The 43166-nt window shown below is 63.5% G+C and carries 37 protein-coding genes (1 of these 37 only partly in view); 19 read left to right on the plus strand and 18 right to left on the minus strand.

What is annotated here, in order from left to right; genetic code table 11:
- Positions 1–969: the start of a phosphoenolpyruvate synthase gene (ppsA, locus tag HNS03_RS19705; RefSeq protein WP_367197765.1), read on the minus strand. It extends 1452 nt beyond the left edge of the window; the window shows 969 of its 2421 coding nt (coding positions 1–969); the start codon lies at positions 967–969; the stop codon falls past the left edge of the window.
- 361 nt (positions 970–1330) lie between these two features.
- On the opposite strand from ppsA, the gene HNS03_RS19710 reads away from it, so the two are divergent.
- Together HNS03_RS19710 and HNS03_RS19715 are read left to right on the plus strand one after the other, a co-directional pair.
- Positions 1331–1813, plus strand: coding sequence for an ion channel (locus HNS03_RS19710; RefSeq protein ID WP_111344356.1), 483 nt, complete (start codon positions 1331–1333; stop codon positions 1811–1813).
- Positions 1814–1865: 52 nt separating this feature from the next.
- Complete coding sequence (locus tag HNS03_RS19715; protein ID WP_111346157.1) at positions 1866–3179, plus strand: APC family permease; 1314 nt, start codon at positions 1866–1868, stop codon at positions 3177–3179.
- 331 nt (positions 3180–3510) lie between these two features.
- On the opposite strand, the gene HNS03_RS19720 is transcribed toward HNS03_RS19715, so the two are convergent.
- On the minus strand, positions 3511–4311 hold the full coding sequence (locus tag HNS03_RS19720; protein ID WP_111344358.1) for a PRC-barrel domain-containing protein: 801 nt from the start codon (positions 4309–4311) through the stop codon (positions 3511–3513).
- A gap of 526 nt (positions 4312–4837) precedes the next feature.
- Between HNS03_RS19720 and petA the strand changes: the two genes are divergently transcribed.
- From petA to HNS03_RS19755, 7 genes are all read left to right on the plus strand, one after another.
- On the plus strand, positions 4838–5329 hold the full coding sequence (gene petA, locus HNS03_RS19725) for a ubiquinol-cytochrome c reductase iron-sulfur subunit (RefSeq protein WP_367197793.1): 492 nt from the start codon (positions 4838–4840) through the stop codon (positions 5327–5329).
- Positions 5330–5491: 162 nt separating this feature from the next.
- Positions 5492–5842, plus strand: coding sequence for a YHS domain-containing protein (locus HNS03_RS19730; protein WP_111344362.1), 351 nt, complete (start codon positions 5492–5494; stop codon positions 5840–5842).
- Positions 5835–6173, plus strand: a complete 339-nt coding sequence (locus HNS03_RS19735; RefSeq protein ID WP_202913075.1) for a DUF5676 family membrane protein — start codon at positions 5835–5837, stop codon at positions 6171–6173. Before HNS03_RS19730 ends, HNS03_RS19735 begins: the two co-directional genes overlap by 8 nt.
- A 251-nt stretch (positions 6174–6424) precedes the next feature.
- Positions 6425–6760, plus strand: a complete 336-nt coding sequence (locus HNS03_RS19740; protein WP_162409019.1) for an SHOCT domain-containing protein — start codon at positions 6425–6427, stop codon at positions 6758–6760.
- A gap of 103 nt (positions 6761–6863) precedes the next feature.
- Entirely contained in the window at positions 6864–9227 is a 2364-nt protein-coding gene (locus HNS03_RS19745) for a heavy metal translocating P-type ATPase (protein WP_367197766.1), read from the plus strand.
- Positions 9228–9269: 42 nt separating this feature from the next.
- On the plus strand, positions 9270–10346 hold the full coding sequence (locus HNS03_RS19750) for a beta-propeller fold lactonase family protein (RefSeq protein ID WP_367197767.1): 1077 nt from the start codon (positions 9270–9272) through the stop codon (positions 10344–10346).
- Between the two features lie 76 nt (positions 10347–10422).
- Positions 10423–10887 carry a cytochrome c gene (locus tag HNS03_RS19755; protein ID WP_367197768.1) on the plus strand — a complete coding sequence of 155 codons (465 nt, stop codon included), beginning with the start codon at positions 10423–10425 and terminating at the stop codon, positions 10885–10887.
- A gap of 115 nt (positions 10888–11002) precedes the next feature.
- On the opposite strand, the gene HNS03_RS19760 is transcribed toward HNS03_RS19755, so the two are convergent.
- From HNS03_RS19760 to HNS03_RS19820, 13 genes are all read right to left on the minus strand, one after another.
- Positions 11003–11485 (minus strand): DUF305 domain-containing protein, encoded by a 483-nt coding sequence (locus tag HNS03_RS19760; RefSeq protein WP_111344370.1) that lies wholly within the window; start codon positions 11483–11485, stop codon positions 11003–11005.
- Positions 11486–11560: 75 nt separating this feature from the next.
- Complete coding sequence (locus tag HNS03_RS19765) at positions 11561–14017, minus strand: glycoside hydrolase family 65 protein (RefSeq protein WP_367197769.1); 2457 nt, start codon at positions 14015–14017, stop codon at positions 11561–11563.
- Complete coding sequence (otsB, locus tag HNS03_RS19770) at positions 14014–15711, minus strand: trehalose-phosphatase (RefSeq protein ID WP_367197770.1); 1698 nt, start codon at positions 15709–15711, stop codon at positions 14014–14016. Before otsB ends, HNS03_RS19765 begins: the two co-directional genes overlap by 4 nt.
- Before the next feature lie 102 nt (positions 15712–15813).
- The gene (locus HNS03_RS19775; protein ID WP_367197771.1) at positions 15814–16998 is read right to left on the minus strand and encodes a cation:proton antiporter; all 1185 of its coding nucleotides are present in this window, start codon (positions 16996–16998) and stop codon (positions 15814–15816) included.
- 24 nt (positions 16999–17022) lie between these two features.
- The gene (locus tag HNS03_RS19780; protein WP_367197772.1) at positions 17023–18651 is read right to left on the minus strand and encodes an L-lactate permease; all 1629 of its coding nucleotides are present in this window, start codon (positions 18649–18651) and stop codon (positions 17023–17025) included.
- A gap of 734 nt (positions 18652–19385) precedes the next feature.
- A complete protein-coding gene (locus HNS03_RS19785) occupies positions 19386–20087 on the minus strand; it encodes a VIT family protein (protein WP_257762496.1) in 702 nt (233 codons plus the stop codon).
- Positions 20084–21991, minus strand: coding sequence for a heavy metal translocating P-type ATPase (locus tag HNS03_RS19790; protein ID WP_367197773.1), 1908 nt, complete (start codon positions 21989–21991; stop codon positions 20084–20086). The genes HNS03_RS19785 and HNS03_RS19790 overlap by 4 nt, the downstream gene beginning before the upstream one ends.
- A 5-nt stretch (positions 21992–21996) precedes the next feature.
- On the minus strand, positions 21997–22977 hold the full coding sequence (locus HNS03_RS19795) for an FAD:protein FMN transferase (RefSeq protein WP_367197774.1): 981 nt from the start codon (positions 22975–22977) through the stop codon (positions 21997–21999).
- Positions 22958–25165, minus strand: coding sequence for a PepSY domain-containing protein (locus HNS03_RS19800; RefSeq protein WP_367197775.1), 2208 nt, complete (start codon positions 25163–25165; stop codon positions 22958–22960). Before HNS03_RS19800 ends, HNS03_RS19795 begins: the two co-directional genes overlap by 20 nt.
- A gap of 13 nt (positions 25166–25178) precedes the next feature.
- The gene (locus tag HNS03_RS19805) at positions 25179–25649 is read right to left on the minus strand and encodes a DUF2271 domain-containing protein (RefSeq protein WP_367197776.1); all 471 of its coding nucleotides are present in this window, start codon (positions 25647–25649) and stop codon (positions 25179–25181) included.
- Between the two features lie 42 nt (positions 25650–25691).
- Complete coding sequence (locus tag HNS03_RS19810) at positions 25692–26060, minus strand: hypothetical protein (RefSeq protein ID WP_367197777.1); 369 nt, start codon at positions 26058–26060, stop codon at positions 25692–25694.
- Between the two features lie 318 nt (positions 26061–26378).
- On the minus strand, positions 26379–26927 hold the full coding sequence (locus tag HNS03_RS19815; protein WP_367197778.1) for a hypothetical protein: 549 nt from the start codon (positions 26925–26927) through the stop codon (positions 26379–26381).
- Positions 26928–27183: 256 nt separating this feature from the next.
- Positions 27184–27492 (minus strand): PepSY domain-containing protein, encoded by a 309-nt coding sequence (locus HNS03_RS19820; protein WP_367197779.1) that lies wholly within the window; start codon positions 27490–27492, stop codon positions 27184–27186.
- Positions 27493–27642: 150 nt separating this feature from the next.
- Between HNS03_RS19820 and HNS03_RS19825 the strand changes: the two genes are divergently transcribed.
- The 10 genes from HNS03_RS19825 (at position 27643) to HNS03_RS19870 (ending at position 39967) form a co-directional block, all read left to right on the plus strand.
- Complete coding sequence (locus tag HNS03_RS19825; protein ID WP_367197780.1) at positions 27643–28302, plus strand: response regulator transcription factor; 660 nt, start codon at positions 27643–27645, stop codon at positions 28300–28302.
- Between the two features lie 20 nt (positions 28303–28322).
- Complete coding sequence (locus HNS03_RS19830; protein WP_367197781.1) at positions 28323–29642, plus strand: ATP-binding protein; 1320 nt, start codon at positions 28323–28325, stop codon at positions 29640–29642.
- A 120-nt stretch (positions 29643–29762) separates the two neighbouring features.
- Entirely contained in the window at positions 29763–31109 is a 1347-nt protein-coding gene (locus tag HNS03_RS19835; protein WP_367197782.1) for a ferric reductase-like transmembrane domain-containing protein, read from the plus strand.
- Positions 31110–31812: 703 nt separating this feature from the next.
- The gene (locus tag HNS03_RS19840; protein ID WP_367197783.1) at positions 31813–32967 is read left to right on the plus strand and encodes a tyrosine-type recombinase/integrase; all 1155 of its coding nucleotides are present in this window, start codon (positions 31813–31815) and stop codon (positions 32965–32967) included.
- A gap of 102 nt (positions 32968–33069) precedes the next feature.
- Entirely contained in the window at positions 33070–33291 is a 222-nt protein-coding gene (locus HNS03_RS19845; protein WP_367197784.1) for a DNA-binding protein, read from the plus strand.
- A 156-nt stretch (positions 33292–33447) separates the two neighbouring features.
- On the plus strand, positions 33448–33645 hold the full coding sequence (locus tag HNS03_RS19850) for a ribbon-helix-helix domain-containing protein (RefSeq protein ID WP_367197785.1): 198 nt from the start codon (positions 33448–33450) through the stop codon (positions 33643–33645).
- Positions 33590–35476, plus strand: a complete 1887-nt coding sequence (locus HNS03_RS19855) for a class I SAM-dependent DNA methyltransferase (protein ID WP_367197786.1) — start codon at positions 33590–33592, stop codon at positions 35474–35476. Before HNS03_RS19850 ends, HNS03_RS19855 begins: the two co-directional genes overlap by 56 nt.
- Positions 35476–36579, plus strand: a complete 1104-nt coding sequence (locus HNS03_RS19860) for a BsuBI/PstI family type II restriction endonuclease (RefSeq protein WP_367197787.1) — start codon at positions 35476–35478, stop codon at positions 36577–36579. The genes HNS03_RS19855 and HNS03_RS19860 overlap by 1 nt, the downstream gene beginning before the upstream one ends.
- Positions 36576–37907 (plus strand): SIR2 family protein, encoded by a 1332-nt coding sequence (locus HNS03_RS19865; protein WP_367197788.1) that lies wholly within the window; start codon positions 36576–36578, stop codon positions 37905–37907. The genes HNS03_RS19860 and HNS03_RS19865 overlap by 4 nt, the downstream gene beginning before the upstream one ends.
- Entirely contained in the window at positions 37904–39967 is a 2064-nt protein-coding gene (locus tag HNS03_RS19870; protein WP_367197789.1) for an ATP-binding protein, read from the plus strand. The genes HNS03_RS19865 and HNS03_RS19870 overlap by 4 nt, the downstream gene beginning before the upstream one ends.
- A 67-nt stretch (positions 39968–40034) precedes the next feature.
- Here the strand turns inward: HNS03_RS19870 and HNS03_RS19875 are convergent, their stop codons facing one another.
- The 3 genes from HNS03_RS19875 to HNS03_RS19885 all read right to left on the minus strand — a co-directional run.
- A complete protein-coding gene (locus tag HNS03_RS19875) occupies positions 40035–40880 on the minus strand; it encodes a hypothetical protein (protein WP_367197790.1) in 846 nt (281 codons plus the stop codon).
- 129 nt (positions 40881–41009) lie between these two features.
- Positions 41010–41582 carry a recombinase family protein gene (locus tag HNS03_RS19880; RefSeq protein WP_367197791.1) on the minus strand — a complete coding sequence of 191 codons (573 nt, stop codon included), beginning with the start codon at positions 41580–41582 and terminating at the stop codon, positions 41010–41012.
- 52 nt (positions 41583–41634) lie between these two features.
- Positions 41635–43166, minus strand: a 1532-nt coding sequence (locus HNS03_RS19885) for a hypothetical protein (protein WP_367197794.1), incomplete at its 5' end; no start/stop codon positions are given.

The raw sequence follows: 43166 nt of genomic DNA on the forward strand, positions 1-43166 counted from the left end.
CGTCTCGCCGTCCTTGGCCCATTCCATGTCCATCGGGCGGCCGTAGTGGTCCTCGATGATCGCCGCCCATCGGCCGAGCTCGAGGATCTCCGCCTCGGCGAGGACGAAGGTCTGCCGCTCCTTCTGAGTGGTCGCGACCGTCGCGGTGCGGGTGCTGCCGCCGGTCGCGTAGATCATCTTGGTCTCCTTGGCGCCCAGCGTCTTCTCAATGATCGGCGTATGGCGGCCGTCGCCGAGCAGGGGCTTGAACACCAGGTACTTGTCCGGGTCGACGGCGCCCTGGACCACGGTCTCGCCGAGACCCCAGGCGGCGCTGATCACCGCGACGCCGGGAAAACCGGTCTCGGTGTCGATCGAGAACATGACGCCCGATCCGGCAAGGTCGGAGCGGACCATCCGCTGGACGCCGATCGACAGCGCCACTTCCAGATGGTCGAAGCCCTGGGTCTCGCGGTAGCTGATGGCGCGGTCGGTGAACAGCGAGGCGTAGCAGCGCCGGCAGGCGTCGAGCAGGGCGCGCTCGCCGCGCACGTTGAGGAAGGTCTCCTGCTGACCGGCGAAGCTCGCCTGCGGCAGATCCTCGGCGGTGGCGCTGGAGCGCACGGCGACGCTGACCTCGCTCTGCTCGCCGCGTCGCGACAGCTCTCGATAGGCCTCCTTGATTGCCTCGGCGATCGGCTCCGGGAATTCGGCGTCGAGGAACAGCCTGCGGATCGCCTCGCCGGTCTCGTGCAGCGAAGCCTTGCCGCTCTTCAGCGCCTCGATGCGCGCGCGCAGCTCCGCCTCGAGGCCGTTGGCCGCGACGTATTCACGGAAGGCGGCGGCCGTGGTGGCGAAGCCGTCGGGAACCCGCACGCCCTTGTCCTTCAGCGTACGGACCATTTCGCCAAGCGACGCGTTCTTGCCGCCGACGCGCGGGACATCGCGTACGGTCAGGGTGTCGAACCAGGCTGTGCGTTGTTCGGTCATCGCTGTGCTCCTCGTGATCGGGCCGAGATCCTGCGCCGCCTCCGTGCCGCCCCACTTCGGCCTTGAGCGAACTGGGCGCTTTCGGTCCTGATCGGTGGCAGGTCGGCTTCTCTTTCAATGACGCGACTGGGCGTCGTGCCTTACAGCGGCGCCGCGACGCTCCGGGAGCCGCGAGGGCGCCCGCCGGTCACAGAAATTCATCGGCTGCTCTGAAAGGTCCGACCGGAGGGCGCCTGCTGCATCGGATACAGGGAGACGGCGCGATCAAAAACGTCAGCTCTGCATTGCCCTTGCTTCCATACGCTAAGCCGCTGAAGACGGCGCGAAGAATCCGACCTATTCAGATCAACCGGAGTCCGAGATGATCGTTGCAGTAATCATGGCGGTGTCGCTCGTCGTCGCGACATTCCTTTTTCACTACGCCGTGCTGCGCTGGCTTTCCGGAGGGATGGCGCGCATCGCGATGACCGCCGGCGTGCGTATTCTGGTCATCGTCCTGGTGGCGCTGATGACCCACTTCGTCGAGGTGGCTGTGTACGCGGGTGCCTATGCGCTCGCCAGTGGTGCGCTCGCCCTCGGCGACTTCGGCGGTCGGACCATCGCCGATCCGCTCGACTATTTCTATTTTTCGATCGTGAGCTATACCTCGCTGGGACTCGGCGACGTCTTTCCCAGCGGCCACCTTCGATTCATCACCGGTGTCGAGGCCTTGAACGGTCTCCTGTTGATCGCCTGGTCGGGCTCTTTCATCTATATCGCCATGGGGCATCTCTGGCCCTGGCAGCCTTGCACCGAGCCGGGCGGCCTCGCTGCGGATAGGAAGCCCGGCGGAAATGCGCCATGACATCCATGACACCTTTCCGGGCCACGCCGGAACCGAGACAGACGGGCACACGATGAAATCCGATTACCAGGCGAACAGCATCACCCTCACCGGCGCCGTCTCGATGGGAACCGGCGTCATGATCGGCGCCGGCATCTTCGCGCTCACCGGGCAGATCGCGGAACTGGCGGGACCCTGGTTCCCGCTCTCCTTCGTCGCCGGCGGGATCGTCACCGGGTTCAGCGCCTATACCTATGTCAAGATGTCGAATGCTTTCCCGTCAGCCGGCGGGATCGCGATGATCCTGCAGAAGGCCTATGGGCCCGGCGCGGTCGCGGCGGCGGCATCGCTGCTGATGGCGCTCTCCATGGTGATCAACGAGAGCCTCGTCGCCCGCACCTTCGGCACCTATGTCCTCAGGCCATTCAATCTGGATGCCGGTAGTATCCTTGTACCAGTGCTCGGCGTCGGGCTGATCGTCTTCGCCTACCTGGTCAACAGATCGGGCAACCGCTCCGTCGGCCTGTTCTCGGTGGTCATGGCGTTCCTGAAGATCGGCGGCATCGCGGTCTTCGGCATCGCGGCGCTCGCGGCCAGCGGGTTTGCGTTCGCGCCGGCATCCGGTTCGCCGGAAACCATCCCGATCGCGGGCTTTATGGCGTCGATCGCGCTTTCGATCCTCGCGTTCAAAGGCTTCACCACGATCACCAACAGCGGCGCCGAGATCGTCGATCCGCACCGCAATGTCGGCCGCACGATCGTCTTCTCCATCGCGATCTGCGTGGTCGTCTACCTGCTCGTCGCGTTCGCGGTCGGCTCGAGCCTCTCGCTGGACGAGATCGTCGCCGCCAAGGACTATTCGCTGGCAGAGGCGGCGGAGCCGGCGCTCGGTCCTTACGGGTTCTACTTCACCATCGCGCTCGCGGTCGTCGCCACCGCCTCGGGTCTGCTCGCCAGCGTCTTCGCGGTCTCGCGCATGCTGGCGATGCTGACCGAGATGGAGATGATTCCGCACAGCCATTTCGGCATGTCCGGTCCGATCCGCGAGCACACGTTGGTCTACACGGTGGTGATCGCGGGGCTGCTGACGGTGTTCTTCGACCTCAGCCGCATCGCCTCGCTCGGCGCCTTCTTCTATCTGGTGATGGACATCCTGATCCACTGGGGCGTGTTCCGCCGGCTGCGCCAGGAGATCGGCGCGAGTGGCTGGGTGCTGGTCACGGCCATCGCCCTCGACACGCTGGTGCTCGGCGTCTTCGGCGCCACGAAACTGCAATCCGACCCGCTCATCGTGGTCATCGCTGTCGTGGCCATCACCGCGGTCTTCGCGTATGAGCGAATCTTCCTATCACGCTGGACTGCCGGGAAGCCGCACGCCGATCACTGAAGCGTGAAACTCCGCACGTTCGGCTAATTTGTGGCGTGGGAACACCGGACCGGGCCGGCATCGATCAGATTCGCCGCCGCCTCGACGGGAAGGAAACTTACCCGACGGCGGACGTCATCGGCAGAATGCAGCCGTTCAGCCTAAGGAACGGCCCGCGCGACCGGGACGGCCGAGAAGGGCGGTCCCTCCCACCGTAGTGAAGGGGCAGGAAGCGCGACGGCGATCCTGCGCTATTCGAATCGCGACATCCTGGAGGCGATCCCGAACTGGAGCGCGAGATCGCTCCTGCCTGATAGGTGGTGGACGCCGCCTGCCCCAGAGCGGCGTCGCCTCACCGCTTCCCAACGACACCAGCCCAGTACTGATCCAGATTGCTGCGCCAGTTGTCGCCCGACGTCTGATCGAAGCTCCCCCGTTCGACCTTCGGCGCTGCTGCGAACGCTTCAGGGGACGCATCGAGCACATAGATCTCATGGTCTGTCGTGGCGCGAAGATCGGACCAGCGAACGGCGACAAGCTCTCCACCCAAACCGAGGAAGCCGCCACGCGAGGCCAGGACGTAGGCGATCGTCTGCCGAGCCGGATCCAAGACGACGTCTTCGATCTCCCCCAGCTCCTGGTCCTGGGGCGTGCGGATGTCGGCGCCGATGACGATATCCGCACGCATCAGGCTGTCCATCTCCGTGACGGGGGTCGCCTGCGCCAGGTGCGCGCGACGCCAAGTCCTCCGCGCATCCGGGTCGTCGCTCTCGGGGCCGACCAGCTTCTGGTGCTCCTGATAGACCTGGCGCATTGACGCGAGCACTGTCTGGCAGGATTGCTCGTCGCCGTCGAAGGCATAGACATAGGCGGCGTCGCGGAGCGACTGCATCTTCTGCCGCGGCGTTCCGGACATGCCATAGCCCATACCGTAGCTGCCGTACCCTGTGCCGTATCCGGTTGGCGCCAAGACGCCGAACCCCACACCTGCAAGCTCATCCTCGAACGCCCGCAGGTCTGCCAGACATTGCTGCGCCACCTGCCCCTGTTGAGAGGCTCCATCCGGCAGGCTCTCCACATCGGCCGCACGGACCGCCAGCGGAGCGCCGGCGGCGGCGACGAAGGCTAAAGCGACAAGTCGAGACGTATGCATGGTGTCTTTCCTCCATTCAAATCGGCGAGGCGAGGATCGCCGATGCTCCTCTGATGACTTCGTCGTGGATCCGCCGGGACGTTTCCCCTCGGATATCCACCCGAAGAGCCGGAGTGATGCCGGGCGACGGCCTCCGACGGTTTCCGGCACGGAAAGCCTGCCGAGCCCGTTGCCGCATGCACTTCAGCGCATGCCGGTTTCTCCGGACAGGCCAGATTGCCTTCACCGTCTCTAACTGACGTCGCCGAGGTCGACGCATTACAGCTGGGGCTTGCGTCCTTCCCACCCACGCACGCATTGCCGACGCGGTTCCTTGGTTCCGGCGGGTCGACGCGCGGCTCCGGGGCGGTGGGAGGACCCGCCGTAAGAAGGTGCTTCGAGCCGCGTCTTTATCCGTGAGGTCGGCCGCCACCATGGCACCGACAGGAGGAAGGGCAATGGCCGAGACTGTCGCTTCCAGCCGCTATTACGACGGGTCGGCGGACGGCGCCGGCACCCGCCGCGATTTCCTGTACCTGGCCATTTCCTGTACCTGGCCACGGGCGCCGTGGCCGCGGTCGGAAGCGCCGCTGCCCTCTGGCCGTTCATCGACAGCATGAATCCCGCTGCCGACGTCCTCGCCGTGTCCTCCGTCGAGGTCGACCTGGCACCGATCGAACCCGGCCAGCGCGTGACCGTAAAATGGCGCGGCAAGCCGGTGTTCATCGATCACCGACCACCGGAGCGAATCGCCGAGGCCCGCGCAATCGATCTGAATGAGTTGATCGACCCCCAGACCGACGGCGACCGCGTGGTGCGGGAGGAGTGGCTGATCGTCGTCGGGATCTGCACGCATCTCGGATGCGTTCCGCTCGGCCAGCGGCACGGCGACCCGGTCGGAAACTGGGATGGCTGGTTCTGCCCCTGTCACGGCTCCCATTACGATACCGCGGGGCGCGTCCGTCGCGGCCCGGCCCCGCTCAATCTGGAAGTCCCGCCCTATGAGTTCGTCACCGATACCGCCGTCCGGATCGGTTAGCGCCGCGGACTGGAAGCCCGCCCAATTCGAACGGACACACGCGGCCGACTGTAACGATCGCCGTATCGCACCGTCTATACGGGCTGCAGGGTCAAAAGTGAGTACGGCGTCGCCACCCGTTCTCGATCCTCCGAGGAAGCCGAGAATGTCGGATGTAGTTTCATGAGCGAGCTTCTCTATTTTCTGATCTGGGCGGCGGTCATCTTCGTGATGCTGCGCTTCGGTTGCGGTGCCCATGTCATGGGACACGGCCACGGCAAGGCCGAGCGGGACGGTGGAGACCCGCAGCGCCGGGAAGCCGGGACCTTGCGGTGGATTCCTCCAGCCGAGGACGTGGATCCCGTCTGCGGCAAGACCGTCAGCACCGCTGCGGCGAAGCCGAGCGTCCATGCGGGCAGCGTCTACTACTTCTGCTCACGCGACTGCCGGGAGATATTCGAAGCCGCACCCGAGCAGTACGTCGGGCCGGCGGCTCAAGGGCCGCAACTGCGGCTGGAGAATAGCCATGGCTGATGCAAAAACTTCTCCGAGCATCGCGCTGCGCTCGGGTACGCCCCTGCCAGTCCAGGCCACGCCCCGGATCCCGGTGATCGCGCTCGGCATGAGCCTGGGTCTGTTCCTCGCGGTCACTTTCGTCCTCTGCGTCGGGTTCGACCTCCTGTTCCCCGGGAAGGCGATGTATGAGAGTTGGCTGCGGCTGCTGCCGGGCTTCACCTGGCTCAGCTGGCCGAGCTTCCTTCTCGGGCTGGCCGAGAGTTTCGCCTACGGCTGGTACGTGGCCCTGGTCTTCGGCCCACTCTACAACTTCTTCGCCGCGCGCAGCGGCCGAAGAGAGCGGGCATGACCTCGCCAGCGAAAGCGCCTCTCTCCATGGCTGCGTGAACAGCGGGCTCAGCCGGCTTCGACGGTCACCGTCAGCCTCATCATGATCGGCGAAACGGCCCCGCGGCCGCCGCCGCGGCTGCATGAGGCTGACGCTTCAGACTCGAGAGAGCGCAGCACTGTAATGCGTCCAAGTCCGGCGCGTCTGAGCAGATGAACTCGTTTCTAAGATCGGAACGTGCCCGTCACGGTCGCGCGATGGAGGGTTTGAGGATGAAACGACTCAAAGCGGTTGGGCCGGCAGCGGCGGCAGCCTGGGCGCCGCTGCCGGCGCTGGCACAGGCCGCGGCCGATCGGCCGACCTATTGGCATTCCGGCTGGGACTGGGGATGGGGACACATGTTTTTCGGCTCCCTCATGATGATCCTTTTCTGGGGCGGGTTGATTCTGGTGATCCTGCTCGCGGTCCGGTGGCTGGGTGGCGGGACGTCCCACGGCGCCGGATCGCCTTCAGTCAGGCGGCCGCTCGATATCCTTCAAGAGCGTTTCGCCCGCGGCGAGATCGATCAGGAGGAGTTCGAGAAGCGCAGGCGCCTGTTGTCTGATTGAGAGTGCCGCTTCGCCGTGAAACGAAAGCCGACCAAGCGCTATTTCAGCTCCCCGCAGCCGCTGCACTTCAAAGTCAACACAGCCGATAAACCGGGACGAGGCGATGAATAAGCCCCAGTATCATGATCACAGCCACCATCACCGCGATGTGCCCGACCTTGTCGCAAGTGGAACCGCAAAAGATCCGGTTTGCGGAATGACGGTTAAGTTGAACGCAGGCAAGCCGACCCGGCAGTATGAGGGCGAGACCTACCATTTCTGCTCGCAGAGGTGCCACGACAAGTTCGCGGCCGATCCGGCGAGATACCTGGAGCCGGCGAGCGCGCCGGTCGAAAGCGTCCCGCCGGGCACGAAGTACACCTGCCCGATGCATCCTGAGATCGTGCGCGACGGGCCGGGCGACTGCCCGATCTGCGGGATGGCGCTGGAGCCGATGGGGATCCCCGCCGCCGACGAGGGACCAAACCCCGAGCTCGTCGATTTCACGCGGCGGTTCTGGGTCGGCGCCGTGCTCACCTTGCCTCTTCTGGTGCTGACGATGGGTCCCTTCGTTGGGCTCGGCGTCGTCCGCGACGTCCTCGGCGAGCGCACGACGCTCTGGATCGAGCTCATCCTGGGCACACCGGTCATCCTGTGGGCCGGCTGGCCGTTCTTCGTGCGCGGCGTCAAGTCCGTGATCAACCGCAGCCTCAACATGTTCACGCTGATCGGCATGGGCGTCGGCGCGGCCTATCTCTTCAGTGTGGTCGCCGTGCTCGCGCCAGGCATCTTTCCCGCCGGCTTTCGCGACGCCGAAGGCCATGTCGGCGTCTATTTCGAGGCCGGCGCGGTGATCGTTGTCCTGGTCCTGCTCGGCCAGGTGATGGAGCTGCGCGCGCGCGAGCGCACCGGCTCGGCGATCCGGGCACTGCTGGACCTCGCCGCGAAGACCGCCCGCGTGATCCGGGAGGACGGGCGGGAGGAAGAGATCCCGCTCGAGGAGGTCGAGGTCGGCGACCGGCTGCGCGTGCGCCCGGGCGACAAGGTCCCGGTCGACGGCGTCGTCATAGAGGGTCGCTCCTCGGTTGACGAATCGATGATCTCCGGCGAGCCGGTGCCGGTCGAGAAGGTCGAGGGCGAGAAGGTGACCGGCGCCACGATCAACGGCACCGGTAGCCTGGTCATCGAGGCCGAACGCGTCGGCGCCGACACCATGCTCAGCCAGATCGTCGAGATGGTGGCGAATGCGCAACGCTCGCGCGCGCCGATCCAGAAGCTCGCCGACTCAGTGGCCGGCATGTTCGTGCCGGCCGTGATCGCGATCGCGATCGTCGCCTTCGTCGTCTGGGCGACCTGGGGGCCGGCGCCGGCGCTCGCCTACGCGCTGGTATCGGCGGTGGCAGTCCTGATCATCGCCTGCCCCTGCGCGCTGGGCCTGGCCACGCCGATGTCGATCATGACGGCGACCGGCCGGGGCGCGCAGGCCGGCGTGCTGATCAAGAACGCCGAGGCGCTGGAGCGCTTCGCCAAGGTCGATACGCTGATCGTCGACAAGACCGGCACCCTGACGGTTGGCAAGCCGAAGCTCGTCGCCGTCCTTCCGGAAAGCGGGTATGACGAGGATGAGGTGCTGCGCCTGGCGGCAAGCCTGGAACGGGGCTCGGAGCACCCGCTCGCCGAGGCGATCGTCACGGGAGCCGAGGAGCGCGGGATCTCCCTGGCCAAGGCCGACGAATTCGAGGCGGTCACTGGCAAGGGGGTGAAGGGCGTCGTCAACGGCAAGCCGGTGGCGCTCGGCAACGCGAAGCTGCTCGCCGACCTCGGCGTCGACGGCGGCGAGCTCTCGGAGTCCGCGAATGCCCGGCGCGACGAGGGCGAGACGGTGATGTTCGTCATCGTCGGCTCGGAAATCGCCGGCCTCGTGTCGGTCGCCGATCCGGTCAAGGAGACGACCCCGGCTGCGCTGAAGGCGCTGCATGAACAAGGCTTCCGCATCGTCATGGCGACCGGCGACAACGCGCGCACAGCCAAGGCGGTGGCGGTGCGCCTCGGCATCGACGAGATCCGCGCCGACGTGCTGCCCGAAGACAAGGCACGCATAATCGAGGAGATGCAGGCCGAGGGCCGCAAGGTCGCCATGGCGGGCGACGGCGTAAACGACGCGCCCGCGCTCGCGCAGGCCGATGTCGGGATCGCCATGGGCACCGGCGCCGACGTGGCGATCGAGAGCGCCGGATTCACTTTGGTGAAGGGCGACCTAAACGGCATCGTCCGGGCGCGGCGGCTTGCGCGCGCGACCATGCGCAACATCAAGCAGAACCTGTTCTTTGCCCTGGTCTACAACGCCGCTGGCGTGCCGGTGGCGGCGGGCGTGCTGTTCCCGTTCTTCGGCATCCTGATCTCGCCGATCTTTGCGGCCGCGGCGATGAGCCTGTCGTCCGTGTCCGTTGTCGGCAACGCGCTGCGCCTGCGTTCGGTCAAGATCTAGGGAAGGTCACCGATTCTCTCTCGAAATGGAGAACCTAAAGCCATGAAAGCCATATCAATCCTTCGGACGACCGCGTGGACGGGGCTGCTGATGCCGCTGGTGCTGGGAGCGCAAGCCGCCATGGCCGAGCCCCTCGTCTATGTACCTCTCGGTGGCGAGAACAAAATCGTCGCCATCGATGCCGCGAAGAACGAGATCGTCGACACGATAAGCGGTCTCGCCGCCGTTCACGGTCTCGCCGGAACGCCTGACGGTCGGTTCCTGATCGCCGGCAGCTTCGAGACGCGCGCGCGGGACGGCGAAGCGGTGGCGAAGCCGGCGGGCGTCTCCGAAGACGAGCACGCTGCGCACCACGGCGCCGCGCCGGCCAATGCGAAAGCCGAGGCGGGCGTCAGCACTGTCTCGGTGATCCAGACCGCTGACGGGTCCGTGGTCCGGCGCATCGACGTGCCCGGTGCCGTCCATCACGTTGCGGTCAGCCCCGACGGCCGGTTCGCCGTCGTCACCCACCCCAATGACGGTGCAATCAGCGCCATCGACCTGGAATCTTATGAGCTGGTCGCTACCGTCGCGACCGGGCCGCTGCCCAATTACGCGACCTTTGGCCCCAACGGTGACCGGCTCTTCGTCAGCAATGCCGGCAACGACACGGTCAGCGAGGTCGACACGACGCGGTGGATCGTCCGGTCGAACGCCGTGGTCGGCAGCAGCCCCGAGCATGTCGTATTGGCCGACGACGGCGCCACTCTCTACGTCAACAACGTGGAGGACGGCACGATCTCGGTCCTCGACGTCGGCGACCGGAAGGTCGTGAAGACGATTCCGATTGGCTCGACCCTCCACGGGATCGATCTGTCCGACGACGGCCGAACGCTCTTTGTCGCCGCCCTCGGCGACGACAAGGTGGTCGCCGTCGATCTCGGTACCGGTGCCGATCGCAGCGCTTCCCTGGCTCCGGCCCCCTATCACTTGGCCGTAGTGTCCGGGACGGGCAAGCTCTACGTCTCCAGCGCTGATCAGCCCAAGATCTGGGTGATGGACCAGCGGAATCTCGAAATTCTCGGAGAGATCCCGATCGGCGGCAAGGGCCATCAAATGGTCCAGGGCGCAGGCGGATGACCCCGCGCTGTCCCTCGAAGTGGCGGTGCGGGATGCGGGGTTGTGCTAGACCATTTTTTGCCGAAAGAAGTGAGCCGTGACAGGAAAACGTAAGCGCACCGGTCCCGGAAGCTGGGGTCGTCCCAATCTGCCGACGTTCCTGGTTGTGGGCGTCGTCGTCGCCGGGGTGGCCTTCGTCGGTTGGAAAGCCCTGGCGCCTCCGTCACCCGACACGACAATCGAGGTCACCGTGCCGAAGCTTTCGCCCATCGCCATCGCAGGCAAGACGGCGTTCGACGCAAACTGTGCGCTGTGTCACGGCCGCAACGCCGCCGGAACCGACAAAGGGCCGCCCCTGGTCCATGACATCTACAACCCCGGCCACCACGGGGATGCCGCATTTCTCGCCGCCGCAAGACGAGGCGTGCCGCAGCACCACTGGCCCTTTGGCAACATGCCGGCGCAGCCGCAGATGAGCGGTGAGGACATAGCTTCGATCGTTCGCTATGTACGCGAGTTGCAACTGGCCAATGGGATCGCATACCGGCCGCATCGCATGTGAGGAGCACGCCGCTTGCGGTCGGGCATCTCGATTCCCAGCCAAGCGGCCCGTTCGTGTCGTGCGGTTGGCGCCACAATTGCCGTTCAGCCCCAGCCGGCTACCGCTCAATTCCGGTTTAGTTGCCGTCGATTTCCGGTGTGGCCGGGGGACCGCCCTCGAGATCGGCGATCAACGCCTTCATCTCGGCGATTTCGAGCCGTTGCGCCTTGATGATCTCGTCAGCCAGCTTGCGAACCCGCGGATCGGTGATCTGGGCCCGTTCGCTTGTCAAGATGGCGATCGAATGATGCGGGATCATCGCCTCCATATAGTCGACATCATCGACCGTGATCTGGCTGCGAAGCAGATAAAGCAATCCTGCGAAGACAAGAACTGCGCCAAAAAATATTGAGATGTTAGCAGTCTTGCTGGGATACATCCCGAGCATGTAGGTCATCATGACCACGACCATCGTGGTGCCCATCAGCAATGCCACGAACACGCGTGTTTCACTAAAATACGCATGATCAATGATCTGGAAACTCTCCAAATATGTTATTCCAAACATCAGAATGACGGATGTGCCGATCATCAAGGAAAGACGAATGTAGTTTGACATTTAAACACCTCTTGGTTTGTGATGATGCGTGATTTGCGATAACGTGATCGGCGCCGCACTGGACGGACTGAAACATCAACCGCCTTCGGCCCCTCCGTTCATGTCGCCGGCGCGCGGGGCCGGTCGCCAACCGCCGTCTTCGAGGTGGCAGGGGACTTCCAGGCGCTCGCCTGCGTGGAAGGCATAGGTCTCGTCGCGGATGACGATGCGCTCCGGCCCGTCCCAACCGTCCGGGGCTGAGATGGTCAGACGCTCGCAGCCGATGTCGATGTCGAGCCAGTGGCCGCGATGGCGGATACGAAAGCGCAAGCCGCGCAGCTCCTCCGGCAGGCAGGGATTGAGGCGGAGCATATCGTCGCGGATCTCGAGTCCGGTCTGGCCGCGCTGGACGAGGTCGACGGTGCCGGCCATGGCGCCGAGATGGATGCCTTCTGGCGTCGTCCCACCCTGCACGTCGGCGATGTCGCTCTCCAGCGCGGCCCTGAGCTGCGTCCAGGAGCCGGCCCGGTCGGCACGCGCCAGCACCCAGGAATGGACGATGCCGCTCAGCGTCGAGCCGTTAGACGTGCGTCGCAGGTAGTAGTCGACGGTGCGCGGGATCAGCTCCCCCTCGAACGGGTATCCGAGCCGAGCGAACAGGTCTCCCAGTTCTTCGGTAGAGAAGAGATAGAACAGCATCAGGGCGTCGGCCTGCTTGGAGGCCTTGTATCGGTTGACCGTGTCGCCCTCGGCTTCGAGCAGTCGGTCAAGGCGATGGATGTCGCCGTACTTGGTGCAATAGCCTACCCAATCGAACTCCTCCAGCCGCTCATAGCCCTCGAACTGGCTGATGACGCCGTCATGGAACGGCACGAACATCTTGCGGCTGATCTCGTCCCAGCCGGCGACCTCATCGGCGGCAAGTCCGAGCCTCTCGTCGAGTTCGACCCGCCGCTCCGAGTCGAGAAGCATGCGCGCATCGAGCGCGCGGAGCAGCACCCAGACCGCCATCACGTTGGTGTAGGCGTTGTTGTCGAGGCCGGGCTTCTCTGCCCAGGGGTAGCGGTCATGGAACTCGTCCGGTCCCATCACGCCGCGGATCTCGTAGCGGCCGCGCTCAGCGTTGAAGCTGGCGATACTGGCCCAGAAGCGGGCGATCTCGACCAGCATCTCGGCGCCGTAGACCGACAGGAACTCGGCATCGCCCGTCGCCTCGTAATGGCGCCAGACATTGTAGGCGATGGCGACGTTGACGTGCCGTTGCAGGTGGGTGTTGTCGGGCAGCCAGCGGCCGGACTTCGGGTTGAGATGGAGCACCTGCGTCTCCTCGCGCCCGTCGCTGCCGCTCTGCCAGGGATACATGGCGCCGCGATAGCCGGCCGCGCGCGCCAGCCGCCGCGCCGCCGGCAGCCTCCGGTGGCGGTAGCGCAGCAGCGCGCGGGTGATCTCGGGGATGCGCAGGTTGAGGAAGGGGAAGATGAACAGCTCGTCCCAGAAGATGTGGCCGCGATAGGCCTCGCCGTGCAGGCCGCGCGCCGGCACGCCGACATCGAGGTCGACGCTGTGCGGCGAGACGGTCTGGAGCAGGTGGAAGACGTGCAGTCGCAGGATCATCTGCGTCCGATGCCGGCCCTCCAGGGTGAGGTCGCAGCGCCGCCACAGATGCGACCAGGCGCGCGCGTGATCCTCCAGGAGCGTCCCGAAGCGTCCCGCCTCGCGCAGCGTCTCCTCTGCCGCCAACGCCGGGCTGGAGATCGCCCGGTCGCGGGAGGTGTGCAGCGCGACGACCTTCTCGATCGTGACCGGAGTGCCTTCGGCAACCGGGAAAGAGAGGGCATGGGCGACATAGCCCTCCTCCGTGACGAAACGGCGTTCTACCGCCAGCCCCTCGCCGTCCTGGAACACCTGGGTGCGGGCGGCCTCGGCGATACGGATATGCGACTGGCTGGTCTCGGCGAGAAGGAGGACGCCGTCCTCGCCGATCTCTCGCGAAGCCAGGGGGACGAGGTGCTTGCCGTTGAGCTGGCGGTAGCGCGGCACCCCGGCGTTGATCACCCGTCCGTCCAGGGCGGAGAGGACCTCGACCCGCCCCAACCAGTTCTCGGGCGTGAGCGTCCATTCGATGGCCGCCAGATGCGGCGCGCCCATATGCACGAGGCGCCGGCTCTCCAGCGTCGTCTCCCGCCCCGTCCGGTCGCGCAGGCGCATCGCGCGCTTCAGTACCCCCTGCTTCAGGTCCAGCTCCTGGCGGTAGGACAGGACCTCGACCGCCAACAGGTTGAGCCAGTCGCCGCCCTCCGGCCGGAAGGTGAGCGGCAGCCAGTTCGGCAGATTGACGAGGTCCTCGTTCTCGATAACCCTCCCGGCGACCTCGGTGGCGAGGCGATTATAGCCGCCGGCGAGGTAGGTCCCGGGATAATGCGTATCGTCGGCCTCGGCTTCCTCGGCGGCGCCGCGGGCGGCGAAATAGCCGTTGCCGAGCGTGCACAGCGCCTCGCGCAGCCCCTCTTGGGCCGGCTCGAACCCCTCATAGGAAAGCGTCCAGTCCGTCATCGCGTGGGGTCTCCCAGAATGGCGACGAGTTCGCCCAGGAACCGGCCGACCTCCTCCGTATTCGCCAGCACGTAGTCGGCCGCAGTGGGATGCTCCGCCTCGGTCACCAAGATGCCGAGGCCGCGGCCGTTCAGCGCCGCGAACGCGTCCTCGTCGGTGTCGTCATCGCCGAGATAAAGGGGCAGGACATTTTCCCGGTCGAGCCCCAGCGCCGTCAGCAGCCAGAGCACGGCCCGACCCTTGTCCCAGTCGACGCGCGGTCGCAGGGCGAACACCTTCTTGGCGGCGGTGCGGCGGAGGTCGGTGATCTCGGCGGCGACCGCCTCCACGGCACTCTCGACGCGTGCGACCTGATCGTCGGCCACCAGCCTGTAATGGACGGCGATGGCGAACTTCTTGCGCTCGACCAGCGCGCCGTCGATACCGGCGACCTCCCGCCGCAGCCGCTCTTCGGCCCGGTCGAGCGCCGGCAGAAACGCGGCGGCGCGCTCGTGCTCCTTGCGCAGGCCGCCGGGGCCCGCGATGTCGAAGCCGTGGCTGCCGGCATAGACGAGACCGTCGAGCGCGACCAGCCGTTCGACATCGGCACGGTCGCGGCCGCTGACGATGGCGACCGGGCAGCGCTCGGCGAGACCCCGGACCACCGCACGCATGTCTTCGGAGAGCACCGCCAGCTCGGGCCGATCGACGATCGGCGTCAGCGTGCCGTCATAGTCGAGGAAGACGGCTGGTCGTTTTCTGGCAAGACGCGCCCGGAACTCGGCGGCGCGGTCCAGCGCGTTCGGGAGGGCGGCGGCGTCCATGCGGGGCCTCGCCCACAGCGCCGCCCCGTCGTTGAGTTCCTTCAGATCGCTGACGACGATATCGGCGCCGCCGGCTCGCAACTCGATGCCGTCGCCCGACCGGACGACGCCGATCACCAGGCCGAAATTGCCGGCCCGGCCGGCCGCGACGCCGGCGATCGCTTCCTCCACAACCGCTGCCCGCGCCGGCTCGACGCCCAGGCGCCGCGCCGCCTCGAGGAAGGTGTCGGGGTGCGGCTTGCCTTCAAGGCCGAGGCGCGCCGCCTCCACCCCGTCCACCCGGACCTCGAGCAGGTTCCCAAGTCCCGCAGAGGCGAGCACCGCCGCGGTATTCTTGCTGGAGGAGACGAGCGCCACCTTTATGCCGTTCTCCTTCAGGGCGCGGATGAAGGCCACCGAGCTCTCGAACACCTCGACGCCGCCGCTTGCCAGCAGCTGCTGGAACAGCGCGTTCTTGGCATTGCCGAGGCCGCAGACCGTCTTTGCCTCGGGCGGATCGGCGGGGTCGCCCCAGGGCAGCGCGATGCCGCGGGATTCGAGAAAGCTCCGCACCCCCTCGTAGCGCGGCTTGCCGTCGACGAAGCGCCGATAGTCCTCATCCGCGTCGAAGGGCTGGAACGGCTCGTCGCCCCGCTGCGCCGCGCGCTGCGCGAGATAATCGTCGAACAGCCGCTTCCAGGCCGCAGCGTGCAGACGCGCGGTCCGCGTCACCACGCCGTCCAGGTCGAAGATAACGGCGTCGATGGTGCGCTCCTGGCGATCGGCATGGCTCATCGGTCTTCCTTCGTCCGTTGCGTGTTCGGCCTGCCTCGCGCTGCCGCCGCCGATCTGGATCACGTCCCTTTCGCCTTCCTGCAGTCCGGCGTTTCGAGCGAGCGGCCACACGCTCACAGACGGCTCCGCCGCCTGTACATTACACGGCGAAAACGCCGGGGCCTTCATATGTACTGGAGATCGAGCACCGACGCGGCGCCCTTGCAACCGCCGGGTCGATCACCGCAGAACGCGTCGCAACCCGAACGGCATCATCAGCGTCGTCACCACGGCCATGATCACGAGAGCGGAGAAGAGGTTGGCGACGATGGGATCGGGCTGATCGAACAAGCCGGCTTCGAGTGCGATGCTGGCAATGATCAGCTCGACCGCGCCGCGCCCGCTCATGCCGATGCCGACCGCGAGCGACTCTCGCGACGACAGTCCAGCGAGCCGTGCCGGCAGTCCTGCGCCAAGCAACTTGCCCAGAAATGCCACGCCTACGAGCGCGAGCAGGAAACCCGGAACTGCGGTTACGGCGCCGAGTTCGACCCGAACGCCGATCGAGGCGAAGAAGAGCGGCGCCAGCAATCCGTCCGTAAAATCTCCGACGCTTCGCTTGATGCCGTCGTAGATTTTGGCCCCGACGGTCCCCGGATCAAAGAACAGACCGGCCATGAACGGGCCCAAGATGAAGTCCATGCCCAGGGCCTCCGCCAACACGGCGAAACCAAGCGCCAGCGCCATGAGCGTGCTGAAGTGCGCTGCCGGGATGCGCATCCGGACGACCGCCCGCGAAAGGCGTGGATAGAGGAACAGGCCCACGGCCACGGCAATCACGAAAAACAAGCCGGCCCTCCCGAGCAGCGCCAGCATTGCGAATAAATCCGGAGTGGCGCCCGTCTCGATCACCCCGGTCACCACCGCGAGCAGCATCAGCCCGATCACGTCGTCAAAGATCGCCGCCGAGACCACCGTCCGACCGACGCGGGTGTGCAGCAAGCCCAGCTCCCTGAAAATGCTCACTGCCACGGGGACTGCCGAGATCGACAGCGCCACCCCGACCAGAAGCGCCTGCGCGAACTTCAGCGGCGTCTCCGGTAGAACAGACCAGGCCAGTGCGAACCCGGCGCCGAGCGGAACGAGCACGCCGCCGAGAGCAACCGCGAGGGAACCGCCCGAATGCTCGGCGATCTCCCGCGGGCGCATCTCGATGCCGGCAAGCAGCAGCAGGAAGAAGATGCCGAACTCGGCGGCGACCTCGAGGAACGGGCTTTCTGCCAGGCTCGCGAGAAGGGGGATCGGCAGCGATGCGGCGGCGACGAGCGCGATCGCCACGCCGGCGACGATCTCGCCCATCGAGGCAGGCTGGCCCAGCCGTTCGGACAGTTCGCCGAACAGCCGCGTGACGACCAGCAGAAGCAAGAGATGAAGAGCATGCTCCATGGCTTACGAGGCCGCCACGAATGCAAGCGCCAGCAGCCCGGCCGCGGTGGTGTAATAGAGCATCGGCAGGAGCGTGAAACGGATGATGGCGCCCTCCTGGCGGAGCAAGCCGACGACGGCGGCCGCGGCGACGACATTGACCACCGACACCATGTTGCCCGCGTTCGCCCCGAGCATCTGTGCGGCCAGCACCGTCGTCTCCGAGAGTCCAGCCCTGTCGGCGGCGCTGAACTGGAGCAACGCGAACATCATGTTGCTGAAGGTGGCGCTGCCCGACAGAAAGGCGCCCATGGCGCCGACCAGGGGGGCCACCAGCGGCCAGGCGCCGCCGACGGAATCGGCGGCGACGATCGCGAGCTCCATCGGCATGCTGGCAAGGCCCGCGTCGTTCACCCCCGACTGGATGAAGACGCGCACCATGGGCACGGCCGCGCCCAGCGCCAAGGCGCTGCCGATGAGGACGCGGCCGGCGTCGCGCAGGGCGCTGCCCGCTTGGCCGGCACCCATCCGGAAGAACACGATCGCGGCCAAGGCGACGGCGACGAAGCCGGCTCCGGGAAGATAGAGCGGCGCGACGGAGACGCCGATGTCGGTTCCCAGGATGCCCGTGGCGGATATCGTGACCGCCTGCAGCCATCCCTTCAGCGGCAGGACGTCCAGGCGCGTCGCCACCAGCAGCGCCGCCAGCAGCAGATATGGCGTCCAGGCGCGGGCAAGCGGCATTGCCGCAGGGACCGGCGGGCCGCTCACCTGTTCGCCCTTGCCCTGTGACAGGCCGTCCCGGGGCAGCAGCCATCCCTTGCGCGCCACCGGGGTCACCAGCGCCAAACCGACGAGGGCGCCGATCAGCGAGGGGAATTCGGGCCCGAGCAGAACCGCGACACCCAGGGCCGGCACGGTGAAGGCGAGGCCGGCGAACAGAGCGAAGCGCCAGGCGCGCAAACCGTCCCGCCAGTTCCGCCCGGGGTCGAAGAAGCGGGTGAGCACGACGACCATGATCAGCGGTATCGTCGTTCCGACGAACAGGTCGATCATGACCGCTTGCACGGCGGCGCCCTGAAGGAAGTCGGCCGCGGGCACGTCGCCGAGTGCAGCGACCACGGCCGGCGCGAGGTCGCTGCCCTCCTGCAGGCCCTGGGCGAGACCGACCACGACCGGCGTGCCGATGGCGCCGAAGGAGACGGGGCTGCTGTCCGCGATCAGGGCGAGGACGACGGCCGCCATCGGCGTGAAGCCCAGCGCCACCAAGAGGGGCGCGGTGATCGCCGCCGGTGTCCCGAAGCCGGCCGCGCCTTCGAGGAAGGCGCCGAACAGCCAGGCGATCAGAATGACCTGCGCCCGCGGATCCGGCGTGATGCGCGTGAACCCGCTGCGGATCGCCGCCATCGCGCCGCTTTCGGTCAGAACCTTCAAGAGGAGGATGGCGCCGAACACGATCCACAGGATCGACGCCGCGATGGCGACGCCCTCGATCGATGCCGCAAGCACCTGCCGGACCGGAACCTTCCAGACGGTGATGCTCACGCCGGCCGTGAGCACCAGGCTCATTGGCATGGCAGTGGCCGCCGGCAGCCGCAGGATCACCAGGAGCCCGAAGACAGCAAGCAACGGTGTCAGGGCGGCAAGCAGCATCGGAAATCGCAATCAGTGCAGGACGGACAGACGGACACGGCATTCTGGCGCTTCGGGCGCCTTCCACCACGAGCTACGTCCCGCGATGAACGACTGGTGCTGAATGAGACAGACGCCCGAGCGGTACGCCCTCTTACAGTGCCGGAGGCCCGAGTGGTCGCTTATCTCGACGCTCGCCACCAGACCGCCGACAACCTGTCCCTGGGACAGCGGGCGACCATTCTTTCACGCCACCGAGATTCTCGCGACGCCATAGCGTCGAACATCCGACGGAGAGATCGCGGAATTACGTCATCGGGGCGCTACGGCTCGCCGGCGCCGATCGAGCGCTGAGGCCCGGCCGCGCGCCCGCATGAGCGCTTTACGTTGCCTTTTCCGCCGCCGGTACTTCGCTAGAGTTTCCGGCCGGATGATTCCGATGTGATTCCGGCGCGCGTTCTTGGAGGCCTGAGCAGGGCACGAAAAACGCCGCCAAGTCACTGACTTGACGGCGTAATCTTTGGTTGCGGGGGTGCGCAACCACCGATACCGACATTCGCTGATTGTTCCTTTATGACGGCCTCGCACCATGAGTCGTTTTTGTAAACCGATCATTATATGTCGTGTTTCGGGCCGTGGGCGGACCATCCGTTTTTCAGCGAAGAAGTTGAGTAAGCTGACCTAATACGGACACTCAATAGGTGGAGGGAAAGGGCTTGGGATCCAACGTTCTCCACCCAGCGACCCAAGCACTGCTATCCCACGGTGACCCCGAACAGCGCCCCGACCGCCGCTGTCGCGGCCATCGCGAGTGCTCCCCAAAGGGTGACCCTCGTCGCGCCACGCATGACGCCGGCGCCGCCGGCGGAGGCGCCTAGTCCACCGAGTACCGCGAGACCAAGGATCGTCGATGCCGCCACCAGAAGCGCGATTCTGCTTTCCGGCACGAACAGAGTGACGATCAGCGGAACAACTGCGCCGATGGCGAAGGTGAGCGCCGAAACCAGCGCTGCCTGGATCGGGCGAGCCGTCACGGTCTCGGAGATGCCGAGTTCGTCGCGCGCGTGCGATCCAAGCGCGTCGCGTTCGGTTAACTGGACTGCCACCTTCTCGGCCAGGTCGCGGTCGAGCCCCCGATCGACATAGATCCGGGTCAGTTCCTCGAGTTCTGCCTCAGGCGTTTCCGCGAGTTCGCGGGTCTCGCGGGCAATGTCCGCCCGTTCTGCATCCGTCTGCGAACTGACTGAGACGTATTCGCCCGCTGCCATGGACATTGCTCCCGCTACAAGCCCTGCAAGCCCCGCGATCAACACCTCGGGCTTTCCGGACCCCGCCGCTGCGACGCCGACGACGAGGCTCGAGGTTGAGACGAGACCGTCGTTGGCTCCGAGAACGGCTGCCCGTAGCCAGCCGATGCGATGCACCATGTGAATTTCTGAATGCGAGAGGCGGCTCAAGGCGTGGCTCCTTCGGGGATGTCGGCCTGCCCCGAGGAGACAGACTGCGGTTTCGATGCTGCAGGTTCATTGGGCGCGATGCGCAGGGCACGCAGGGCGTTCAGGATCACGGCGACATCGATCACCTCCTGCAAGAGCGCGCCCTGCACCGGAGTGAGGTAGCCGTAGGCAGCGGCAATCATACCGAGAACGGAGAGACCGATCCCCGCAACGACGCTTTCGGCGGCGATACGGCGCGAGGTCCGTGCGATCTCGATTCCCGGACTAAGTCTGTCGATCCGGTCGACGAGGAGCACGACGTCGGCCGCCTCGGCCGAAGCGGCGGCACCCCGCGCACCCATGGCGACCCCCACATCAGCAGCCGCCAGAGCGGGCGCGTCGTTTACCCCGTCGCCCACCATCATGACAGGCCCGTTCTTGCGCTCGGTAAGAACCAGCAGAACCTTCTGATCGGGTGTCAGGCCGGCCCGCAGACCGTCGAGACCGAGGCCCTCGGTCACGCGCTCTGCCACGTCCACGCGATCGCCGGTGGCGAGCAGAATGCGCGAAATGCCTTCACGGCGCAGCCCGTCAAGCATGGCGCCCGCGCCCTCGCGGAGCGGATCTGACATGATGAGGTGCCCCGCCAAATGGCCGTCGACTGCAACCGCGACGAGGACCGAACCGGCGGCCATGGCTGGATGATCGCCCGGCCGCCGTCCAACGCGGGACGCCACGAAGCCGTCGCCGCCGACGATGACCTTGCGGCCCTCGACGTGGCCCACGACGCCTTCGCCCGGGATCTCTGCCACCTCTGACGGAACGGGCAGCGAGAAGCCCCGCGCCTTCGCGGCGGCGACGATGGCCTGCGCCACAGGATGCTTCGAAGCCTGGTCGAGCGCGGCGGCGAGCCGCAGGATATCGTCTTCGCCCATGCCGTCGTGGCTGTCGATCGAGACGATCTGAGGGCGGCCGTCCGTCAGCGTGCCGGTCTTGTCGAGGATCAGCGTGCGGATGCGGGCCATGGTCTCGAGCGGCCCAGCGCCCTTGATCAACACGCCGAAATGCGCGGCCCGGGACAGGCCCGCAACAAGGGCGACCGGTACGGCGAGAATCAGCGGACAGGGCGTGGCCACGACCAGCACGGCGACGGCCCGGATAGGATCGCCGGTGAACGACCAGGCGGCGAAAGCGATGCTGATCGTGACCGCGAGGAAGCCCAGCGACCAGCGGTCGGCCAACCGCGACATTGGCGCCTTCGAGCGCTGCGCCTCCTCGACCAACCGGACAATCCCGGCATAGGTACTGTCCTTCGCGGAGCGCGTTGCCGAGAGGTCGAAGGTCTCGCCCGCGTTGGTCGAACCGCTCATGGCCTCGGCTCCGCGTGCCAGCCGGACCGGCAGGGACTCGCCCGTAAGCGCCGATGTATCGACGAAGGCCGTTTCGGACGCCACCGTGCCGTCCACCGGCACGACGTCGCCCTGCCGGATCAGCAGGCGATCGCCGGGGGCGATCTCATCGAGCGGCACATCCTCCAGCCCGCCATTTCGATGTCGGGTTGCCGTCCTGGGCACGCGGGACAGGAGGTCGTGCATCTCGCGCCGCGCACGACCCTCGGCGAAAGCTTCGAGAAAGGTGCCACCGGAATACATCACCGCAACGACCGCCGCCGCGAGCGTCTCGCCGAAGACGAGCGCCGCAGACATGGACAGCGCTGCAACTATATCCAGCCCGACCTCGCCGCGGCCGATGCTGCGGAGGATCTCGATTACGAGCGCGATCAGCGCGGGAACGACCCCGGCGATCCAGGTGATATTCGCTATGTTGGGTTGGCCGCCAAAGTAGAATGCAAGTCCCGCGATTAGACCGGTCACGGCCAGCAGCAGAATGACGGTCTTTAGGCGATCGGTGCGGGTGGTTTCCATGCGGCTCATCTTTCCCCGGCGGAGGCGATTGCCGCTGGCTCTTCTGAGAAAAGTCGTCCGACTCCCACGCCCCTTGTGCTCCCGTCATCATCGCGCAGCAGGAACAGGGCGTCGAGCCCGTGTTTTCTTGCAAGTGGTGCCCCTCTGTCAGCTCCGAGCACCATGAGCGCGGTCGCCCAGGCATCGGCCTCGACACAACTCCGTGCAACGACGGTGACCGATGCCGGCGAGGTGAGCATGGGCGCGCCGCGGCCCGGATCCATGGTGTGCGACAGGCGGCGACCCTGCACCTCGACCCAGTGGCGATAGTCGCCCGAAGTGGCCACGGCTGCGTCCTGAAGGGTGAGGATGGAATGGGGTACGCGGCGCTCGGAGTCCGGAGCCTCTACCGCAATCGTCCATGCTTTCTGACCTGGCCGAAGCCCAAGCGCACGCATCTCGCCGTCAATCCCGACAAGGCCAGCCTTGATCCCATGGCACCGCAGTGTATTGGCCAGCCGGTCAACGCCGTAGCCCTTGGCGATCCCGTTCAGATCGATGTCGACGGGCACAAGTTTGCGGACGCTGGTCTCGCCGATTTCGAACGCCTCGTGCGCGGGCACCCGACCTGCGGTCATCGCAGCGTGAATGCGGTCCGGTGCCGCGGCTTCCGGCCCGAAGCCCCAGGCGGTCACAGCGTCGCCCATGCCAATGTCGAAGGCTCCGCCCGAGGCGCGCCCGATCTCGAGCCCGAGTTGCAGAACCTCCCTCAGCCGGTCCGGTGCCGCCACCCATACGCCAACCGGCGCTGCGTTGAGGCGCATCAGGTCGCTATCGGGATTCCAGGTGGACATCTGCCCGTCCACCTCGTCGACGGCTGCCTGCATCGCGGCGCGGACCGGCTCCGGATCGAAACCCGTCTGCGCAAAGAACAGGGCCGACCATCGCGTTCCCATGGTCGGGCCGTTCAGCGCGTGACGGACCGGCTCAGTAGACATCTTCGACATACCGCCCCTCCGCCTTGAGCACCGCGGGCGTCAGCCCGACGGGCGCAAGGATCTCGGCCAGCGCGTCGGCGACCCCTGCGGCCATGTCGCGCCCACCGCAGACCATGACGCGCGCGCCGTCGCGGATCAGCCGGGCGAGTTCGGCCGTGTCGCCGCGCAGTGCGTCCTGGACGTAGTGGGGTCGCGCGCCGCGCGAGACCGCCGTGACGAGCCGGGCAAGGCGACCGTCTTCCTGCCAGACGGGCATCTCCTCACCGTAGAAGAAATCACTGTCCGGATGGCGCATACCGAAGTAGAGATGGATGGGACGCCGCCGCGCATTGCCGCGCACGAATCCCGCCAGCGGCCCGACACCCGTACCGGCGCCGATCAGGATGAGCGGCGTGCGGCTCCGTCCCGGCTGGAAACCCGGATTGCGGCGCAGGAAAGCGGTCACCGTGTCGCCGGGTGCCAGCGCGGTCAGTTGACCGGAGCAGAGGCCCCCCGGATGCTTCCTGACTACGATTTCGACAAATCCGTCGCGGCGCGCCGAGGCGAGCGAGTAGAGGCGCGGCACGGGCGATCCCTCGGGCATAATGCCTATCAGGTCGCCTGCGGCGAAGCGCGCGAAGCCCGTTCCGGTCAGCCGCTGCCAGATCGTGGCGCGCGGCAGAGCAAAGCGCAGGATCGCGGTCGGCGCCTGCACCTCGGCACCGTAGTCGCGGCGGGAGATCAGGGTAAGCGTCTCGGTTGCGGGCGGAACGGGCTGATGGGCGAGTTCCAGATCGATCCCCAGCGCCTCCCCAAGGGCGCGCCCCCAGCGCGCGAAGTCCTGCGGCGACTGGCGGTCGATCGTGTCGAATGGCAAGAGTTCCGCCCAGCCCTTCGCCTCGGCCGCCGCAGCGACGTCTTGCGCGAAGGCGCAGTAGGCGGGGAAGCTTCGATCGCCGAAACCGAGCACGGCCATGGCCGCATCGGGCGCGCGGTCGAGCGTGGACAGTCGGTCGAGGAAACCCTTGGCCGATGCCGGCGCGTCGCCATCGCCATAGGTAGCCGCCAGCACGATGATCCGTTCGGCGCGAGCATAACGCGCGGGCGCGAAACCGGACATAGGCGCGACGTGGACGCTCTGTCCAGCACCGGTCAGCGCGGCATGAAGCGTTGCGGCGAAGCCCCAGGTACTGCCGCCCTCGCTGCCGACGAGCAGGATCGTCTCGGCCCGACCGGCCGGCTGGTTTCCGCGAATGCGCGGGCGTCCGCGCCGCGCAGACAACCAGACCAATGCGCCCGTTGCGCCCATCGCGGGAACGCCGAGCGCCATGATCCCCAAAACCAGCCCGAGCGTTGCGGCGCCCTGGCCCGTGTGCAGCATGTAGATGGTTTCCGAGACGCGCTCCCACCCGGTCATGTCGGTCCAGTTCAGAAGCACGCCCGTGCCCTGATCCAGATAGCCGGTGCCTTGGTCCGTCTTCAGAGTGAAGACATCGGTGGCGTCGCTGGGATAGGGAAAGCTCAACTCGCGAAGTTCTGCTACGGGCGTGTCGCCGAGCACCGCCAAATCGGCGAGGCCCACGCCCATCTCACCGCTCACCGCAGTCGGGAAGGCCGGTGCGGCGCTTCCATCGGGCAGCAGATCGAAGGTGGAGGCTGTCATCCACAATGCGGTGGCTGACGACAGGAAAAGGCCGAACACCGCGATCCGGGCGATTTCGACATGCAGCCGGCCCGACAGCGGCCCGCGCAGCCGCGCGAACCAGTGCCGCCAGCCTCCTGCACGCCGCGCAACCAGCGCCGTCCCGGACAACGACAGGACGAGCATCGCCGCGGCCCCCGCCGCCATTGCGATACGGCCTCCATCTCCGAGGAAAAGCGAGCGGTGGAGGTTCGTGAGCCAGCGCTCGATCTGATTGGGGTCGGCGGAAGCCACACCCTGGCCCGTCGCGGGATCGATCACAGCTGAGCCGGGCGCGCCACCATCGAACCAATAGGCGGTGATCCGCCCCGAGGGGCCCCGCCGGATCTGCTCGACACCGGGATATGCGGCCTGGATGCGGGTGGCGAGTTCGGCCACGCTCAATCCCTTCTCCGCCTGTGGCGCACCAAGGCGCTCCGCCGCCGGAAAAACGGAAAGCGCCGCGCCGCTAAGCGCCAGTACGGTAACGAGAGCCAGGGCGAAAAGCCCCGGCCAGCGGTGAAAGGCACGGATCATGGCCTCGTCTCCATCACATGCTGTAGCCGAAGCTGGCGACGTAGCGGCGCCCGCTCACCGGATTGTCCGCACCTTCCGAGGTAAGCGGCACGGCCACCTCGTTCGGGCTGTCGCGCATGTCCTCGACCGCCGCATCGACGTGCAGTGTGTAACCGGCATCAAAAAGCGCATCCGCGAGATCCAGAGTGATCTCGAGCGTCCGCCCGGCTCCGACGCTGGCGCCGGTGATGCCGTTGATCTGTGCCGGATCGCCGCCTGTCGCGCGGTACCAGTCGGTGAGGTGCTCATAGTATTTGGATTTGCCGCCCGCCATCCAGAGACTGCCGGCATACGCGCCGGAAGGGTCGGTGACATAAAGGGCGAGATAGGCACCGTCGCCGCCATAGTTGTTGAGCGTGGTTGTCAGCGTAACCGGGCGCGCCATGGCAATGCCGGGTATCGTGAGCGCCGTCGTGAGCGCGAGAGCGGCCAGTAGGGATTTCATGAGATCGTTCCTTTTCCGGAAAACTGGAGTGTCGGGCCTGCGTCAGTTCACCTGAACTTTCGGCGGCGTGCCGCTGCCGAAGAGACCGTTCTGCGGCGGCGATACAGTGCCTGCCGGCGCCGGATTGCGCGCGGAGTTGCCGCAATCGTCATCGTCGCAATCATCTTCGTCATCCTCCTCATCATCGTCATCACCGCCGAAGAAGAACGTGCGTCGGTATTCGCGATCGTCGTCATCGTCGTTGTCATCGCTGACGAACATGAGCGGCACGGCTTCCCTCTCAGCATCTGCTGTCGCCGAGATGGGCCCGGTGATGCCGTCGGTCATTGCGCGCATGGCACCCCATGCGGGCAACCCGATGGCCGCTGTCAGTGCCGTCGAGGCAACAAGAAGGGTGAGGGTTCTTTTCATGGCAGGGTCTCCTTTCGTCTGTTGGCAGCAATCTGGCCTCACCACCTGAGGCTTTCCTGACAGAGACGCGGCTTTCGCTTCAGTTTGCCGTCAGGGACAGAAAGGTTCCGCTGAAGGATACCGGGATCGGAAATGCCTGCGGATATCCGCACGAACCGAAAGGCCGGCTGCGGTAGCCGGCCTTCTTCCGAACTTGCGAAGTCATTGCTGTGCTCTACGGTCAGGTGGCTTGGCGCGGAAAACTTCCCGCATGTCCGCTGACAACGCGCAGACGGATGAGGGCGTGCGGTTGCCCGCCCCCATATTCAAGTGACCCGATCACCGCCGAAGGGTGTCCTCGGCCTCACTGTCACCGTCGGACGGCCTCGCTTCGTCCGTGTTCGCCTCAATGCCGGAACTGACGAGAACGGCTGCCGGATAGAGTATTTCGGCATCTTCGGTTTCGTGCCAGACGATCCGCTCCGCGAGGCGCGAAATATCGGGCCGACCCTGTTCTTCCGCCGCGGCGAAAAGCTCGACCAGTGCGATTACGACCTCTTCTTGGCCGTCCAAGATTCCAGGAAGTCGCGCTCGCAGGTCCGTCGTTCCCCGCGCGGGCCAAGTGGTCATCGTGCTCGACATGGCCGTTTCGGCAAGCCCCAGAAGCGGCAAGACAACGGCCTCTTCAGTCTCGTTATGCCGGCGCAGAAGATCAGCCGCGGTGCGAGCCGCGGTTCCGATTTGTCCTGGTACGTTGGCGGCATCATCGAGTTGCATGACGAAATCCTCGTGAGCGGCACTTAAAACGTACGGTGTTGCGGAAGGGGCTGCGGAAGCCGTCGTGGCAATGGCGCACACGACAGCGGCAGCAGTAAACAAGGCTTTCATGATCTTCTCCTTTGCTCGTTACCGGACAGACTGGGAACTCTACTTTGCGAAGCGAATTTCCATGCCGCCGGCATAATCATTGTGCGAATGCGAGTTGAGAGTTTCCTGACAGTGCTGCGGTTTCTGCTTCAGCTTGACGTCAGGAACGGCCAGCCTGGCAGCCTCTGACCACCGCATACGAAAAGCCCCGCCATGTGGCGGGGCGGCGTCCAGGCGACACCAGGAATGTCATGGGCGTGGGCGTGGGCGTTGAATGTCAGTCGTCGATGCGGTGGTCACTGCGATGGTGGTTGTCATCTTCATACTCAATCTCAAGCACCTCTAGCGTTGCGGGATGCACCTTCACTTCGATCCGACGGCCCTCGGCATCCTGACCCCTGATCTCGTAACAGCCGTCGTCAATCTTGATCCGTCGTACGGTCCAGCCATTGTCCTCGGCCAATTGCGCCACCGCTGCGCGTGGCTGCCAGTCCGCCATCGGCACGTAACAGTCATCCTCGGCCAGCGCGCCACCGGCCGAAAGGCTCACAGTAGTAAACGCCAGAATTGCAAGCATCCTTTTCATGGGCCAAGCTCCGTCCTGCGGGTATCTTCAATCGTTCAATGCGGGATGAAACTGACGGGATCCTGAAGAGATTCCGCCGCTCCCGTCAGTGTCGCGTCAGGGGGCCGCTTCATACAGAGATCAAGAAAAGAAATGGAGGCCGGGGACCATATGCGCATTCTGCTGATCGAGGATGACACCGTTCTGGGCGCGGCCGTGCGCGACCAAACGGTGAGTGACGGCCACTCCGTCGACTGGGTCACCCGGCTCGATGCCGCCACCGATGCGCTGGGCGGAGCCGGATATGATTTGATCCTGCTGGACCTGATGTTGCCCGACGGGCGCGGCGTTCCCTTCCTAAAGGCACGGCGCACGAAGGGCGATGTCACCCCGGTGATCATCCTCACAGCACTCGATCAGGTTTCGGACCGGATCGAGGGGTTGAATGCGGGCGCCGACGACTATCTGGTCAAGCCGTTCGATCTGGCCGAACTGTCCGCCCGGATCGGTGCCGTGGCACGGCGCTACTCGGGCAATCCCAACCCCATCATCACCCATGGTCCGCTGGAGGTCGATCTGGCCGCACGCTCGATCCTGTGCGACGGCCGGCCGGTGCAGCTTACGGCGCGAGAATGGGCACTATTCGAGGCGTTTTTGCAGCGGCCCGGCCAATTGCTGTCCAAGGCGCAACTGGAAGACAAGCTCTATGCCTTCGGCGACGAGGTGGAGAGCAACACGATCGAAGTACATGTCAGCCGCCTGCGCAAGAAACTCGGCGCCGGGGTGATCGAGACCGAGCGAGGGCTGGGCTACCGGCTGGGCGCGGGATGAGGGTGCCGCGCAGTCTTCAAATGCGGCTGGCACTCGGCATCGGGCTGTTGCTGACGCTGTTCTGGATCGCTGCAGCCTCGGTCACCGCTCTGGTACTGCGGAGCGAGATGGACACGGTGTTCGACTCGACCCTGCAGGAAACCGCGCAACGGCTGCTTCCGCTTGCGGTGACGGAGATCGTGGGGCGCGAGGATGAGGGCGTGACCCAGCACCTGGGCGCAATCCGGGCGCATGACGAATTTTTCACCTACCTTGTGCGCGACGATCAAGGCCGCATCCTGCTGCAATCCCATAACGCCGATCCGACAGTGTTTCCTGCCTATGACGGGCCCGGCTTCCGGCAGACAGCGACCCACAAGCTCTACAACGACGATGCTCTGCAAGGCAGCATCCGCATTACCGTAGCAGAACCGCTGGACCACCGGGCGGCCGTAGCGTCGGAATTGCTGATGGGGCTGGGCCTGCCACTGCTGATTGCAATTCCGGTCGCGCTGATCGGTGTCGCCTTCGCCGTACGCACCAGCCTCGCCCCGCTGCGGCGGTTTCGCGGTGCACTGGAGGTGCGCAATGCCCGAGACCTTTCGCCAGTGCCGGCGCCAGACCTTCCGGCTGAGATCGCACCGATTGCCGAGACTCTGAACGATCTGTTGACCCGTCTCAAGGCGGCCTTCGACGCCGAACGCGGCTTCGCCGCCAATGCCGCGCATGAACTCAGAACGCCGCTTGCAGGTGCCATCGCCCAGGCACAGAGACTGAAGGCAGAGACCGCAGATCCGGCGGCTAGAGGCCGCGCCGACGATATCGAAGCAACGCTGAAGCGGCTGACCCGGGTTTCGGAACGGTTGATGCAGATGGCCCGGGCCGAAGGTGGGCGGCTGCGTAGCGATCAGCCATCGGACCTTCGCCCGCTCGTAAATCTGATCGTCCAGGACTTGGCTCGGCAGGCACCCGAAACGTCCCTGGATCTGACGCTGCCCGACCTGCCGGTTCTATCGGACCTTGATCCCGACGCCCTCGGGATCATTCTGCGGAACCTGATCGACAACGCGTTGCGCCACGGTCAGCCAGGCAGCCCGATCCGGATCACTCTGAGTGGTGGAGGCCGTCTGACGGTGACCAACGAGTCTCCTGTCGTGCCGCCTGAGGCGTTGAACCGCCTGACCCATCGTTTCGAACGCGGCTCGGCAAACGTCGCAGGCAGCGGGCTGGGTCTGGCGATCGTAGCAAAGATCGCCGAGAGGATCGGCAGCGCCCTCGCCCTCGCTTCCCCGGTACCGGGAACGACGAGCGGCTTCAGCGCCGAGATACAACTACCATCCGAATTAGACGAAAGAAATTGAGCATGAAGCGACGAAACATCCGAACGCACACGTATAATTCGATGTTGCATAAATCAAATTGCCTTCTCGTGTGAAGCCGCCGCCACACGAAGCCGTCAGGCAAACGGGAAAGGACACATCATGACGCGGACGAACTTACGATTATTTTGGGGCTTTTGGATTGCGCTCAGCGCGCTCTGGCTTGTGCTGAACCTCGATATCTTCTCTTCAGCGAACCTATTCGCCTTGCGCGAATTCTTCATGCAATGGACTGGTGTACTTGCCATCGCGGCGATGAGCGTGGCGATGGTTCTGTCGCTGCGGCCGCGCTGGCCGGAGGTTCGGCTCGGCGGGCTCGACAAGATATACCGTCTTCACAAGTGGCTCGGCATCGGAGCACTGGGGCTCTCGGTCTTTCACTGGCTCTGGTCCGAGGCCCCGAAATGGGCGGTGGGCGCAGGCCTGATTGCCCGTCCGGAACGCGGGCCACGCCCAGAGATCACCGATCCAGTGCGCGCCTATCTCGGTTCGCTGCGCGGCACCGCGGAAGGCTTGGGCGAATGGGCCTTCTATGGGGTGGTGATCCTGCTGGTGATCGCACTGGTGAAGTTGATCCCCTATCGCTGGTTCCGCTATTCCCATCGCGTCGTGCCGGCGGCCTATCTGCTTCTCGTCTTCCATGCGGTGGTGCTGTTCGACTACGATATGTGGTTCACGCCGCTCGGCCTGGTTCTGGCTCTCCTGCTGCTCGCAGGCAGCTATGCCGCGCTGGTATCGCTGTTTGGGGCCATTGGTCGAGGTCGACGGGTTCCTGGCGAGATCGCCTCTATGCATCGCTATCCGGGGGTGCGCTCTCTGGAGACCAAGATCCGGCTTGGCGCGGGATGGCCCGGTCACGAAGCCGGACAGTTCGCCTTCGTCACCTCGAACCGTTTCGAAGGCGCGCATCCCTACACGATCGCCTCGGCCTGGAACCCTGAGGATCCGAAGATCACCTTTGTGACGAAGGAGTTGGGCGACCACACCTCGAAACTCGCCGAGAAGCTGAAAGTCGGGCAGGAAGTGACAGTCGAGGGCCCCTATGGCTGCTTCACCTTCGACGATGGCTTACCGCGCCAGATCTGGATCGGCGCGGGCATCGGCATCACGCCGTTCATCGCGCGGCTGAAGGAGATGGCCACTGCCGAACCCGCCTCCGACCGTCCCGAGATCGACCTTTTCCATTCGACGCGGGAGGTCGACGACGGTGCACTGGAACGCCTCGCGGCCGATGCTCGCGCCGCGAATGTTCGGCTGCATGTGCTGATCGACGCGCGCGACGGCTTCTTAGGCGGAGAGCGCATCCGCGAGACCGTCCCCGACTGGCCCAATGCCAGCCTGTGGTTCTGCGGCCCAGGCGGCTTCGGCAATAGCCTGCGCACCGATTTCGCCAGCAAGGGAATGGATACCGACGAACGTTTCCATCAGGAACTGTTCGAGATGAGGTGAGATGTCGGGGTTTGGCGCTGTAGTTTCCCTTTACCATCCCGCCCCGAGCACGGCGATAGTGGAGCGAGGTGGGGCCAAGTTTACTACTATCGACATTCCATCGCGATGCCGTTTTGTTCAGCCTTTAGAACCTGCAACTCGGAACACACACCAGTCTAGTCGGACGTTGGCACCAGCCGTGTCACGCTTCGGCCCCGACGTCCGATGGCCTGTCTATCGACCGTTGGCCGCTCAGTTGGTTCAGTAGACATAAGGCCTGAGCAGACTTGGCAATTCGACGCCGCAACCGTCATCTTCTGGCTACGAATAAGAATGAGTCTGGGGCCTATGTAGTTGGTTGCGAGGTACACGACGCCCGATTTGAACCTGAAAATCCAAGCCATTGATTTTATTGAGTTGTCGAACTTGGCTGTTTGTGAGCCGAAAACAAGACCTCGCTAACAAATTGGTTTAGCAGGGTTTTGTTGTTCGAATTGGTTGCGGGGGCAGGATTTGAACCTGCGACCTTCAGGTTATGAGCCAAGCGAAAACCCATATTTGGCACACTTCGCCAATCATCACCAACACACATTACCCTGATATAGCGTGAAATTTTGCCTTAGATCGCTTGGTCATTGTTGAAGGTTTTTGGTTTTCAGTGTGCCAATAATGTGCCAAAAGAGGACCTGGCACACCCGTCCCCTCGCTTGGCACAGGTGCGATCATGGCGACCATCCAGAAGCGCAACGGAAAGAGCGGGCCGAGCTATCGGGTCATGGTCCGCATGAAGGGCTTCCCGCCCCAAACCCGTACCTTCAAGCGGCTGACCGACGCCAAGCAGTGGGCGCAGGATACGGAAAGCGGTATCCGCAAGGGCGAGTTCAAGAATGTCGTCCGCACGGCCGGCAGCAAGACCCTCCAGGACGTGATCGACCGCTTCCGTAAAGAAGTCTTCATCCATCGTGCGGAAAGCACCAAACGGGCGGAAGCCTCCTTCCTGAACTTCTGGGAACGGGAGCTTGGGGAGTATGCCCTCGCCTACATCACGCCCGACCTGGTGAGCGAAAAGATGAACGCGCTTGCCGCCGCCGGCGACAGCCGGCGCAAGCCCGGCGACGAAAACGGCAAACCCAAGAGGGCACCAAAGCCGAAGAGCCCGAAGACGCTGAAGCACTATCGGGACGAACTTGCCCTGCTGTTCAAGTATGCCATCCAGTGGGGCTGGACGGCCTCCAGCCCGCTCGACGGGGTGAACAAGATCACCAAGATCCGGAACGAGCGCACCCGCTATCTGGACGATGATGAGCGGGCGGCGCTGCTCAAAGCCTGTCAGGAAAGCGACAATCCACAGCTCTACCCGGTGGTGCTGCTCGCCATCAGCACCGGCGCGCGCCGCAGCGAGATACTCGGCCTCACGCTCGACGACGTGAACCTGAAACGCGAGACGGCCATCCTGCGCAACACCAAGAACGGCGACACGCGCGCCGCCCATATCGTGCCGCAGATCGCCCCAGCGATCCGCGACCAGATCGCCTATGCCAAGGCGCTCTACAAGGAGCTGCCCGAGCCGCCGGAGACCAAATGGCTGTTCCCGCGCCGGGACGGCCAGGGCCCGATCGACATCCGCAAGGCCTGGGAGAACGCCCGCGATGCCGCCGACCTTGCGGACTTCCGCTTCCACGACCTGCGGCACAGCACAGCCAGCTATCTCGCCATGAACGGCGCAAGCCTTGTGGAGATTGCGGAAGTGCTGGGGCACCGGACGCTCCAGATGGTGCGCCGCTACGCTCACCTGTCCGAGAGCCACGTCAAGGACGTGGTCGGCCGCATGAACACCCGCTACCTCGGACCGAGCGAAGGCGATCAGCCAGACGTCTGAAACGCCTCAGCACCGCCGGAAATTGAGATTTCCGCCGTTTCCGCGTAGTTTCGACCTGTTCCTGCTCTTTTTGACGTCAATCGACGACGGAGGGCTCAGCCCTTGATCGATTACAAGGAGCTGCGAACGGTCAAGCAGCTTGCGGCGGAGGCGCCGTTCGTGACCGAGAGCAAGCTGCGCTGGTGGATCTTCCATGCCGAGAAAAACGGCATGGCCCCGGCGCTCATCAAAATCGGCGGACGGGTCTACATCGACCGCGCCGAGTTCAATAAATGGCTCGAAGGCCAGCGCATGGCGCCGAAGTCCCAGAGCCAGGCTGCCTGACACCGACCAAACTTGAAGCCCCGCCGGCTGGCGGGGCTCTTTTCTGGCACATCGTTCTATTTTTGTTCCGTTATCCGATTGACCGCCAATCCGATATCGGTCTCTGTAGATGCAGAGTGCTGCAGATTGCGGCAGGCATGATACCGGGACACGTCGATGGGCGCCAAGCACCGAGTCACGATCAACCTCGCGGAGGAAGAGTACCAGGAACTCGTTGGGCTGTCAGAGCGCAGCAGGGTTTCTCTCGCATGGTTGGGGCGGCAGGCAATCATTGACTTCCTGGACCGATACGCCGCGGATGAACGGCAGCTACCGCTCGATCTCGCATCCGGGAAGCGCCGCGCCAACGATTAAGCAAGGGGGCATATACATGGCAAAGAGGTCTCAAACCGTCGCATCGTCGACGACCGAACTGCCTCAGCCCTCAGCCGCGCGAGACATCCTCGACGATGGGATTGTCATGGCCCGTGCGCTTGCGGCCTCCGCCGAAGATGAAAACCGGCTGGCTCTTGCCCGTAGTGTAACGCACCTAACGATCTCCGCTTACTGGGATGCCCATCAAGAATCAGCCCTTGCTGACCATTGGCCGATCCATGACCTCCCGTCTTCTGTTGAGTGCGCCGAGCTCTCGGAATCCGTAGAGACCCTTGCCCAGAGCATGGGTGCCGCCGCTGCAGAGCTCGACGTGATGGAAGCCAGCTATCTCATCGGCGTCCTGTACACGGCTACGATGCCAGGTCGCGAGAGAGCCGACTTCGGCGCCTACTATACTCCCCCCGCCCTTTGCGATCGCCTCATTCAGATGGCAACGGAAGCCGGCGTCGACTGGCAATCTGCGCGCGTCCTCGATCCAGCCTGCGGCGGTGGAGCGTTTCTGTCACCTGTTGCCCAGCATATGGCGAAGGGGCTCGAAAACTGCAGTCCGAAGATCGCACTGAAGAACATCGTCCACAGGCTGAAGGGCTTTGAACTCGACCCCTTCGCAGCATGGATGTCGCATGTCTTCCTTGAAGTAACGCTGTTGGACCTGTGCCGCGCGGCGAACATGCGTCTGCCGGCAGTGGTAGACGTATGCGATAGCCTGGAGCGTGTCCCCGAGGACGCGGGATTTGATCTCGTTATAGGCAATCCCCCCTACGGACGCGTGACACTCTCCCTTTCACTCCGCGACCGGTACAAGCGCAGCCTCTTTGGGCATGCCAACCTCTACGGCGTTTTTACCGACTTGGCGCTCCGCTTCACCCGTTCAGGAGGCGTGATCGCCTACGTGACGCCAACGAGCTTCCTCGCCGGAGAATACTACAAAGCCTTGCGCCGCCTTCTTGCGCAGGATGCGCCGCCCGCCAGCATCGATTTCATTGCGGAACGCAAGGGTGTCTTTGCCGACGTTCTTCAGGAGACGCTGCTCGCGGCCTACCGTCGCGGCGGTAAGGCCGATGTCGGGCAAGTGCACTTCATCTCGCCCACACCGCAGGGCGATATCCAAGCCACCGCGGCCGGCTCATTTAGTCTTCCTGCGTCGCCGGATGAGCCATGGCTTATCCCACGAACCGTGGGCCAAAGCACGCTTGTCCGTAAAGCGGAGGGCATGCCCCATCGTCTTGCCGACTACGGCTACAAGGTGAGCACCGGACCTCTCGTCTGGAACCGCCACAAGCCGAGCTTGCGGGATCGTCCGGGCAAAGGTCGATTCCCCTTGATTTGGGCGGAATCCGTTCGCTCGGATGGAACGTTCGAGTTCCGTGCGGAGAAGCGAAACCACAAGCCTTATTTCGAGCCGCGGGCCAAGGAGCACTGGGTACTGACCGACTTTCCGTGCGTCCTGCTGCAGCGGACCACGGCCAAGGAGCAATCTCGCCGGCTGATCGCAGCGGAGCTACCAGCGTCCTTCATCGAGCAGCACGGCCAGGTCGTCGTGGAAAACCACCTGAACATGATCCGCCCTGTTGGCGACACTCCGGACGTATCGCCGGCGGCGATCGCAGCGCTCTTGAACACACAGGTAGTGGATCAGTTATTCCGGTGCATCAATGGCAGCGTCGCGGTCTCGGCATACGAGTTGGAGGCCCTCCCGCTGCCCGGCCCCGATGGCATAGCCGAAATTGAACGTCTAATCGCCCGAGGCGCCAAGGCATCTACAATCGAGCGCACGGTGATGCGTCTCTATGGCGGAGGAAAACGCTAATGCCTCTGCCGCCGCTCCCATCCGTCGCCGAGATTCACCAACGTCTGCAGAAGATCTTCCCGGAGGGGAGCCCCAATCGCGCCAACTGCACGTGGGAGATCGCCGCAAAGACCGTATTCGTCATGCTGTACGTTGGTGCCGTCGATGGAAGCGATAACTGGCTTCGGCCGGATCAGGTCACCCGCATGACCGACGCGCAAGCGAATGAAACGGACGACGACAAGCGCAAAGCCTGGGCAAAGGAATCCACCAAAAGCAGCAAGGGGGAGATTCCGGGCCGCTGGTACGCCGTGAACACGCGCGAAAGCATTCGCGACGACACGATCCGCGCCGGTTTCATCGCGAACGGCGTGGTCGTCGAGCGTGAAGGCCTCGCAACCACGTCACCCGCTCCGCGCTATGCACTTACAGGCGACTTCGCCGCGCTCTTCGACCCCAAGCTCAAAGGGCAGGCGCTCGACCACGCCATCGCCGACTGGCAAGCGGAACACCTGACAGCCGGTGCCCTTGCCCGCATCACCATGGTTCGCAAGGGTGCCGTGGCCGGCGGCGAGCATGTCCTGGTCAAGTTCCCAAGCGGTGAAACCCGGCGTATGGCTCCCGGCCCGAGTTCGGTCATCTCAAAAGCGGTCATCGAGGTATTTGCACCGCGCTTCTTGAAGACGCCGGCCGTCGTTTTCTTGAGCGAGAGCCGCAACAAGGTCGTCAGCCGTGACGATGAACTGGCGTCGTCGATTGGGCTCCACATTGAGGCTCAAAAGAACCTACCGGACATCGTGCTGGCAGACCTTGGCCCCAAGCATCCGCTTCTCGTTTTCATCGAGGTCGTGGCCACCGACGGTCCTGTTTCCAAAGAGCGTAAGAAGGCCCTCAACGATCTGGCCAAAGAGGCCGGATTTCCGCCAGAGCACGTTGTCTTCACCACTGCCTTTTTGGATCGTAGTGATTCTGCATTCAAGAAGGTGGTGGACTCTTTGGCATGGGGGTCATTCGTCTGGTTTGCCTCTGAACCTGAGAATCTCATCCAATTGCACGACGGTGTGTCGCAAACAGTTGCCCAGCTCGCCGAACTGCCAGTTCATGGCAAAACGGAGGGCCTATGACCGATACTGAAGCGCCAAAGGCTGCCAACGCGGCAGCAAGCGAGCACGACCAGTTTTCTTTCTATAAGGGTGCGACAGACGTACTCGCCCCCAAAGAAGGAGCAGACTTCAACTGGCATGAGGCCGCCGGAACGGTTCGTGAGAGCCTCACCGACGCCATGAGTGCTCGGCATGTGGCGTTTCTTCTCGGCTCCGGTTGCTCTTCCTTCCAGAAGGATGGCAACCAGCTTGGCATTCCGACAATGGCACCCCTGGCCCGTCACTTTGTGGACACCGTCGGAGAGGGTGACGACCCGCACTACGCAACAGCGGCTGAGCGCTCCACCCTGAACGATGTGCTCGGACTGGACATCACGGCCGAGGAATACGCGACAAATCTCGAACGACTTATGGAGGTTTTATACAGCTTCCGGTTTGCACTTCATCAAAGCGCGAAAACAGAGCTAACGGCAGCCAAGGAAACAGTAGACTCCGTCATCTCCAAAGTAGCCCGCTATGTGTTGCGGGCCTGCACGAAGGGACCCTTTGCAGATGGGGATGAAACGGTACTTTCCCTTTACCAGGCCTTCTATCGCAAGCTCGTATACCGCGACCGGTCATTGCCGCGGCCATGGGTGTTCTCAACGAACTATGACTTGTTCAACGAGACAGCGATGGACCGTCTCGGCGTCCCATACGGCAACGGCTTTTCGGGCACCGTTGAGCGTCGTTTCAACCCGGCGACGTTCCGCTACTCACTTGCGGAGCAACTCGATATCTCCAGCCGGAAATGGGCTGCCGTCGATAACTTCGTTTACCTTTGTAAGCTCCATGGGTCAGTGAGCTGGGTAGAGGAAGCTACGGGATTATTCCCAATCAGGGAGATGCAACAACCATCCGAAGACATGGCCGGCCGGGTCATGATCTATCCGACCCCAGCAAAACAGAACGCAAGTTTCGCCTCGCCATACTCCGATCTATTTCGCGAATTTCAAAGTAGGGTCGTCCGCGATCAAAGCGTGCTGTTCACGGTCGGTTACGGCTTTGGCGACGAGCACATCAACAACATCATCTTTCAGGCGTTAACAGTACCCGGCTTTCGTTTGATTGCATTCCTTCCACCAAGCGCTCCGGGCGTTGCTCAGACGCTTCGCGAACTTGACGATCCTCGCATCTGGATAATTGGCGGCGCGGGGCCGGCGCCGGCAAGCAGAGCACACTATTTCGATACTTTCATTTCCGAATTCATGCCCGAGCCGCCTGGAAACAAGGTTGATGCAGCTGTTGAGAAGGTTCTGCAACGGCTTGTATCCAAGAGCGACGATAAACCAGACGGAGACGAGGTATGAGCTCCGACGATCGCCGCAGGGCGATAGGCAAGGTCGTTTCCGTCGCAGCCGACAAGTTTGTCGTAGAGCTTCACAGTCACACAGATAACTTCACCGTGGTCGGCTTCGACGATGTGCACTACGTCGCACGCCTCGGCTCGTTCGTTATGATCCCCGTCCAGTCCGAGTATGTCGTTGCCGAGGTTGTCGGTTTGCGAGAGCGAGATCCAATAGGTACTCGGCAAGAGCAAGACAGTGGCGGTCTTGATAAGGCCGGATCAGCGAAGTTTCTGGACCTTGTCCCCGTGGGGATGCTGCCTCAAAAGCGCGATGGCGCATTTCGGTTCGGCGTCTCGATATTTCCGTCCTTGTACTCCGATGCGCTCTACACCTTTGATGAAGAGCTTGATCGGATCTTCGAGGTGGCTGAGTGGGAAGAGCTTGTGCCCGAACCGCCTGACGGCGACGGAGATGGCACGGCAACCCGGTTCCGCGCGTTGACAATAGGCAGTTCAGTCGTCTTCCAAGGCTATGACATTAAAGTCCGGGTTGACGATTATTTTGGTGGACACGTGGCTGTGCTCGGAAACACGGGCAGCGGTAAATCGTGTACCGTCGCAACAGTCCTTCAATCTCTCTTTGAGAAGAAAAGTCCGTTTGTCGCATGTGGCGCCACATTCATAGTCCTCGACGTTAACGGCGAATACAGGCGGGCGTTTGCGAAGCTTCCTAAAGACATAAACCGCCTATACCTCCACCTACCGGAAGACCCAGAAGCAAGCGCCCGAGAACCTTTCGATGAATGTGAGAAAACGGCTGTTTTTCGGCTGCCGCATTGGTTCATGTCGGTCGAGGAATGGGAACTTTTGCTGCGTGCAAGTGAACGGACCCAACAGCCGGTATTGAGGACCGCGCTAGGCTTAACAAGCCTGTTTTCTGCAGATCGTGATGGCCGCCTTGGGGACCTTCGTAATCACATCTTGAGTTCCTGCATCCAGGCCATTCTTCAGAGCGAAGTCGGAAGTGGGGCGAAGAAGGATCGCATTGTTGGCGTGCTATCCACATTCCAGACCGATGAGCTTAATATTGACGCGGTTCGCGACAAGATCGCGATCAGTTTCGGTGAGATGGCCGATCCTGAAGGGCTCACCGACCTGCTCGATAATTATATCCTAGATGATGCCTCTCTTCCGGGATATGCGAACCTTGAGTTTGAGTTTAATGACCTGGGCGCCGCGCTAGATTTGGCGCTGCTCTATGAGGAAGCGCACGGCAATCGCCAGATCAGAGATTACTGCTCACAGATGCTGACCCGTTTCAAATGGATCAGCGAGCGTGAGGAGTTTGCCTTCTTGCGTGTTTCGCCATCGGATTTAAGCGAGATCGAGCGTGACAGGGCCCGTTTTGTAGAGCGCTTCCTCGGACTGGAAAGGCACGGCGAGGCGTTTCGCAAGTCAGCTCAAATCATTGTGCTGGATATGAACGAAGCTGCTGATGAAGTCGTCGAGGTTGCTTCTGCCGTAATTGCCAGACTCGTATTTGATCGTTTGCGCCGGGCTGAGCCGCGCAACAGGTTTCCTGTCAATCTCGTGCTGGAGGAAGCACACCGCTATGTTGCGGAGCACCCATCGCGTTACGCAATCGATGCGAGCCAGACATTTGAACGTATCGCCAAAGAGGGTCGAAAGTACGGAATGTTTCTCAAGGTCGCATCACAACGGCCCAGTGAGCTATCCAAGACAGTTCTGTCACAGTGCTCAAATTTCCTGGTGCATCGGATTCAGAACCCCGACGACCTGTCTCACATCCGACAAATGACGCCCTTTGTCTCAGAGAGTGTCCTGCGGCGATTACCATCCCTTCCCAAGCAACATGCGCTAATTTTCGGCAACGCCGTCAATTTGCCCACCACGTTCCGCGTTCGCGATGTCGACCCCCGGCCCAAGAGCGATGACGCAGCAATTCGTGAGCTATGGTTCAGACCGCCTGACAAGGCAGTTGAACTAACCCTACGTGGCAGTCAGCCGACCGAGAAGACCGTCGACCTCGCTGGGGCCGATGAAGCCGACGCAGATACGTAGCCATTCTGAGATTGCCGTCTGTTCGAAACCGACTTCGGTGTAGCCAGAGAGAACGCGGACAAAGATTCTACCCGCGCCCCATTTTCTCACCGATCGGTACGTAGCCAAGACCCGGCCGTCCGGCCGCCGGCAATCCGTCGAGAATATGTTGCCGGTCGTCACGCGTAAAGCTGATGGAAGTTCTTCCGCCGACCTCAAAGGCTTCCATTTTCTGCAAGATTCCACCGACGCCCTGAGCAAACTCACTCTCTATCTGTGCCAGTGTTTCCTCTTCTACCGCCTTGTTGTCCGCCGACTCGTGCCGCGCTTTCTCAAGCTGCAGCTCGAAATGGGCGTCTTCCCCTTGCCCCTTCCGAAGCTTTTCCTTGTGCTTCTTGATCCAGCTCTTCAGTTCGACAACCTTTTTCATGTAACTTGTACTGGTGGTAATATTTCCGATGACATGGAAGTCATCGCTCCCTAGGGGAAGGGGGGCTGTGGTCGTGCCCTTTCCTGACTTATGAACTATCTTCCAGAGCCACGGCGTCAAATCTATTGCTGAGAAGCCGAACAAGAACAGTTCAATGGATTGCGTTTCAGCTCTTTTGTGCTGTTTGAAGTACCTATCCACGACAGCTACCACCAAGCGAGCAATGCCCTCCGGTTCGGGCTTGGGCGTGCCTCCCTCTGTCGCCGCCAAATCTTCAAGGGCACGTGTTATAAGTGCGATCACGGTCAACGCTTCAAAGCAGAAACCAGCATATCCAATTCCAATTTCCGTCTCATAGTACGGAGATGACCAACTGCCAGTGTGTACATCAAATTCATCAAGACTGTGACACCGGATCCGGACACGAAACAACTTCACCGTGGCCTCATCGAGAGGCTGATAGTTCCCATTCTGTAGGCGCGCAGTCGCACGACTATCGGCCAATGCCGTTATCCTCGATTTCCCATACGAGTTATTTAGCCAGCAGCAAACTACCGTCATCCCTCGCCCCTCTCTTTCTCTTCAATATGCTCGGCTCGACCGACTGTATTACCGCGCCACACTCTGAAACAGCTAGATTGATTCGCACCTCTCAGAGGCCCTCACTACCCGGCTAATCGTCGCCGGATGCACGTTGAACACGCGTGCCATCTGACTGGCGGTGCGGCGCCCCGAGCGCACGGCATCGACGGCCTCACGCTGCTGTTCGGCGGTCAGCTTCGGTCGGCGGCCGCCTACCCTGCCTTCCTTGCGGGCGCGTTCAAGGCCGGCGCGTGTCCGCTCGCGGATCATCTCCCGTTCGAACTCCGCGAACGAGCCGAGCATCTGCATCAGCATCCGGCCGCCAGGCGAGGTCGTGTCGATCGACTCCGTCAGGGACCGGAAGCCGGCACCGGCCGCGTCGAGCTTTTCCATGATGAACAGGAGATCGCGCAGGGAGCGGGAGAGCCGGTCCAGCTTCCAAACAACGACCACGTCACCGGACCGCAGATAGTCCAAGAGCTTCTGGAGCTCCGGCCGATCCCACCGGCCGCCGGAGGCGGCTTCCTGATAGATCGTCTCGCATCCCGCCTCTCGAAGGGCGGCTACCTGAGCCGTGGTGTTCTGATCGTCGGATTTGGAGACGCGCGCATATCCAATCAGCACTCAAAAATACTTTTATAAACCAATTGTAATTCGAAAATGTTCTGCAACCAGTTTAGGCAAAATTCAGCGCCGCGGAAACGCTGACACCGTGCAGTGCAGCATTTCTGCTTATAGAAACGGTCGTTTTAACTACAAACAATGGCGGCTTTATATTTCGCTCAATTACAGACATATTCTTGATACGGCTGCCCAGTTCCAGAGCATATGGATGAACCTTGTGGATCATCGTGAGAATAATAGGTCCCGCTGCAACATCTGCTATTACTTCCGCCACCGATTGCGCACTACCAACCCTGTTTCCAGACGGACAACACCGTACTGTACATGATTGTTTATTGTATGATCCTGTGAGATTACCGTTGTCGCATACCCTAATTTGCGAAGAACAGTTATTTACTCCATCCCCTCCCGTGCAGTTTTCTCTCCAGCCACTGTATGCGACCACGCTCTCCCCGTTCGCGATTGTCCCGCCCCAAGGAAGGGAGCAAGTACTCGCTTTAGTTAGTACTGACCAGTCAGCATCTACATCACCCAGCGACACAGTGGCGACCCGTGTCGTCAGTTCGCTGCCGGACGTGGTCAGCCGGACACGGAGCGACTGCCCCGGGCTCACACTGGCGCTGGTTCCCCAACTACCACTCCCTGTCCGAATTTGCGGGCTTCCCTGCCCGGACACTGTCGCGGTCAACGGCCCGTCAAACCCGGATACCGTTGCCGTGTTTGATGTAACAATAGCGTCTGTCTCTTGACCAGTGAGATCTACGAAATTGAAATTGTTTGGCGTCGTATCCTGCTCCCTTGTCGTCACTGTCCAAGACGTCGAAAGAGAGCCCAGTGTCATTGTCGTTGATTTCGAGGTGCTGAAATTGTTTGAAGCCGTCAGCCTCAATTGAACTTTGTCCCCGTCGGACACGCTGGCGCTCGCCCCCTGCAAACCACCATTGACCAGGATCAGCGCGCCGTTGCTTGCAGTGACTGTTCGCTCCCCGAAGAAGCCACTCACCGCCGCCTCACCCGTCGTGTAAGTCTGTCCCGGCTCGGCATCGGTGACATCGTTGAAGGTAGTCGACGTCTCGGGCGCAGCGCCGATCTCCTGCCAGTACTCGCCGTCGCAGAAAAGCACTGTCTTGACCGCCGGGTTGTAGCGTAACACGCCCTCGTGATCGCCGTCGCAGGTAGACTGATCACCCAACTTGATGCCGTTTGACATGACGGCCATCCCATTCTCATCGATGGCAAGACCGGCGACACAATCGTTCCCGTCGGCCGCGGTATGCTCCGGAGCGTAAAGCATTCCCAAATCACCACACGGGCTCTCTGCGTAGAGACAGCCATCCGCATCGGCGTCGGCTTCGGACGGCCCGTAGACCATCCCCTTCGCCGCGCAGGTCTCGATCGCCGCCTTGAGCTCTCTGTGGTCTGACTGAAGCTGCGTGATCTGCGCGCCCTGCTTCGCATCACCAGGACTGCCTCGTGGATTGATTCCAACGTTTGGAACCCTCGGCTGCGTGCGGCGATGATGGCGTCCGGATCGGCACGCCAGACGAAGGGCTTCGCCTCGCCGTCGTTGTGCTCGTCGACGAA

It is taken from the genome of Amorphus sp. 3PC139-8 (genome assembly GCF_040750475.1).
GTDB lineage: Bacteria > Pseudomonadota > Alphaproteobacteria > Rhizobiales > Amorphaceae > Amorphus.

What these genes read in the sequence shown, in the direction of transcription:
- HNS03_RS19710 (WP_111344356.1), top strand. Translation starts at nt 1,331, where the DNA reads ATGATCGTTGCAGTAATCATGGCGGTGTCGCTCGTCGTCGCGACATTC.
- HNS03_RS19715 (WP_111346157.1), top strand. Translation starts at nt 1,866, where the DNA reads ATGAAATCCGATTACCAGGCGAACAGCATCACCCTCACCGGCGCCGTC.
- HNS03_RS19720 (WP_111344358.1), bottom strand. Translation starts at nt 4,311, where the DNA reads ATGCATACGTCTCGACTTGTCGCTTTAGCCTTCGTCGCCGCCGCCGGC.
- HNS03_RS19730 (WP_111344362.1), top strand. Translation starts at nt 5,492, where the DNA reads ATGAGCGAGCTTCTCTATTTTCTGATCTGGGCGGCGGTCATCTTCGTG.
- HNS03_RS19735 (WP_202913075.1), top strand. Translation starts at nt 5,835, where the DNA reads ATGGCTGATGCAAAAACTTCTCCGAGCATCGCGCTGCGCTCGGGTACG.
- HNS03_RS19740 (WP_162409019.1), top strand. Translation starts at nt 6,425, where the DNA reads ATGAAACGACTCAAAGCGGTTGGGCCGGCAGCGGCGGCAGCCTGGGCG.
- HNS03_RS19745 (WP_367197766.1), top strand. Translation starts at nt 6,864, where the DNA reads ATGAATAAGCCCCAGTATCATGATCACAGCCACCATCACCGCGATGTG.
- HNS03_RS19750 (WP_367197767.1), top strand. Translation starts at nt 9,270, where the DNA reads ATGAAAGCCATATCAATCCTTCGGACGACCGCGTGGACGGGGCTGCTG.
- HNS03_RS19760 (WP_111344370.1), bottom strand. Translation starts at nt 11,485, where the DNA reads ATGTCAAACTACATTCGTCTTTCCTTGATGATCGGCACATCCGTCATT.
- HNS03_RS19765 (WP_367197769.1), bottom strand. Translation starts at nt 14,017, where the DNA reads ATGACGGACTGGACGCTTTCCTATGAGGGGTTCGAGCCGGCCCAAGAG.
- HNS03_RS19780 (WP_367197772.1), bottom strand. Translation starts at nt 18,651, where the DNA reads ATGCTGCTTGCCGCCCTGACACCGTTGCTTGCTGTCTTCGGGCTCCTG.
- HNS03_RS19790 (WP_367197773.1), bottom strand. Translation starts at nt 21,991, where the DNA reads ATGGAAACCACCCGCACCGATCGCCTAAAGACCGTCATTCTGCTGCTG.
- HNS03_RS19795 (WP_367197774.1), bottom strand. Translation starts at nt 22,977, where the DNA reads ATGTCGAAGATGTCTACTGAGCCGGTCCGTCACGCGCTGAACGGCCCG.
- HNS03_RS19800 (WP_367197775.1), bottom strand. Translation starts at nt 25,165, where the DNA reads ATGATCCGTGCCTTTCACCGCTGGCCGGGGCTTTTCGCCCTGGCTCTC.
- HNS03_RS19805 (WP_367197776.1), bottom strand. Translation starts at nt 25,649, where the DNA reads ATGAAATCCCTACTGGCCGCTCTCGCGCTCACGACGGCGCTCACGATA.
- HNS03_RS19810 (WP_367197777.1), bottom strand. Translation starts at nt 26,060, where the DNA reads ATGAAAAGAACCCTCACCCTTCTTGTTGCCTCGACGGCACTGACAGCG.
- HNS03_RS19815 (WP_367197778.1), bottom strand. Translation starts at nt 26,927, where the DNA reads ATGAAAGCCTTGTTTACTGCTGCCGCTGTCGTGTGCGCCATTGCCACG.
- HNS03_RS19820 (WP_367197779.1), bottom strand. Translation starts at nt 27,492, where the DNA reads ATGAAAAGGATGCTTGCAATTCTGGCGTTTACTACTGTGAGCCTTTCG.
- HNS03_RS19825 (WP_367197780.1), top strand. Translation starts at nt 27,643, where the DNA reads ATGCGCATTCTGCTGATCGAGGATGACACCGTTCTGGGCGCGGCCGTG.
- HNS03_RS19830 (WP_367197781.1), top strand. Translation starts at nt 28,323, where the DNA reads ATGCGGCTGGCACTCGGCATCGGGCTGTTGCTGACGCTGTTCTGGATC.
- HNS03_RS19835 (WP_367197782.1), top strand. Translation starts at nt 29,763, where the DNA reads ATGACGCGGACGAACTTACGATTATTTTGGGGCTTTTGGATTGCGCTC.
- HNS03_RS19840 (WP_367197783.1), top strand. Translation starts at nt 31,813, where the DNA reads ATGGCGACCATCCAGAAGCGCAACGGAAAGAGCGGGCCGAGCTATCGG.
- HNS03_RS19850 (WP_367197785.1), top strand. Translation starts at nt 33,448, where the DNA reads ATGGGCGCCAAGCACCGAGTCACGATCAACCTCGCGGAGGAAGAGTAC.
- HNS03_RS19855 (WP_367197786.1), top strand. Translation starts at nt 33,590, where the DNA reads ATGAACGGCAGCTACCGCTCGATCTCGCATCCGGGAAGCGCCGCGCCA.
- HNS03_RS19860 (WP_367197787.1), top strand. Translation starts at nt 35,476, where the DNA reads ATGCCTCTGCCGCCGCTCCCATCCGTCGCCGAGATTCACCAACGTCTG.
- HNS03_RS19865 (WP_367197788.1), top strand. Translation starts at nt 36,576, where the DNA reads ATGACCGATACTGAAGCGCCAAAGGCTGCCAACGCGGCAGCAAGCGAG.
- HNS03_RS19870 (WP_367197789.1), top strand. Translation starts at nt 37,904, where the DNA reads ATGAGCTCCGACGATCGCCGCAGGGCGATAGGCAAGGTCGTTTCCGTC.